This window comes from Paenibacillus sp. 1182 (assembly GCF_017833915.1).
Classification (GTDB): domain Bacteria; phylum Bacillota; class Bacilli; order Paenibacillales; family Paenibacillaceae; genus Paenibacillus; species Paenibacillus polymyxa_D.
Genome location: NZ_JAFICR010000010.1, coordinates 230686 through 283012, shown reverse-complemented (window position 1 = coordinate 283012; position 52327 = coordinate 230686). Strand labels below are relative to the sequence as shown.

The window sequence follows — 52327 nt, the reverse complement described above, 5'->3', positions numbered from 1 at the left end:
TAGTTACCTATATTATACAACATTAACGCGGTGTCGTCTTAAACAAAATTAACATAAAATAGGCTGTCGAGACTTTCTCGACAGCCTGAGCAGACTCTTGCGAGTCTGCTTTTTTTCCTGCATAGTTATCACATAAGGCTACAGACATTACTGTCAGTAGATGTAGAGAAGGGCGGGAACTGTTTTGGACAAAGACTTGCGCTATCCGATAGGATCATTCGTTGTTCCAGACACCATTACAGAAGAACAGCTTATCGCATGGATTCACGACATTGCTGAATTGCCTGCACAGCTGCGTCTGGCGGTCGAAGGACTGAATGAGCAGCAGCTAAATACGCCTTATCGTGAAGGGGGCTGGACGATAAGGCAGGTAGTTCATCATGTGGCAGACAGCCATATGAACAGCTATATCCGTTTTAAACTGGCGCTGACGGAGGATACACCGACGATCAAGCCATATGATGAGGGACGTTGGGCCGAAATACCAGACGCCAGGGAACTTCCACTGGAGCCCTCGTTGCAATTGCTAGAAGGACTGCATGAACGGTGGGTGACCGTGTTGCGATCGTTGGGAGAGGATCAGCTACACCGATCGTTTATTCATCCTGAATCGGGCCAGACGATCCGCCTGGAACGAAACATCGGTATCTATGCCTGGCATGGCAAACATCACACAGCTCATATTACTTCCCTGAGAGAACGAAATGCATGGTGATTTTTAAAACTAACCCAAATGGAAAATAAAAAGGAATAAGAAAAGAAACCTTCAATCCCACTTTAATCGTGGTTTTAAAGGTTTCTTTTCTTATTTCCTCACAAGGCTGATGACTTGGACGAGGTTGATTGTTCAGGTTCATCGGAGGCTCCAGACAATGTGGAAACAGAGGTCACCTCTGTATTAACATGACGGTCGAGCCAGTCTACGATGTCACTCATCACCTCGTCGCGGTTTGTTTCATGAAGCATCTCATGGCGACCATCAGGATAGAGGCGATACTCTATGTCCTGAAGCTCTAGGCTTCGATACATTTCCACTAGTGACAACACGCCTTTACCGAACAAACCCACTGGATCACGATCCCCGGCAAAAATATAAACTGGCAGTTTGGGATTGATATGTTTCAGCGAGGAAGGCCAATGGATTTCTTGCAATAGCCTGAAAAAATCCAGAAAAAAGCCTGTCGTGCAAATAGCTCCACATAATGGGTCGTGCACGAACTGATCTACTTCCTCAGGATCACGGGACAGCCAGTCGAACGCTGTGCGCACCGGACGAAAGGCACGATTAAAGCCTCCAAAGACCATAGCGTTGAGCAACATACTGCGATGATCCATTCCTTGCAGTTTGGCTTGCAGTAGAGCAACTTGCTCTCCGAGTTTTAGAAGACCACGTCTTCCGTTGGTTCCCGATAAAATAAACCCATGATACGTCTGCCGATCGTCATACATAATTTTCTGGGTTAAAAAGGACCCCATGCTGTGACCCAGCAAAAAACGAGACTGTTCAGGGAATTCCTTAGCCACAATTTCGCCTAGCTCCAGCATGCCATTTGCCATTCGATTAAACGCATCAGCTCCTGGCATACCCAGCTTATCAGGATCACCAGCCGTGCGCCCGTGACCGATATGATCGTTGGCATACACACCGTAACCGCAAGCAGTAAGCTTTTCGGCCAGTCGGATGTACCGATAGGACGTCTCGCACATACCATGCGAAATTTGAACAATCCCCTTAATGGGCAAATTCTGATCGGGCAGCCAGCGGTAGGCAAAAAGCTCTGTTCCATCATTTTCAGCGATGGTGAAGGTGTATTCCCGCATAATTAGACATCACATCCTTTAAGCCTTAAGGAAGATAAGATCTAAGTACGGTCATTCCGTCATTCAGCGTGTAACCGCTCAGGTTAGCGGGCAACAGGAAGCAATCTCCAGCTTTACAGGAAAGAGACTCGGTATTATTGTTCCATGTTATGGTCCCACTGCCTTCACAAATCACGAGAATGGTGAAGCTGTCTTCCGTTGTAGAAAGTGCCCAACTTCCATCTACGATACCCTTTTCCACAACAAAATACTCACAGGCTGCCAGCTGGAGCCATTTTCCAGGCTGTAAGCCGTCCGTTTTCATCGTTGTTGCGCCTGCACCTGCGTAGGAGGTTACATTGAGGGAATCCTCGATATGCAACTCACGAGGCTTGCCATCCAGTCCGGGGCGATTATAGTCATATAAGCGATAGGTAGTATCCGAATTTTGCTGGATTTCAGCAACGACAACGCCTGCACACAGTGCATGTACGGTTCCAGCGGGGATGAAGAATGTATCGCCTGCTTCGACTGGAACCTGGCGCAAACTGCCGAGGATGTCCCCACTTTCAAGAGCTGTACGCAGACTCTCGCGGGTTACACCTTCGGTCAGACCATAAATAATCTTGGCATCCGGCTTGGCATCAAGCACGTACCACATTTCAGTTTTTCCTAATTCTCCGGCTGGAAGTCCTTTGTAATCATCTGTCGGATGCACCTGAACGGATAAGTCATCATTACAATCCAGTAGTTTGATCAAAAGTGGGAATCGTCCGCCTTTTTCCGATACACCCTTGGCCCCGAGCCAATCTTGCCCGTAGGTCTCGCGAATTTCATCCAGTCCTTTGCCTGCCAGCTCACCATTGATGACCGTTGTTGTTCCGTTTGGATGATCGGCAATCATCCATCCTTCCCCGATATGTCCTTCTGGTGGGGTTAGACCAAATTGCTCTAAGGCCCGTCCTCCCCAAACTCTCTCTTTGAACTCAGGTTGAAATTGCAGCGGGTATGGCTTTAGCATAATTTCTCTCCTCCATAATGAGTAAATGAGTGTGATCTAACAGAATAGGGAAATCAATAACGTGCTGATGGGCAATAAACTGGGATGAATAGCGCCCAAACGAGCTAAAAAAATGATATATGTAAGGCGGTAAAAAAGCCGCTCATAACCTGAGTTTAAAATCCGACATTATTTCTTCTCAACTGCCACTACGTAAGGTGAAGCGGCTCGTTGTAATTGACGATAAATAATGCTTTGACCGCTGGAGACCGGGAGAGCAGAAGCCCATTGAAGAACGGCATTTGCTTCTTCACTTCCTCCAGCATGCCCTGGATAGAGTACGGCAGTCAGAATGCCGCGTGGTCGCAGCAATTGTAAGGCAGCATCCAGTGCGACGAGCGTACTGTGCGTATGCGTGATGACCGTAGGATCGGCGCCTTCGGATGGCAAGTAGCCGAGGTTAAACATGACCGCAGCGACTTTGCCATGCAGCATGTCCGGAACGGCCTCCCGCATTTGCTCATGACCTTGAAGTAGTAGCGATACTTCTGCTAATGAAGGTGAAGCGTTTTCTTCCAGTCGACGACGGGCGCAATGCAGTGCTTCTTGCTGGATGTCAAAGCCATAGACACGGCCCCGTTTGCCAGCAGCTTTTGCCAGAAATAACGTATCTGCTCCTGTACCGACGGTAGCGTCTATAGCAGTATCGCCTGGCTGCACCCGCGTAGCCACCAATTGATGAGCGTAGCTCAGGACGGATAGGAATCCCATTTAAGGTTGCCTCCAGTATTTTCCCTGCCACGTTTCGCGTGACTTCAGTTCATGATCAATGGCATTGAGCACTTCCCATTTTTTGAGCGACCACATGGGTCCCACTAGCAAATCGCGTGGGGCATCTCCGGTTAACCGATGAACAATCATTTCGGGAGGTAAAAACTCCAGCGTATCAACAATCAGCTTCACGTATTCGTCCTTTTCCAGAAAGCGTAGCAATCCCGCTTCATACTGCTTGACCATAGGCGTTTTGCGCATGAGATGCAGCAGGTGGATTTTGATGCCCTGCACATCCATAGCCGCTACTGCACGTCCCGTATCAAGCATCATTTCATGCGTCTCTTGGGGCAGACCATAAATAATGTGGGCGCACACGCGGATATTCCGCTTGCGCAACTTTTCCACCGCCTCCAGATAGCATTGAGTATCATGAGCGCGGTTAATCAGCTCTGAGGTCGATTCATGGACGGTTTGCAGACCCATTTCGACCCACAGGTACGTGCGTTCGTTTAGCTCGGCAAGGTAATCCACTACATCGTCAGGCAGGCAATCAGGACGTGTAGCGATGGACAGACCGACAACGCCGGGCTGCTCCAGAATTACCTCAAAGTATTCTCGCAGTTCCTCAACCGGGGCATACGTATTCGTGTAGGCTTGGAAATAGCCAATATATTTGGCGTTTGGCCATTTTAGATGCTGTCGATCCCGAATCGTATTAAACTGGGTGACCAGATCATCACGACGACGCCCGGCAAAATCACCCGATCCGCGTGCGCTACAAAAGGTGCAGCCCCCTTTAGCGATGGAGCCATCGCGATTCGGACAGGTAAAACCCGCATCTAGCATGACTTTGAACACTTTATTTTGAAATTGCTCACGCATTTCGTAATTCCAAGTGTGGAACCGTTTATCTCCCCACAGGAGAGGAGCAGGCAATAAATCTGTTTTCATGGGTGTACTCCTTTTTTTACGATCACCCTATTGTAACAAAAATTAGTCTTCATTGGGAATCATTTGACCGAACAAGTCAATAAAATGTGCGGATTTCACGGCGTTGCGGATTGAAAAAGGTTACACAATATGTTATATTGTAAGCGGTACCAGACATACAATAAAAGGACTGTTTTCGATCCTGAAGATAAAAGTTATCCGTTGCTAATGATTATTCTTCAGGGAGGCAGCTATGCTGTTTCTATCGCCTGTTTTAGGGTAAGTGCACGTCGGTTCCATCACAAATAACCCGTGAGGTGATCTTTTATGAATGCGCAGGATAAGACGCGTATGGATAAAGTTACTGTTGAGTTAACCTTTGATGAGGCGTTGGCATTGACTGGTGTCCGTTTTGGGCAGGATCGTCAGATTGGAACGACCGCACGTCAAAAAATCAGAGCGGCTTGCCAAAAGACAATTGATTTTTCACCTGCTGATGGGGTAGACTATGAACAATTAAATTAGTTGGACCCCAATCCAAATATATTGAAAAAGGAATTTCATTTCCGTATCTTCAAGCGGGGGTGAAATTCCTTTTTCCTTGATAACAGAGTATATGGAGGAGTAACATGCGTTTACGCGGAAGAAAAGGAATACGGGAAAGTCTGGAAGAACAGCAGGATCTAGTCGTCTTGGAGCCGGCACAGTATAAGGGGAAATGGCAACAGCTTTTTGGTAATGATCGTCCCATTCATGTAGAGTTCGGTATGGGTAAAGGGCAATTTATAAGCCAAATGAGCTTCCGGAATCCAGAGGTTAACTATATTGGCTTTGATATGTATGATGAGCTGGTTCGCCGTGCAACAGAAAAGTCCCGTCTGGCCTGGAGTAATTCAGAGGTTGATACGCCGCCTAATATTAAATTGGCACTGGCAAACATTGAACAGATCGAGAATGTTTTTGAACCAGGAGAAATTGAACGCATTTATCTAAATTTTAGTGATCCTTGGCCTAAAGCCAAGCATGCACGTCGTCGTTTGACGCATCCGCGTTTTTTGGACAAGTACCGTCAGCTTTTGAACAGCAAAGGACAAATTCATTTTAAGACTGATTCGGAGACACTATTTGAGTTTTCTTTGAATTCGTTTGCCGATAGCGGTTTACAAATGACGAATATTTCGTTAAACCTTCATCGTGAGGGGATCAACGAGGAGCATGTCATGACGGAATATGAACAAAAGTTCATGGGCAAGGGTATGAATATTCATCGAGTCGAAGTGCTGATCGGCCAAGATGCTTTGGAAGAGTACGGAAAAACACGCCTTGAAAAGTACGGGAAATAAAAAAAAGATCAAATGGATAAAATAAGACAGGGTGCTTCCTTTTAGGAAAGCACCCTGTTCGGTTCCAGTATATCCAAAATACTCTGTGCGCTCTGAAGAGGATAATATCGCGCTACATTGTGGACGTGCTCCTGTCGTTTGCGGACGATTTCTGGAAAATCGTGTAGCAGTCGGTTCATCCATTTCACGACAACATCCAGCGAAGTAATCGGTTCTCCGTAGCCTTGAGCCGTAAAGTATTGACAATTTTCCTCCTCCTGTCCAGGGAGAGGTTTGTGAAACAGCATCGGAATCCCTTTAGCCAATCCCTCGGTGCATGTCATTCCGCCGGGTTTGGTGATGAGCAGATTCGATACCTCCATTAATTTGTCGATTTCCCGTGTAAATCCGAAGATATGAATATTTGGATGATTAAACCTGGGATCTAATTGCATTTTACGACGAATTTTATCATTATGCCCCAAACAAAAAATAAATTGAATGTTCTCTCTCCACTGAGTAAGCGAACGATGTATAACTTCGTCATTCATAAGGCCCCAGCCGCCACCCATAACGAGTACGGTCGGGATGGGTTTAAGTCCAAATTGTTCTCTAATTTCATCGTGCCCAGGATGTTCCCAAAAATTTGGATGAACGGGAATACCGGTCACCTGGATTTTCGAGACGGGTACTCCGCGTGCTCGCAGCTTACGCATGACTTCAGGCGTAGATACAAAGTACCGGTCAACCTCGGGACTAATCCATGTTCCATGTGCATCGTAGTCTGTAATAACAGTACAAAGCGGAACATGTAAACCTAAGCGCTTCAAACGTGAAATTACCGCGCTTGGGATGGGATGAGTACATACCACCAAATCGGGACGAAGCTGCCGGAGAATGTTTCGGGTCTGCGTGTAGAACAGACGGTGCAAAGCGAGCGTTGTAAGACGGTTTAATGATTTTTTGTACTGATGACGGTAAACCAATCCGACTAGGCGAGGCTGCGATACGACAGTCTTCTTGTATGCTGTAATAATAAGGGGGGCCATTCTTGGATTCAAAAAACTCCCCAGCTCCAGCACTCTTGTCTGCACATTCGGAGAAAGCTTCCGCAAACTGCTTGAGAGCGCGTAGGCAGCTTGAGTATGTCCGGCACCGAAACCTTCCGATAATAATAACACTCGTTTTTTAGCCACTCTCATTTCACCTGTTCCTGCTGGGATGTTCTCAATCATACCATATCGGCTTTAAGGCCAGAATGCAACCGTTCCTATTGCTGCAGACGTTCCGATCACCGCTCCTGCAAGTACATCCGTTGGGTAGTGGAGACCTAGATAAATCCGAGAAAAACCTACAATTGTCGCTACAGGCAACAGCAGCAGTGTTAGCATCGGTGACTGTAGCATAAAAGGCACGGTAGCTGAAAAAATAGCGGTCGTGTGCCCTGAGGGAAAAGAATGGTCCGACAAGGGGTTACGGAATGTATTTGTACCTGGTAGCGCTAAATACGGGCGAATCCGTGGGTACAGCTTTTTAACGATAGCTACGGGGATGTGACTGACCCCAAGAGCGATGGCTCCCTTCATACCGGAATCTTTCCACGGGTTCGGAGCGAGCCACCAAATAAGGAGTGTGGAGGCTATAGTAAAGGTAGCCCCGCCTAAATGTGTGAGATAATAAAGCCAGAAGTTCAAAAAACGGTTGTGTAAGCGTCCGTTGATCCATTTGAACAACTGCTGCTCCAGACTTACAAGTTTTACGACTAGACGTTGCATTTGGTTTCCTCCGGTTGCCGGTTCAGGTCAGTCGGCAAATATTTTGAGTCATTTTGACATAATCAGACCATAAGTAATTATTCTCTTGCTCTCATCATATTTTTAAACGCTGTTCATTTCAAGAATCACTAAATATTCATAACTTACTTGGTTCAATTCTACACAAAAATGTTAATGGAATATAAGCTGTATTGTATAACTTTCTTTGCGTTCATCCGTCTAATAAGATAGAGTGTTTAGAAGTGGTTGCTAATTGGCCCACAAAAAGGAGGGACCAAAGAAATAAAAAGTTAGCAAATGGATGAAAATAAGACCTAAACGTCATGAATGAGAAGTCCAGCGCTGCATTCCCGGTTTAAACGGGAGTTTGTTGTGTTTTTTTGCTGCTGAGACCGGTTTAAGGGCTTTGACAAAAGATTGAAAACCAACGAAAATCGTAATGGCGTTCCTGTGTCAGCCAAAAGGGGGCTGCGCACAGCCAATGAAGAAAGCAAGGGTCGGGTCAAAAACTACAGAAAAGGCGCGAAAAGCGCCGCAACTTGCGCTACACAGATAGAAAACAAACAAACGCAAGATTTTAAGGGGTATAAAAAGGGGGTAACAAGAGATCATGTTAGACGCTATTTTTGTGACGCTCCAGGTCATACTGGCGGTGATCGCAGTCTATCAGTTTGCATTCTCCTTGTTCGGATTGGTTCGGAAGAAAAGGAAAGAGCACGCGGCTCCAGAAAAGTCATTTGCCATTTTAGTCGCTGCCCACAATGAAGAACAGGTTGTCGGAGCGTTGATGGAAAATTTGAAGCAACTTGATTATCCGAAGGAACTTTACGATGTGTTCGTAATCTGTGATAACTGTACAGATAAGACTGCGGACATCGTTCGCGCTCACGGCATGAATGCTTGTGAACGTACGAATCCGAATCTGCGTGGTAAAGGCTACGCTATTGAGTGGATGCTCAAGGAATTATGGGCTATGCCACGCCAATATGATGCCATTGTCATGTTTGATGCTGACAATTTGGCGCATACCAATTTTTTGAGTGAAATGAACAATGATCTGTGTACAGGTGCCCGTGTTATCCAGGGGTACATTGATACTAAGAATCCTGAGGATTCTTGGATTACAGCGGCATACGGGGTATCTTATTGGTACATCAACCGTTTGTGGCAGCTGTCACGTCACAATCTGAACATGGCTAATTTCCTCGGTGGTACAGGCATGTGCTTTGAAACAAATCTGCTTAAGGAAATGGGCTGGGGTGCGACAAGTCTCGTAGAGGATTTGGAATTCACCATGCGCTGCACGCAGTGCAACGTATATCCAAGATTTAATTACGATGCCAAGGTATATGATGAAAAGCCGTTGACGTTCAAAGCCTCGTCCAGACAGCGTCTGCGCTGGATGCAAGGTCATTTCACGGTCGCTCGTCGTTATTTCTTCCCGTTGCTGTGGCAAAGTATCAAGCATAGAAGCCTGATTAAATTCGATATGGCTCTTTATGGTCTGAACGTGTATATCGTACTGCTCACCTTCTTGATGACAGTAGCTATGTGGATAGATATCGCCTTCTTTGGTGGACCTAATATCGAGAACATCTATGTACAGTTACCAGCTTGGACCGGTGTTATAGCTATTGGTTTGAATGTTGCTACTTTTGTGCTCGCAATGATTTTGGAAAAGGTCACATTCAAAAAAGTATATCTGTACTTATTGCTGTTCCCGGTCTATGCGATATCGTGGTATCCAATTACGGTCTATGCGTTCTTCACACAAAACAACAAGCAATGGAGCCATACCCAGCATACGCGTGTCGTTCGCCTAGAAGAGGTTCAGAGCAAGCAAGGGTAATTAGACGGTGGAATAGGACTAGAGATCGGTGTCATCAATTTTTATTAAAGTGTTGACACCTCGATTGCACCGTGATAAGATATTTGAGTATGTTAATTGAAAAGTATGGATTAACAAGTAGAAGGTCCGACTTCTCACCTGTCCGGTATTGCCGGCTGGTCATGATCCAATGATTTGTGAATTGAACTTTCATGATGAATTGAGTATCAGACAGGGATGTCGGCTGTGTAGTCGTCATCCCTTTTTTGTGCTTAAACACAATACAACAATAACAGGTTCTGGAGGTGGAGGGTTATTAGTAAGGAACATATGATCAATGATGAGATTCGAGTGAGAGAAGTACGTCTAGTTGGTGCGAACGGTGAACAAATCGGGATTAAACCGACGCGTGAAGCTTTGCAAATGGCGATTGACGCAAACTTGGATCTCGTGAACGTGGCGCCTCAAGCGAAGCCGCCCGTGTGTCGGATTATGGATTACGGAAAATTCCGCTATGAGCAACAGAAGAAAGAAAAGGAAGCCCGTAAAAACCAGAAGATCGTTGACATCAAAGAGGTATGGTTCCGTTCCAACATCGAGGAACATGACTACCAAACCAAGTTTCGCAATGTGGTGAAGTTCCTGAATGAAGGGGACAAGGTGAAATGCTCCGTTCGTTTCCGCGGTCGTGAAATTACTCATGCTAACGTGGGTCAAAAAATTCTCGAACGTGTGAAATTGGAAGTTGCTGATCTTTGTACCGTGGAGCGCCAACCCAAGCTCGAAGGACGCAGCATGATTATGATATTGGCTCCAAAGAGTCAATGACAAATTAAGGAGGAAGTTCAATGCCTAAAATGAAAACACATAGCAGCCTTAAAGGCCGCTTCAAAATTACCGGTACTGGTAAAGTAATGCGTTACAAAGCTTACAAAAACCACTTGCTTTCCCACAAATCCAAACGTGCAAAACGCGTTCTGGGTACTAACCCTGAGATGGCACCTGGGGACGTTAAGCGTCTGAAACAAGGTCTTGCTAACCTGAAATAGCACAGCACGGCAATGAAGGAAGTATAAACATTATTTGGGAGGTCATTTGATATGGCAAGAGTAAAGGGCGGATTCGTCGTTCGTCGTCGTCATAAAAAAGTATTGAAGCTTGCTAAAGGTTATTTTGGTTCCAAACACCGCATTTTTAAAACAGCTAACGAGCAGGTAATGAAATCGCTTGTTTACGCATACCGTGACCGTCGTCAGACGAAACGTAACTTCCGCAGACTGTGGATCGTGCGTATCAACGCAGCAGCTCGTTTGAACGGTTTGTCTTACAGCAAATTGATGCACGGCCTGAAATTGGCTGGTGTGGACATTAACCGCAAAATCTTGGCTGATCTTGCAGTCAATGATATTAATGCATTCAACTCTTTGGCAACTGTTGCTAAAGGCAAAATCAACGCTTAATTATTCATAATGAAGGCGTGGAAACCACGAAAGTGGTAAAGAGGTATCCCAAGCAGTACGCTGTGTAGGGATGCCTTTTTTTGTACATACTCAATGGTACGGAAAAGACTTTGTTTTCTCCAAAATACGAATAAATATGACGTAGGATGGAAGAATGTATGTTTTTTTTAAGATTGTAGCGCTTACATTGTTGAGGTTTTAAAAAAAATTGACCCAAGGTTATTAATTGTCTAGATTTTAGCCGATCATAATTGTATAATCTCTAAAGTAAGTCTTCTGTACGATCTGTCTCGTCAGTAAATGACATGCATGAGCATGTACATGTTCAACGAAAAGAGACAGTCCAGGGATCTAACACTAAGGGGGAACAGTATCAGCATGAAGAAAATGTTCAGTATGTCTTTGGTTATGCTGCTGGCGATCTCGGTCATTCTCGCAGGCTGCGGTAACAAAAATCAAGGTGCGTCCAACGCAAATGGTGGAGACACAGGTGGTTCTGCCAAAACATCGAATGTCCAAATCGGCATGGTTACAGATGTGGGTGGAGTAAACGACAAATCGTTTAACCAATCTGCTTGGGAGGCACTACAAGCCACTGAGAAAGAATCAGGCGTTAAAGTTAAATACCTGCAAAGTAAATCCGATCAAGATTATATTCCTAACCTGAACCAATTTGTTAAGGGTGATTTTAACCTGACTTGGGGAATCGGTTTTAATCTGGCGAATGCGATTGGACAAGTAGCGAAAGACAACCCGAGCAAGAATTTGGCGATCATTGACAGTGTCGTGGATGCGCCTAACGTAAAATCGGTTGTTTTTGCTGAAAATGAAGGTTCCTTCTTGGTGGGGGTTGTAGCTGGAAAGCTTACTAAAACAAACAAAATTGGTTTTGTGGGTGGACAAGATAGCCCGTTGATCAAACGTTTTGAAAAAGGATTCGAAGCAGGAATTAAAGCTGTAAATCCAAATGCAAAATTGGAAGTTAACTACACAGGTGCATTTGATAAGCCGGATCTGGGTAAAGCAGCGGCTGCGACGATCTATAACAGCGGTGCAGATATTATTTTCCATGCAGCTGGCGGATCTGGTACAGGTGTATTTAACGAAGCACTCGCACGTAAGCAACAAGGTCAGCAAGTATGGGTTATTGGTGTGGATAAAGACCAATCGCTTGAATTTGGTGACGACGTAACATTGACTTCGATGGTAAAACGTGTAGATGAAGCTGTAAAACGCGTATCTAAAGAAGTAATTGACGGTAAATTTAAGGGCGGTGTCGAAACACTGGCTCTGAAGGATAATGGCATTGGTTTGGCAGACACTTCAACGAAAAACGTACCTAAAGACGTGCTTGATCTTGTAGAACAATACAAGCAAAAAATTATTAAGGGCGAAATTACAGTTCCTTCGAAATAAGTTTTGGATTGAAGAATATAGAGGTGGCGACAAGGCTGGTTCATAAGACTAGCCTTGTTCTTACGTCTGGAGTTATATGGATTATAACGGGCAAAATCAGCTCATTGGAGCACATACTATAAAGTGTATAAGGGTGATCTCATGGATGCAGCGACCCCCGTCGTTGAGTTAAAGCAAATTACAAAACGATTCCCCGGCATCGTTGCCAACGACTCCATCAGCATCAAGCTGCATAAGGGAGAAATTCATGCCCTTTTGGGTGAGAATGGCGCGGGTAAATCTACGCTTATGAATATTCTTTTCGGACTGTATCAGCCGGATGAAGGGACCATTGAAATCGGAGGTAAACCTGTACAGATTGATAGTCCAAATAAGGCGATTGATCTGGGGATTGGCATGGTGCATCAGCATTTTAAACTCGTACAGCCGTTTACCGTTACCGAAAATATTGTCCTGGGCTCGGAGCCACGTAAGGGTCTGAAAATCAATTATAAAAAGGCTGCCGCAGAAGTACAGCGGTTGTCTGAGCAGTACGGCCTTCAGGTGAATCCGAATGCCAAAATTGAGGATATATCTGTGGGTATGCAGCAACGTGTAGAAATTATTAAAACGCTTTATCGCGGTGCAGATATTCTGATTTTCGATGAGCCTACAGCTGTACTGACACCACAGGAGATCACTGAGTTGCTGGACATTATGAAACGTTTGGTGGCTGAAGGCAAATCAATTATTCTTATTACTCATAAACTTAAAGAAATCATGCAAATTGCGGATACCGTTACGATCATTCGCCGAGGTCAGGTTATTGATACGGTCAAGACGTCTGAAACAACACCAAATGAGCTGGCTGAGAAAATGGTGGGCCGTCGTGTGTCCTTTAAAGTGGACAAGCAGCTTGCGCAACCAGGACAAACGGTATTGGAAATGAACAATGTAATTTCTAAAAACAAGGATGGTATTCATGTTCTAAATGAGTTGAACCTGCAGGTCAAGGCGGGCGAGATTTTGGGGATTGCCGGAGTAGATGGTAATGGACAGAGTGAGCTGATCGAAGCTTTGACAGGCTTACGCAAGGTGGATGGCGGGAGCATTCGTTTGCTCGGACAAGAGGTGGCCAATCAGTCACCACGCAAAATTTCAGAGGCAGGCGTTTCACATATACCAGAGGACCGTCATAAGCATGGGTTGGTGCTCGATTTTTCTATGAGTGAAAATATGGTGCTGGAGACGTATTACCAGGCGCCTTACAGTAAAAATGGTTTCTTGAACAAAGATGCTATAGAGAAACAGGCTAAAAGTCTCATCGAAAAGTTTGATGTTAGAACACCGGATATTCACACGAAGGCAAGAGCATTATCTGGTGGGAACCAGCAGAAGGCTATCATTGCGCGTGAAATTGATAAAAATCCGGACCTTCTCATTGCAGCACAGCCTACACGCGGTTTGGATGTTGGAGCTATTGAATTTGTCCAGAAACAACTGATTGCGCAGAGGGACCAAGGTAAAGCTGTGTTGCTCATATCTTTTGAACTGGACGAGATTATGAATGTATCCGACCGAATTGCTGTCATCTATGAGGGCAAGATTGTCGGGGAAGTGCTGCCAGAAGAAACGAATGACCAGGAACTGGGACTGATGATGGCAGGAAGTGCAGTGAAGAAAGGAGTAGAGAATGGCTAATCTATTGAAAATATTCACAAAAGACTCCTTTGTACTGGCGCTGGTCTCTATTATTTTGGGTCTCCTTCTGGGTGCTATCGTGATGCTGATTGGCGGGTATGACCCTATTGTGGCCTATTCTGCTTTGTTTAGCCGTGTATACGGAGATTCTTATAACTTTGGAGAGGCTATCCGCGAGATGACTCCGCTGATTTTGACGGGGTTGGCATTTGCTTTTGCGGCCCGCGCCGGATTGTTTAATATTGGTGGCGAAGGTCAGTTTCTGGTAGGTATGACAGCTGCTTCGATTGTGGGCATTAAACTCCACGGACTGCCAGCTATCATTCATGCACCGCTAGCTGTGATTGCAGGCGCAGTTTTCGGAGGCCTGTGGGCTGCGATTGCTGGCTATTTGAAGGCCAAACGAGGCGTGAATGAAGTTATTACATGTATTATGATGAACTGGATCGGCCTGTATTTGGCTAATTTGGTGATCAATCAGTTCGCACTTATGGAAGGTGAGAATCGTTCTGTGGATATTCAGCCTTCTGCTTCAATTTCCATCGAATGGCTGTCCCAGATGATGGGGAATGCTCGGGTACATTGGGGTACGGTTATTGCTGTGCTGGCAGCAGTCTTTTTCTACATTTTCATGTGGAAAACAAAGCAGGGCTATGAGCTACGGGCTGTCGGATTTAATCAGGATGCATCCCGTTATGCAGGTATGAATGTAAATCGTAATATTATAAAAGCGATGTTCATTAGTGGAGTTTTTGCCGGATTGGCAGGGGCCTTTGAAGTGCTGGGAGTATTCCATTATCAATCTGTCATGGCAGGATCACCGGGAACGGGTTTTGACGGTATCGCTGTAGCTCTGATTGGGATGAATAACCCATTTGGTGTGCTGCTTGGTTCTGTTTTGTTCGGAACGCTTACGTATGGTTCTGCGGGGATGAGCTTTAGCGCAGATGTACCGCCCGAAATTATCCGGGTTGTCATCGGCTCGATTATTTTCTTCATTGCGGCCCAAGGTATTGTACGTTGGGTTGTGAAGCCGCTCTACTCCAAGCGGAAGAAAGAGAAGGTGTTGTAAAATGAGTTGGTTAACACTTGGTGAATTAATCCATACAACGCTCGTTTTTGCGACGGCGATTATTTTTGCGTCTCTCGGCGGAGTTTTTTCAGAAAAATCCGGTGTGACGAACCTCGGGTTGGAAGGACTTATGGTATTTGGAGCGTTTGCAGCGGGTGTTGGCGGATTTTATGCCGAGCAAGCTGGACTAGGAGGCACCTCTGCGGCTTGGGTAGGTGTGCTGTCAGCTGCGGTGTTCGGTATTCTGGTTTCGCTAATTCATGCTGTAGCCTCTATTACCTTTAAAGCTGATCAGGTAATAAGTGGTATAGTTATTAATTTTCTGGCAGCAGGTAGTACGCTGTATATGGTCAAGCTTTTATTTGAGGGTGATGGTGACACCGGTCGGATTCAGGGTTTCAACGAAATATCCATCCCTTACCTTGTGGATATCCCGATTGCAGGAAAAGCCTTTTTCCAAGCTTACCCAACGACATATCTAGCCATTCTATTGGTTGTTATTGGATATTTAACCTTGTATAAAACACCGTTTGGCTTGCGTTTGCGTTCCGTTGGGGAGCATCCAGGAGCGGCCGATACCGTGGGAATTAAAGTAAATCGTCTTCGTTATATTGGTGTGATGATTAGTGGGGCGTTGGCTGGGATTGGTGGAGCTACAATCACTCTGACTACAACCAACATGTTCTCACACAATACAGTTTCGGGGCAGGGATATATTGCTATTGCCGCTATGATTTTCGGTAAATGGAATCCGCTCGGTGCTTTTGGCGCAGCAGTGTTTTTTGGTTTTTCACAAGCCATTCGCAACTATGTGCAGCTGTTCGCATGGTCACAAAGTATTCCCCAGGAAATTATTTTTATGTTGCCGTATCTCCTGACGATTATTGTACTGGTAGCGGCTGTCGGACGTTCACGCGCTCCGGCCGCTTTGGGTCAACTTTATGATCCAAGCAAGCGTTAAACTTATAAACAACTGATGCTGTATGTTTTGCAAAATGTACATGGGTGTATAAAAAAATCTGGTATCTGCATATGCAGGTATCAGATTTTTTTATATTGTGCAGGCATTTAAACATACGCTACTGGCATGAATGGAATAGACTGTGCTATGCAGATTGGACGGGACGCTCGGCCCCTGTCAGCTCCGGTCTATTTTGTGGTGGTGATGAGCTATCAAGGAGCCGTTCAATCTGTCCATCCGTTGAGAAGAAGGAGGAAATACGATGAAACAGGCAGTAACCAGAAAGCAGGTGGAGAAGCTTGTCGGCAAAGTCATCTTTGCTACTCGCAAGGATGGTTCCCAGGTCAGCGGCAAGCTGATTCGCATTTCGGGTAACCGACTGGTTCTTCAACCAAACCGCAAGAAAAAAGTGAACACGAAGGCAATTATTCCTCTGGTGCTGTTTGACTTGCTTGCCATCGGCACAGCTCCATACATTGGTGCCTATGGTGGGGGATATGGTGGCTACGGTCCGGGCTATGGAGGACCAGGATATGGTCCGCAACCAGGCCCGTATACAGACGGGGGATACCCCGGGGTAGGATATCCGTATTACCCTAATTTATTTTAGTCATACAAAATCCTGAGCCCGAAAAAGATACTTTTTACAGTAACTTTTCGAGTTCGTGGCATCGGCTCAAAGCTACGTATCGCAGCATTTGATATTGATGACGCAGATAAAAGTGGATCCCCCTGATATTGTCTTCATCCACCATCACTTTAGCCCGCTTGCAGCGACGCAGTCGTCCGTAGTGTTCGGCATGCTCAAGCAGTTTTTTTCCGTATCGCATACCTTGATGAGCCGAAGAGATTGCGATCAAATCAATGTATAATAGTTCGCCATGCAGCATAACATGAATGAAGCCAACAACCTGTGCATTATCCGGTCTGCAAGCTACAAAAGTGATGCCCCGGTTTAAGCGCCGGGGTAATTCTTTGCGTATTTGTTCCATTTCCTGGGCACTTAAATGTGATAGGGGGACAAGCTCTTGCTCGATTAGACGAAAGATGATGTTGTCATCTTGAGAGCTGCGTTTTCGAATCATAAACGGGCCTCCTTTTCTACCCTTTTAACAAGATAAGACGTGGCTTTGGAGGAGTGTACTGTCTCACCGTGTGGTCTTTTTTATAATATGCGGGTACCTCTTACAAGCGTGCGACTCGGAGGTGCTTCAGAAAAGAAACATAAATTTTTATGAAATATGGGTATTGACTATCCCAGATGGGAGACATATAATGTGTCTAAACATTTGAAAGAATGACATGAACTCAACGGCAATGAAGAGGACGAAGTGATTAGGGCTCTTTTGTTCAGAGAGTGAGGCATTAGCTGCAAGCTTCACCAAAATCCCTTTTTAACGAGCTCACCTTGGAGCTGTTTTCCTGAAAAGTATTTGGGCCCGATGGTATTAACGGCGTACTAAATCACCTATTAGGGAAAATCGTACGGTCTACGTTACAGACGCCAGATATGGAGATCCTTTGTGATTTCTGTACCTGCCAAGGTTCGATATTGCGAAATATCGGGCAAACACGGGTGGTACCACGGAAGCTACAGCCTTTCGTCCCTCAGTAACAGCAAGTCTGTTCTAGGGATGAAAGGTTTTTTTGTTTTTACAAATGTCAGATGTATGTAAATTTTGTAAAGGAGGATGACCAATGAGTGCACAAATTCCTGAAGTTAGGTCAACCAATGAATTACGTGAAAAGTGGATGAAGCCTGAAGTGATTACAGGTTCGGAAATTTTACTCCGTAGCCTGTTGCTGGAGGGAGTAGATTGTGTCTTCGGATATCCTGGTGGTGCAGTGTTATATATCTATGATGCCATGTATGGCTTTAAGGATTTCAAGCATGTCCTCACTCGTCACGAACAAGGAGCTATTCATGCGGCAGATGGTTATGCACGGGCGAGCGGTAAAGTGGGCGTCTGTATTGCGACTTCCGGACCTGGAGCGACAAACCTGGTAACTGGTATTGCGACGGCTTTTATGGATTCGGTGCCGTTGGTGGTCATCACGGGTAACGTTGTATCTTCCCTGATCGGTACGGATGCTTTCCAGGAAGCCGATATTACGGGAATTACAATGCCGATTACGAAACATAGCTATCTGGTAAGAGATGTAGAGGATCTACCGCGAATCATCCATGAGGCATTTCATATTGCCAACACAGGGCGCAAGGGACCGGTACTGATTGATATTCCGAAGGATATTTCTGCAGCCCAGACGTTGTTTGTCCCACAAACGGAACCTGTGACCATGCGGGGTTATAACCCGAAAGTGTTGCCCAACAAAATTCAACTAGACAAGCTAACTCAAGCTATTTCCGAAGCAGAACGTCCATTCATTCTGGCAGGTGGAGGAGTTGTATACTCCGGTGGACATGAAGCACTTTACGAGTTTGTTCGTAAAACGGAAATTCCTATCACGACAACATTGCTCGGATTGGGTGGTTTCCCAAGTGGACATGAACTGTGGACGGGGATGCCGGGGATGCATGGAACATACACCTCCAATCAGGCGATTCAACAGTCAGATCTGTTGATCTGTATCGGAGCCCGCTTCGATGATCGGGTAACAGGCAAGTTGGATGGGTTTGCTCCTCAAGCTAAAATCGTCCACATTGATATCGATCCTGCTGAAATTGGAAAAAATGTTGCAGCGGATATTCCTATCGTGGGTGACGTGAAGGCAGTGCTGGAATTGCTGAATCAGGATGTGAAACGTGCGGACCTGGCAGATGCATGGAGAGCGCAAATTCAGCATTGGAAGAATGAGAAACCTTATTCTTATAAGGATTCTGAAACGGTGCTTAAACCACAATGGGTTGTTGAGTTGTTGGATGAAACGACCAAGGGTGGTGCAATCGTAACGACAGACGTGGGACAGCATCAAATGTGGGCAGCGCAGTATTACAAATTCAATCAGCCACGCTCATGGGTCACCTCTGGTGGACTCGGTACGATGGGATTTGGTTTCCCTTCTGCAATCGGTGCTCAAATGGCCAATCCCGACAGATTGGTAATATCGATTAACGGGGACGGCGGTATGCAGATGTGTTCGCAGGAATTAGCCATCTGTGCAATCAATAACATTCCGGTTAAAATCGTAATTATCAACAACCAGGTGCTTGGAATGGTTCGCCAATGGCAGGAATTGATCTATAACAATCGGTATAGCCACATTGACTTGGCGGGAAGTCCGGATTTTGTGAAACTTGCCGAAGCATACGGTGTCAAAGGGCTGCGTGCTACGAATAAGGAAGAGGCACGTCGGGCTTGGCAGGAGGCGCTTGATACACCCGGACCGGTCGTTGTCGAGTTTGTAGTCAGCAAGGAAGAGAACGTATATCCAATGGTGACGCAAGGTTCGACAATTGATCAAATGCTGATGGGGGACGAGTAAAATGACAACAAAAAATACCATTGCTGTACTGGTAAATGATCAACCCGGCGTTTTGCAACGTGTGTCCGGCCTGTTCGGTCGCCGCGGCTTTAACATTGAGAGCATAACTGTGGGACAATCGGAAGAAGTTGGATTATCCCGTATGGTCATTGTGACTGTAGGGGATGAGAACAACCTAGAGCAGATTGAAAAGCAGCTTTACAAGCTGGTTGATGTGATCAAGGTCATCGATCTCAGTTCCAAACCAATGGTAGCCCGGGAATTGGCGATGATAAAGGTAAAGGCAGAACCGCCTCAACGGCCAGAGATTATGGGCGTGGTAGAAACATTCAGAGCAGCTGTAATTGATGTTGGAACGACGAGTTTGATTGTACAGGTCATTGGCGATACAGAAAAAATTGATGCCATGATCGAGTTGTTGAAGCCTTACGGTATTCGGGAGTTGACTCGAACCGGGGTTACAGCTATGATACGTGGCAATGCTTAATATGGAGCTTTAACGAATTACCGCTTATAGCGCATTACATCAATAAAGAACCGCCCGCATAAGAGCGGGGACTCGAAGAGATTTTTAGATGCTAATCACGAGGGAAAGTCTCTTGGAGTACCCGCTCATTATGAAGGGTCCAATTAAAAGGAGGAAATTAACCATGGCAGTTACAACGTACTACGAAAAAGATGCAGAACTCAGCGTATTGAAAGGAAAGACAGTGGCCGTTATTGGTTACGGTAGCCAAGGGCATGCTCAAGCACAAAACTTGCGTGACAGTGGTGTGAATGTTGTTATTGGTTTGCGTGAAGGCAAATCGGCTGATGTCGCAAGAAACGACGGTTTTGAAGTTCTGAACGTAGCTGATGCAACAAGCCGTGCAGATGTGGTTCAAATTTTGTTACCTGATGAAACTCAAGCTTCTGTGTACAAAAATGAAATTGAACCTAACCTGAAAAAAGGCGCAGCTCTTTTGTTCTCCCATGGTTTTAACGTTCATTTTGGACAAATCGTAGCTCCTAAAGATAGCGATGTATTGCTGGTTGCTCCAAAATCCCCAGGACATATGGTACGTCGTACTTATGTAGAAGGGTTTGGAGTACCGGGGCTGATCGCAATTGAGCAGGACGCAACGGGTCAGGCCAAAGAAATCGGACTTGCTTACGCAAAAGGCATTGGCTGTACACGTGCGGGCGTAATTGAAACCTCCTTCCGTGAAGAAACGGAGACGGATCTGTTCGGTGAGCAGGCGGTATTGTGTGGCGGCGTGAGCGCACTTGTAAAAGCGGGCTTTGAAACATTGACTGAAGCAGGTTATGCTCCTGAGATGGCATACTTTGAATGTTTGCATGAGCTTAAGCTGATCGTTGACTTGATGTATGAAGGTGGATTGGCAACGATGCGTGATTCCATCAGTAATACAGCGGAATATGGCGATTATGTAACTGGACCACGTGTGGTAACGGAAGATACGAAGAAAGCCATGAAGGATGTGTTGACTGACATTCAACAAGGTAAATTTGCTCGTGACTTCATCCTTGAAAATCAATCTGGACGTGCATTCCTGACGGCTACTCGTCGTAATGAAGCTAACCATCCGATTGAAGTGGTGGGCGGACAATTGCGTGAAATGATGCATTGGATCAAAAAGTAATAATCTTTTGTACTATGAATTCGACTACATGCATTATTTATAAATATTAATTACAATGCGGCCCTGCTTATTGCGTGAGCCGCATTGTAATTTAAGGGTCCTAATCCTGAGGAGGTGCGTTAGGTTGCGCAAAATATATATATTTGACACAACGTTGAGAGACGGAGAACAGTCACCTGGCGTGAACTTGAATACTCGTGAAAAAGTGGAGATCGCTCATCAGTTGGAGAAGCTGGGAATTGATCGTATGGAGGCTGGGTTCCCGGCTGCTTCTCCGGGTGATCTGGCAGCTGTTAATGCAGTAGCAAAAGCTGTAAAAAATTCGACGGTGATTGGTCTTTCGCGTGCAAGGGAACAGGATATTGATGCAGTTCGCGAGGCACTCAAGGGAGCTCAGGACCCGTGTATCCATATTTTTTTGGCAACCTCTCCTATTCACCGTCAACATAAGCTGCGGATGGAGAAGGCACAGGTTTTGGAAACTGCTCGTGCTGCCATACGCTATGGGTTGAAATATTTGCCTAAAGTGGAGTTTTCCTTGGAAGATGCAGGCCGTACAGAGCTTGAATTTGTGGTTGAAATGGTCACCATGGCTGTACAAGAAGGGGCTTCTGTCGTCAATATTCCAGATACGGTAGGTTACTTGACACCCTATGAGTATGGAAATATATTCAAACATATTAAGGAAAATGTAATCGATGTGGAGAAGATTCAATTGAGTGCACATTGCCACAATGACCTGGGAATGGCTACTGCTAATACACTTGCTGCCATCCTGAACGGCGCGGATCAGATCGAGGGAACCATTAACGGTATCGGTGAACGTGCTGGAAACACGGCCATTGAGGAAATCGCCATGGCACTGGAGACGAGACAGGAATTTTTCCAGGCCAAAACGTCTCTTCAATTGTCTGAAATTGCGCGCACGAGCCGTTTGGTTAGCCGTTTGACGGGGATGGTAGTGCCGGGCAACAAGGCAATTGTTGGAGCCAACGCTTTTGCGCACGAATCAGGTATTCATCAAGACGGCATGCTGAAAGAGAAAACGACTTATGAAATCATGACACCAGAAAGTATCGGTCTAAAAGAAAGCAAGCTGGTACTTGGTAAGCACTCAGGTCGTCATGCTTTCCGTGAGCGTTTGATCGAGTTGGGCTACGAATTGAACGAAGAAGATCTGAATCGCGCTTTTGGGCAGTTCAAGGATTTGGCTGATAAGAAAAAGGAAGTTTCGGACGATGATATTTTGGCATTGCTGGAAGAAAAATTGGCTGATGCACCTGAAGTCTTCAAGCTGGAAACGATTTTTGTTACCTACGGGAATAAGGCTACGCCTTCCGCACAAGTGCGTCTGGTTAACGATGAAGATCAGGTTATTGAGACAGAAGCTGAAGGAAATGGTTCAGTCGATGCGATCTATAATGCGATTGATCAAGCCAGCGGTGAGAGCGTTGTACTTTCAGATTACTCCATCAAGTCTGTTACCCATGGTAAGGACGCTCTGGGTGAAGTCCATGTAGTGCTGACGCAAAACGAACTGTCTGTACAGGGACGCGGGGTAAGCACCGATATTCTGGAAGCAAGTGCTCGGGCTTACGTGGATGCGCTGAATGGTTTAATCGACAAGCGTAAAAACTACAGTAATCGCGTAGATTATAAATCTTAGTTTTTATGCAGACTTAAGAGTTGGGTTTACAGGGTCGGGTTTTTCCGGTCCTGTTTTCTTTTTTTCTGATGAAAAAACCAGCTTATAGGCTGTGCCTATTGAATTGATAGATTCTATATCTTGGTCAAAGCCCTGCTATATATGTTACAAAGAAGGTATGAAAAATACGGTTGTATGGCTGTATAACAAGAGGAGTGTACGTGATGGCAGACGTTAAAAAGATTGCGGTAATAGCGGGAGATGGAATTGGACCTGAAGTGGTCGCAGAGGCAGAGAAAATTTTGAAACGTACAGAAGAAGTATTCGGCTTTTCATTTGAAACGGAGCATGCGCTGTTCGGCGGGATTGCCATTGATAAGAAGGGCACACCATTACCGGAAGAAACACTGGCAGTATGTCAGTCTGCAGATGCTGTTCTGCTGGGTGCGGTAGGAGGGCCACAATGGGATAACAATCCAAAGGAACTTCGTCCTGAAACCGGGCTGCTGGGCATTCGCAAAGAGCTTGGTCTGTTTTCGAATCTTCGTCCTGCCGTCGTCTTTGACTGTCTCAAGGACGCGTCTACATTGAAACCGGAAGTGTTGGAAGGAACGGACCTGATCGTGGTGCGCGAACTGACGGGCGGCATTTATTTCGGCGAGAAGTTCAGACGAGAAAGTCCTCAGGGTGAGGAAGCAGTTGATACTTGCGCATATAATGTAACAGAAGTAGAGCGTATCGTGCGCCAATCTTTCGAAATTGCACAAAAACGTCGCAAAAAACTTGCATCGGTGGATAAGGCTAATGTACTGGAAACTTCCCGTTTATGGCGTGAAGTAGTGAACCGGGTTGCTGTAGACTACCCGGATGTCGAGCTGGAGCATGTATTGGTTGATAACTGCGCCATGCAATTGCTGCGTCGTCCATCTAGCTTTGACGTCATCGTGACGGAAAATATGTTTGGTGACATTCTCAGTGACGAAGCGGCTATGCTGACTGGATCCATCGGCATGCTCTCCTCCGCATCACTGGGAGAAGGCAGCTTCGGCCTATACGAGCCGGTACATGGCTCGGCGCCTGACATTGCAGGTCAAGGCCTGGCGAATCCCATTGCAACGATTTTGTCCGTTGCTTTGATGTTCCGTCTTACCTTCGGGTACGAGAAAGCAGCAGATGCCATTGAGAAAGCCGTAGCTGAGGTACTGGATGCAGGGCACCGTACGGCGGATATTGCGGTGGATAAATCTCAAGCAATCTCGACAACTCAAATGGGTGATCTGATCGCTGCAGCTATTCGCTAAAAGCTCCGTAAATGCACCCGTTCTGAAAAAAAGCTTCCTATTATATAGTAAGGTTATACAGTCTAGCTTTTTGGCAAATGTTTAGCACAGTAGCTCCTGAGCAATCAGGAGCTATTTGTATATTCAAAGGTTCAAAATGTGAATAAAATGTGAATTTTTAAGCTAGTTTAAAATAATTATAAAAAAGTAATGGTTACAATATTGACTTTGATTTCAGCGAATGATAACATTTATCAAGTAAGTTGTTGTTTATTACAATACAGATGATTGAGGAAAGCACATTTGGTGTTTTTCTTACATATTTTAAAGGAGGATTTCATATTATGGCAGAAAGATTGGTAGGAAGACCCGCCCCTGATTTTGCATTGGAAACAGTGACTGGAGACGGTCAAGAATTTGGTTCGGTGAAGCTTTCCGATTACCGTGGCAAGTGGCTCGTATTTTTCTTCTATCCACTGGATTTCACTTTTGTGTGCCCTACGGAAATTACAGCATTGAGCAATGCTGCTGACCAATTCAAAGAGCTGGATACTGAAATTCTGGGTATCAGTGTAGACTCCGTGCACAGTCACAAAGCATGGATCAACACAGCTAAAGAAAACAACGGTCTAGGCAAACTGAACTTCCCATTGGCTTCTGACATCACGAAGAAAACAGCAAGCGATTATGGCGTTCTGATCGAAGAAGAAGGCGTTGCATTGCGCGGCTTGTTCATCATTGATCCAGAAGGCGAATTGAAATATCAAGTGGTTAACCACAACGATGTAGGTCGCAGTGTAGAAGAAACATTGCGTGTACTGCAAGCTTTGCAATCCGGTGGCTTGTGCCCAATGAACTGGAAACCAGGCGATCAAAATCTGTAATATAAGCTTCACAAGTTGAAATTAATTAAACAAACAAGCCCCCAACTAGCGGTTACTCTACCGTTATTGGGGGCTTGCTTGCCTGCTCTGTGCAGCGGAAAATGTGAGGACAGCCTGTTTAATGAGGCAACGCAGAGTGAGGTAACAAATAATTATGGAAATGTTGTTGTGTTCTGGAGGAATTTTGCCTGACGAAAGCGAATAAGGTATTGTAGAAGATAAGCAAGGCAGAACAGGTTTTGTTCAGAGGAGGCTGAGCCCGGATGAGTTATTGCTGTGGAGCAAGCATGGTAGGAACCAAGGGAACGCTGAAGCATTACCGCACCCAAGTTCATAATGTTCCTTTGCTGTTTTGCCCGGTATGTCGTCGCATTGAAGTTCATTATAAAGTCGAAAATGAGTATGAAATCTTGGCTGAATATGCACATGGAGATGGGGCAAGCGAGATTGATTTTCAGGATTATGTCATGGAAGACGATGATACGATATTTGAAAATTGTGTGAATCGTGAAAGTGAAGATGCGTTTGAAATTGTGAAGCGTCAAATTGACATATCCCTGGATTTATTGATGGTAGCCAAACAGATGAATGATGAAAAATGGCAGGGAGAGCTTAAGAGAAGACTGGCCGTTATGAGCCAAAGACGATCCCGGCTTCAACATAATAAGAGCGGCAGTTGACATCCTACACACCAAAGAAGCTCTCAATTCTGGAGAGCTTCTTTGGTGTGTAGGGCGCTTGTTCCTAACTTCATTTTTCATTTTGGTAATGTTGCGCAGATATTATGACGAAAGAAAACAGGATAAAAATTTGGATTCGACACTTTTTCCGATTGACTGCGATCCTTAATCTTGTCTATCATAAAATAAGACTGGAATTGGAAAGAGATGGTCGGATTTCTGTGTAACTGTTTTCTACACCATTGAAGGGTAGTCGATAGATGCCTTTCTTTTCTTCAAGATTATTACGCGTCCGATACGGCCAGTTTGTCATTCCGAAACAAGGGGGAAGCCTGGCATGATCAGTGAATTCCAAGAAGCCTTGCTTGATACCGTGGGAGCTTGTCCTTCCACACAGATCGCCAATAACAAGTATGAAAATGTGCTGGAGAACCTGGATAGTGGTATCATGCTGTTTGACAGTGACGGGGTACTGACCTTTATTAACGTGCAAATGGCGAAATTGCTGGAGCTACCACGGAGTTCGCTAGCAGGTCGCAATTTGATGCAAATTTTGCATCATCCTGAGTTAAGCCGGTTTAAGAAGAAGAAAATCATGCGGATTTATAAAGAAACTATCTTTCATAGAAAGCGCTATCATGAGTTAATTGATGAGTATGGTCGGCATTGGTTGATAACAGTAACCTATGGTGATCAGATGGATGGCGATTTTTTGTTTAGCGTCAAGGATGTGTCGGATTATAAGCAGATTGAGCAGACAGCATATCAAAACGATAAGCTGGCGATGCTGGGACGCATCTCGGCCTCTATTGCTCATGAAATTCGTAACCCGCTTACCGCAATCCGGGGCTTTATTCAATTGCTTCGACCGCATTTGGTGGAGTTGGGCAGGGATGAGTATGCCCGCATTATATTAACAGAAATTGATCGTGCGAACGACATTATTTATGAGTTCTTAAATTCGTCCAAGCCTTCGGCTCCGCAAAAAACGGCTGTATCTGTGATGGGGCTGCTGAAAGAAGTAGTGATGCTGACAGAAAGCGAAGCATTGATGAAGGGTTGCCAGATTGCATTGGACGAAAATGATGAGCTCATGAAGGTTTCCATTGATGTGAAGCAGATTAAGCAGGTTATTCTCAATATGATTAAAAATGCAATGGATGCCATTGAAAGCATGGGTGGGGAACGAGAGGGCTGCATCGATATTCATACAGTGCTTGAGGGCAATTATGTCCACATTTGTATTGAAGATAACGGATTAGGTATGGATCACAATACATTGACGCGTTTATTTGATCCTTTTTTTACAACAAAAGAAAGTGGAACCGGATTGGGATTGGCTGTGAGCTATCGAATTATCAAAAATCACGGAGGTTTCATACATGTAGACAGTAAACATGGAAGTGGCACACAATTCAAAATCACGCTTCCTGTAGTTTAATATGGAGAGGTTTTCGCAGAGGGGTCCTGTACATACTATTTCTTTTATGTTGTGCAGCGTTGGGGTATAGGTATCACCTTTTTGGAAAAGGTTATCTGAAGCGCATAATCTGACAAGATGATGCGCTTTTTTGGTGCTGTAAGCTCGGTTATTTGCGTAAATGCGAAAATGAATTCATGAATTTAAGACAAAAAAATGATTCACCTTTCACAGATTAAATGCTATTATATACCAGAATACAACATTATTTTTGATACTATAGACTTAAATAACGGCTTCCAAAGCTGTCAAACGTCTTAGATGATCGGAATCTCCGATATGCAGGGGGCTGAAGAGGCTGAATGAGTATACGGCTGGAAGTAAAAAAAACGATAGGTATCGGCATTGCTGCGATAGTTTTGTTTGTCTTGGTTCAGTTATTTCACGTAACTTTGAATAAGATATACTCCCATAATGTTTTTTTCTTGTTATATCCGATCATAGGGTTTGCCTGTGCTGCGATTTGTTTTTCTATTTTTTATCAATCCTGGTCCGTTTTACTGGAACAGTTATCCTTGCAGAGACTTCTTATTGCCCCGACGTTTTTGGTGGCTGGTCTGCTTTACCTTGTTCATATTGTTTCGTTTAGTTTCGTGAGCCTGACGGACTTTGCTTTGTCTCCGGGCGTTTCGTTATGGCTGCTGTTTGTAAATCGTGCCTTTACCTCTGTCTTGCTCTTATGCGTTTGTTTCCTCCCGTTTAACAAGACGAAATCTGAATACAAAGCGGTGGCTTTGTGGGCAGGGATAGGCTGCACTTTGCTGATTCTAGGAGTTATTAAGACATTTGGTGCAGGCTTACCGGATCTACGTATAAGATACGAAATAGGTAACCTGGGCTGGACGTTAAATCTGGCTGTCATGTTACTACTTGTGTTCACTTTTATTTTCGGGGTGCGAAAATATCGGAAAGTTCGCCCGGCGGAGTTGGGCATGTTGCTTATGGTTCGTGGAATTGGACTGTGTGTTGTGAGTCAGTTGTTCTATTTATTTTCTGAGCAAATGAGCGATATTAATCACCTATTGGGACTTTTGACCAACGCGATAGCATTCTATAATATGTTGAGCGGGCTGGTCCGGTTGATGGTTCTGGTTCCTTATCGTGAAAAGCAGGCAGCCGAATCTGAGTTTAATCACATTGCTTATAATGATGATATAACAGGACTCCCCAATCGTCGCCGCCTTTCCCAACGTTTAGATAAAATATTGCGCAAATCATTGAAATCGGATGAGACAGTAGCACTTTTAGTTCTAAATATTGATCGTTTCAAGGCGATTAATGATTCGCTTGGACATATGGCAGGAAATTATTTGCTGTATGCAGTAGGCGAACGCTTGGGGCATTTTAGCCATGAAGGGGAAGCTGTCTTTAGCATGGGCGGAGATGAATTTGCCTTTCTTCTAACGGGATACGAAGATACAGATGCTATGAGAAGTCGTATTGATGATATGGTGAAGCTGTTCGATCTGCCTTTCGATATTGATGGTGAGTCTTATCATGTGACGGTGAGCGTTGGTATAGCTTTGTACCCGTTGGATGCGAATCAGAGTGAACAGCTTATTCAGCAGGCGGATACGGCTGTACATAGTGCTAAAGAGCAGGGAGTGAATTTTCAGCGGTATGCTAGTTCGATGCAGATGCGAGCGCATGAAAGACTCCAGCTGGAAAATGATCTGCGGCGAGCGCTTGAAAATGAGGAATTTTCATTGGTGTATCAACCTCGTGTCCACCTGCAAAGTGGCGAGCTAACGAGTTTGGAGGCGCTGGTGCGTTGGAATCATCCTCATCGTGGGATGGTGATGCCAGGCGATTTTATTCCGGTGGCTGAAGAAAGTGGTTTAATTGTGCCCTTGGGGGAATGGGTGTTACGGGAGGCCTGTCTGCAAAATAAGCATTGGCAGGAGCTTGGGTACCCACCAATCCCGATTTCGGTCAATTTATCCATGCGCCAATTTCAGCAAAAAAAGCTGGTGGATGTAATTCGGGGCATTTTGACCTATACGGAACTTGAAGCACGCTATCTAGAGCTGGAGATTACCGAGAGTATGACCTTTGATAAGGATCGAGCCTTTGAACAGTTAAAAAAAATAAAGGCTATTGGTGTCGCAATCAGTATTGATGATTTTGGAACTGGCTATAGCTCATTGCATTATTTGAAGAATCTCCCGATTGATCGTCTAAAAATTGATCGTTCCTTTGTAAATGAGGTACTGGTCGACAGCAAAAATGCAGCAATTGTATCTACTATTGCCTCCATGGCTCACCATTTGAAGCTGAAGGTTACGGCTGAAGGGGTAGAAAATGAGGAGCAGCTTCATTTTTTGCAGGCACAAGATTGTCATGAGGGTCAGGGGTATTATTTTAGTCGCCCCATTCCGGCAGAAATCTTTGAAAAATTGTTTTTACGTGAACCTATGAATTGGCTGGCTCAGGATAGTATCTAGTATGCTTGCATTTTGCTGAAAGGTAAGTTATACTAAATAACATCCTGATTCAGCTGGTTGACGATAGGTTAAGCGTGCCATACATAAGAATCGAGATATTATAAAATGCGGGTGTAGTTCAATGGTAGAACTTCAGCCTTCCAAGCTGATAGCGTGGGTTCGATTCCCATCACCCGCTTACTATTTTAAGAAGTTCGAAACCCTTGTGACGCAAGGGTTTTTGTTTTGTTTGGAGTAGATAAATACATTATAGCCGGGGTGCCAATGGGGTATCACGGCTTTTTGCGTTCTTACGAACTATTTTTACATTGCCACACAAAATAAAATATAAAACATTTAGCTTATATGCTATAAATAAACAGATAAAAAGAACTATTTACCATTTACTAAAAAATAAGTATAGTCGCATTGTTGGGATTTAACTTAAAAAAGGATGGTGTAGCTGCAATGAGGAAAATTTCTTTTCTGTTTTTAGCATTAACTTTGGTGCTGCTTACTTTCCCTGCAAGTTCTACGTTCGCCGCTGCTGATTTTCCGAATACGTCGACGAATGGAATGACTGGTTTTGCCGGACAGGCTAAAAGTGAAAATGGAGCTACTAAGCCTGTCACAACAGGGGGAAAAGGCGGTCAGATTATCTATATCAATAATCTAAACGATTTGAAAAACCAGTTAGGGGATTCAACTCCTAAAATTCTGGTCATCGAAAAAAATATCTCTGCCTCCTCTAAAACCGTGGTCAACATTGGTACTAACAAATCGCTCATTGGTTCTTATGCGCAAAACAAACTGGTTAACATTCATTTGAAAACAACAAATAATTCGGGAAATGTGATCTTTCAAAATTTAACTTTTGAGCACAGTGCCAACATTAACGGTAACGATGACATCCAACTTTATCTTACTGCGGGCACAAATTATTGGATTGATCATGTTACGTTTGCAGGTCACAGTTATAATGCAAATGGCTCGGATCTGGACAAACTTTTGTACATAGGCCAATCGGCTGATTATGTAACCATTAGTAACTCCAAATTTGCTAATCATAAATATGGTCTCATTTTGGGATATCCTGATGATGGCAATAAAAATTATGATGGCATGCCTCATATCACGATCGCTAATAATTATTTTGAAAACTTACTTGTACGTGGTCCAGGACTCATGAGATATGGATATTTCCATGTTAAAAATAATTATATTAATAATTTTCAGCTTGCTTATACCATTGCTACGAATGCAAGAATCTATTCTGAGTACAACTACTTTGGAAAAGGTAGTGAAAAGGGCGGTATTCTTGATGATAAAGGCAATGGCGAGTTTAAAGATGTAGGGAGTTTTCCCACCATCAACAATCAAAAATCGCGTGTAACCAACTGGAATCCAAGCAAGAACTATAGCTATCAAGTTCAGACTCCTGAATATACTAAAGAGTTTGTAACGAAATATGCAGGCTCGTCGAATACAACTTTGGTATTTGGAAAATAACGAGGGTTATTTGCAAATGTGTTGTGATCTGCTATACTAACCGCAAGTAATTATCCCATGAAAAGGAAGGTAACCATACGTCCGATGAAGTAAGCACACTGATTTTCCCACTTAACTGCACAGTTACTGGCAGGCGGCTGTAAGCTGCAACGGGAGAAGTGTGTCTGAAAATGAATGTAGGGACGTATGCGTTTATTCCGGAACGGGATTTGGCTTATTCGTTTACGGTGTTATTTTTCATAAGCGTATGTTCTGAAACGATTCATAACAGTCATTCTATATTCCTTGTATGCAAGCCGCAGCCTTCTGCGGCTTTTTTTATTGCTTCCGGGGTCAAAAAACCGGGCTGGGAAAGGATGATCGGTATGAGAACGATTTTGCGTATTCGCAATGTAGTAAAGGATTGGAACGGGACATCTTTATTTGAGAATGTGTCGTTGGATGTGATGGAAGGAGAACGGCTCGCACTGTTTGGAAGAAATGGAGCAGGTAAAACGACGTTATTGCGAATATTGCTGGGAGATGAAGTGCCAACCTCTGGTCAAGTAGAGCATGATTTGCCACTGGAAGAGCGGGGCTGGCTGAAGCAGCAGGATACGGTGGATTGGTCTCGAACCGCACTGGAGGCCGCACAGCAGGCCAGCCCTCGGCATTGGCTCCTCAAGCAAGCGTTGGGACAGCTGGAAGCTGACCTAGCCGATGCTGGGAAGGATATGGAGCATCATCTGGAGCGTTACGGCGAGCTGATGGATGAATACGAACACCTGCAAGGCTTTGCCTGGGAGTCTGAGGTGGAAAAGGCGCTCACTCGAATGGGAATGCCTGCCCAGACGTGGTCCATTGCTTATGGTGACCTGAGTGGCGGACAGAAGACGAGAGTGCGGTTAGCCGGACTGATGGTCAGGCAGCCGAAGCTGCTGGTGCTGGATGAGCCGACCAACCATTTGGATGCCGAAAGCTTGCTTTGGCTGGAGCAGTGGCTGTCCACGTATCCGGGAACGCTGCTGTTTGTATCGCATGACAGAGCCTTTTTGGATCGAGTGGCTACGAGTATAGTTGAGCTTGCATCAACGGGTATTGGACGCTATAAAGGCGGCTATAAGGAATATAAAGCGCAAAAGGAGCGGGAACTGCGAGAGCAGGAAGCCAGCTATCGAAAGCAGGAGCTGGCGAAACAGGCACTGGAGGAAACGATTCGAAATTACAGGGAATGGTTTCACCAGGCACATCGTAGCGCATCCAAAGTCGAAGTGGCTATTACACAGAGCTTCTATAAGGCCAAGGCTAAAAAAAATATCTCCCGTTATCATGCGAAAGAAAAAGAACTGGAGCGACTGGAGGCTAACAGGGTAGAACAACCACGTGAAGCTCCGTCTTTGCACATGAAATTAAGTGACAGCGGGTTTCAGGCAAAATATTTGCTGCGTGCTGAGCAGGTTGACTTTAGCTACGACGACCGTATCATTGTGAAAAATCTAAATCTGATCGTTGCACGTGGAGACCGTCTGGCTGTTCGGGGGCCCAATGGAATTGGTAAAACCACACTGCTTCGGTTATTAACAGGTCAACTGGAGCCGCAGACAGGAAAAATCACAGCCAACCCACAGTTGAACATCGGATATTTTTCACAGGAGCTGGAGCAGCTCCCAGAGGATCAAACGTTGCTGGACAGTCTGCTTGCGCTTCCGACGATGACGCAAACAGAAGCGAGAACAGTGTTGGGCTGCTTTCTTTTTGCGAAAGAGGACGTGTTTAAAAGGATCGGGACACTTAGTATGGGAGAAAAATGCAGGGTAGCTTTTCTGCGTCTGTACTTTAGTGGAGCCAATCTGCTGGTGCTGGATGAACCGACGAATTATTTTGACATTGAAACCCGTGAAATTGTAGAGGATTCTTTGCGTAACTATGATGGAGCACTGGTGCTCGTCTCACATGATCGGGAGCTGGTGAGGAGCACGGCAACTCGGTTACTCGATATGAAGCCGGGGGGCAGATATGAAATCTATGAGGGGACAGCCGACGAAAAGCAAGAAGATGAACGGAGCCGTCAACGGGAGCCAGAAGACCAGGAGCGGCGTGAGGAACGTCTTCGATTACAATTGCGTCTTACAGAGTTGATGGGAATGACAGGCACGAATGACGAAAATGAAAAGTTGTTGAGCGAAATCAGGCGCATTCGTGCAAATCTGGAGCGGTTGGATGATCTCGATATCTAAAGGGTTGAAACGTATGCCCTGCTTGCCAAAGCGCGGTAGTTTGCATATAATAATGAACAATAGTTCGAATTTTTGAAAATGTCTTGATGGAGAAGAGTAGACAGTGTCCGATTGAACAGGGAGGAAGCGTCGTAGGATTGAGAGCGTTTCTGCAAATACTGGGCTGTTGAAGTTCGCTCCGGAGCAGTTCCTTGAACCTCAGGCGCCATGTGAATGGCGAATGTGCAAGTAGGGGATACCGGTTCACGACCGTTATAACGTGCAGAGCGAGACGATGATGCATAGCATGAACAATCACCTGTAACTATGTTGCCGTAAGGCAAAACGCCGGGTGAGCTAAGCTTATTGTCTAACGAGGGTGGTACCACGGTCTTTTCGTCCCTTACCGGGAGGAAAGACCTTTTTTTGTTGTCTGAAAAGCTGGATATGAAGAAAGGGGACTGAACAGGCGATGAGCGAAACCATCCAAATGAAGGAACATTTGCTGGCCTTGAAGGAAGAAGCACTGGAAGTATTGGAGAAGGTGGCAACACCTAAGGAGCTGGCTGATCTACGGGTCAAATACTCGGGAAAAAAGGGCGCATTGACTGAAATTTTGCGCGGTATGGGCAAGCTGAGCGCGGAAGAGCGTCCGGTTGTTGGACAGGTAGCCAATGAGGTGCGGGAGGCGATTGAAGAAGTCGTTAACCGTAAGCAAGACGAGTTCACGAAAGCGGAAACGAATGAGCGTCTGCAAGCGGAAAAGATCGATGTTACGCTACCTGGACGCACACTGCCGCAAGGCGGACTGCACCCACTCAACAAAGTGATTGAGCAAATCGAGGATATTTTTACAGGCATGGGATATCGAGTGGCTGAGGGTCCACAGGCTGAGACGGATTATTATAACTTCGAAGCATTGAACCTGCCTAAAAATCACCCCGCACGCGATATGCAGGATTCATTTTACCTGACTGAGGATCTGTTGATGCGTACCCATACGTCACCAGTTCAGATTCGCGCGATGGAAGCGATGAAGGGCGAAACACCTATTAAGGTTATCTGTCCGGGTACGGTTTTCCGACGTGATGATGACGATGCAACACATTCTTTTCAATTCCACCAGATTGAAGGGCTTGTCATTGGAAAAGACATTCGCATGAGTGATTTGAAAGGAACCTTACTTCAATTTGCACGCGAAATGTTCGGAGAATCGACCGAAATCCGTTTGCGCCCAAGCTTCTTTCCGTTCACAGAGCCGAGTGCTGAAGTAGACGTAACTTTTGTGAAGAAAAATGGCGAACGCGTGTGGATTGAAATTTTGGGCTGTGGCATGGTCCATCCGAAAGTGCTAGAGATGGGCGGTTTTGATCCCGAGGTGTACAGCGGCTTTGCATTCGGTATGGGTGTAGAGCGGATTGCTATATTGAAATACGGTATCGATGATATTCGTCATTTTTATAACAGTGACCTGTCGTTCCTGAAACAGTTTGCGCGTCAATAAACAACTATATCAAGGGAAGTGAACCCATATGAAAGTATCATTCGAGTGGCTGTCCGAGTATGTATCGCTGGATCAGGTAAGCGCGGAGGATCTGGCAGAGAAAATCACCCGTTCGGGCATAGAAATTGATGAGGTCGAGCAGCGCAATCAAGGGATTACTGGCGTCGTTGTCGGCTATGTTAAAAGCAAGGAAAAGCATCCTGATGCTGATAAGCTGAATGTATGTATTGTCGATGCAGGTCAGGAGGAAGATCTGCAAATCGTGTGCGGTGCCAAAAACGTGGATGCAGGTCAAAAGGTTCCTGTTGCAGTTGTAGGTGCCAAGTTGCCGGGAGATTTCCACATTAAAAAGGCCAAGCTGCGTGGTGTAGTATCCATGGGTATGATCTGCTCGGCCAAAGAACTGGGCATGAATGACAAGCTGCTTCCAAAGGAATTGCAAGAAGGTATTTTGGTGCTGCCTGAGGATGCTGAAATTGGTATGCCAATTACGAAGCTGCTGGCGCTGGATGATCAGGTGCTGGATTTTGATCTGACACCCAATCGTTCGGATTGCCTGAGCATGCACGGAGCAGCATATGAAGTGAGTGCGATTCTGGGACGTGATATTTCGCTGGCTGATCCGGCTAAGGATCTGGTGGAAATTAGCGATGCAGCGGCAGATCATCTGTCTGTGAAGGTAGATACTCCTGAACTGTGTACGCACTATGCGGCCCGTTATATTACAGGTGTAAAAGTGGGGGCTTCCCCATTATGGATTCAAAACCGTCTGATGGCGGCAGGTGTTCGTCCCATCAACAACATCGTAGATATTACGAACTACGTCATGCTGGAATACGGTCAGCCGTTGCATGCTTTTGATGCGGATAAGCTGGAAAATGGAAATATTGAAGTTCGACTCGCTCGTGCAGGCGAAACATTGATTACACTTGATGATCAGGAGCGTAAGCTGGAGCCGCATATGCTGCTGATTACAGACGGTGTGAAACCAATAGCATTGGCAGGCGTGATGGGTGGAGCCAACTCCGAGGTTACGGATGCGACGGTCAGCATTGCGCTGGAATCTGCGAAGTTTGACGGCGGTACAGTTCGCAAAACGTCTCGTCAACTTGGACTGCGTTCAGAAGCAAGTCTGCGTTTTGAAAAAGAGGTTGATCCAGGCGCTGTTGTGCCTGCTGTGAATCGTGCAGCTGCGCTGATTCAGCGTTATGCAGGAGGCACTGTACACCAGGGCATCGTAGAATCTGCGTCTGCAAAAGCTGAAAACCGCATTATCAAGCTGTCGCTAGATAAAATAAACCGATATTTGGGAACCGAACTGTCGCTGCTTGAGGTGAAAACGATTTTCGGTAGACTTCATTTCGGATGTGGCGACGCAGAGCAAGGGGTACTGGAAGTTCAAGTTCCTACACGCCGTGGAGATATCACCATTGACGTGGACTTAATCGAAGAGGTTGCTCGTCTGTATGGTTACGACAATATCCCGACCACGCCGATTGAAGGTCCTACAACTCCGGGAGCTTTGACAGCATCACAATCATTGCGCCGCTCCCTGCGCAGATTGCTGGCTCATGGTGGCTGGCAGGAGACGATCAGCTACTCTTTTGTACATCCGCAAAGTACGGGGTTATTTAATGCCCTGACAGAAGGCAGCCATCCGGTACGTTTGGCTATGCCTATGAGCGAAGACCGTAGTGTTTTGCGTACGAGTATCATTCCGCAGATGCTGGATACAGCGGTGTATAACATGAACCGGAAGCAAGACAATCTGGCGATTTTCGAGATGGGAACAGTATTTTATACAGAGGAACAAACATTAACCCGCCAGCCGCAGGAAATTCAAGTGCTGAGTCTGTTGTTGACTGGGGTTCGCCGTGAAAAACAATGGAATATTGGTGCTGAAAAGGTTGATTTCTTTGATATTAAAGGCGCGCTTGAAACGGTGTTTGACTATTTCGGATTGAGTGCCAGCATTCGTTATGTCGCTGACCAACCGCAAAGCTACCACCCGGGCCGTTCCGCTTCGGTATGGCTGGATGTGAATGGAAGCTCTCAACGGATCGGTACCCTTGGGCAGATTCATCCGGAGCTCCAACAATCTTATGGGCTGAACGATACGTATGTTGCAGAAATTGCGTTGCAACAGGTCATTGAACACGCAAACTCTCATATTCAGTTCAGAGAGCTGGCTCGCTTCCCATCCGTGGAACGTGACATTGCCCTCGTGGTCAATAAAGACGTTGAGGCAGGCGAACTGCTTCGTGTTATTCACGCTGCAGGCGGAGAGCTGTTGCAGGATGCACGAGTGTTTGATGTATTTACAGGCAGTAAGCTTGGTGAAGATAAGAAGAGCGTAGCTATCTCTCTGACCTATCGTCACTGGGAACATACGTTGACGGATGAAGAGATCAATGCGGCGCATACTCCTGTCGTTACGTCTCTGGAACAAACTTTTGGAGCGGAATTGAGAAAGTAGCAGGAAATGCGGGAAGCCGTATCGAATCTTAGTGACAGAGGTTCGATACGGCTTTTTGGCCTATCATCATAGGAGCTCTCTTACTCTGATAATTACCCGCTGCGGGGAAGCCGGACTAATAAGGTTGAACGCTTCACGGAAGGCGGGTTACCATAGTACCGGACACACCTTAGAATCAACATACAGTAGTATTGAAGGAGGGCATAATTGTGACTACACCAGATCGTACTCGCGTCACTGTAGAGATCTACGGTACTTCTTATAAACTCGTCGGCAGCAATACCGATTATATGAAGCAGGTTGCCAATTACGTGGATGAGCGTATGCACAGCATTTCTCAAGCTCATTCGCGTCTGGATATGCCCCGAATTGCCGTGCTGGCTGCGGTTCATATGGCAGAAGAAGCTGTACAAATCCAGGAAATTCAGAGTCATATGAACCGCTTAGCAGCGGAACGAGCAGAGCTCCGGGGAGATCTGGCGCAACTCCAGACAGCTCTAGGGGAACAACAGCAGAAAAATACAGATATGCATCAATCTCTTATTCAACTGAAGGAAGAAAAGGAAGCAACGCAGAAGAAGCTGATGGAAACCGAATCTGTATCAGCGAAGGAGATTGCCCAATTGAGGGCAAAGCTGGAACAGCAGGAGAAAAAAGCGGCTGAACTTGAAAATGGACAAAAACAAGCTAAACGTGAATTGGAGGAGTCCCGTCAAGAAGCTTCTCGCAAGCTGAAAGAGCAGCAGGAGGCGGCCAATGCGCGTATCCGGCAGATAGAAGAGCAGATGAAGAAGGAAGTATCTGAAGCGGCTAAACAGGCAGAAGCCAAGCTGTCAGCTGCAGAGAAGACTCATCAGGAGCAAAAGCGCACAGAACTGGACAAGCTGCGATCTGCTTTGCAGCAAGAGCATAGCAAGAAGGTAAGCGAATGGCAAACCAAGTGTTCCGGACTGAATGAGCAGCTGGAGCAGGAACGTAAACAGGCTGAATTGGCGTTGAATGAGGAAAAGCTCCAGCATCAGGAAGCGCAGAAACGAGCTGATGAAGCTGCACTGGAGCAGGAGATTCGGGTCGAGGAGCTTCAGGAACAATTAGAACAAGTACAGGCAGGCAGTACAGAGCTTTCTTCTCGTCTGGGAGAGGCTCAAGAGCAAGCAAGAGTACTGAAGGAACAACAGTCCGAGCTGGAGTCTGTGCTGGAAACACAGCGACAGGCTGCGATAGAGCGAGAGCAGGCAGATACGCTTGCACGTGAAGAATTGCAAAGTCGATATGATCAATTAGAAGCTGAAGCCAAGGCTAAGCAGCAGCAGACGGCTAAGCTGGAGGAAGAACAGCGACGGATGCAGAAGCTGTTGGAGCAAGCTCACGTATCTTCTCGCAAGCTGCAAAGTGAGCTGGCTACGCTAGCTGAAAGCGAGAAGTCATGGAAGAAGCTTGCAGAAGAACGCCAGGTGGCAGTTGATGAACTGGAGCTCTCCCTGCTGGAAGCACGTGAGCAGAAGGAAGAAATACAAGTGCAATTACAGCACGCAGCGGCTGAGCTCGAAGCTATTAATGATAAATTTGCTTCACAACAGCAACGGCTAGTTCAACTCGAAGCGAGAATCAAGGAGCTTTCACCTGAGCTGATTCGCGTTCAGGATGAGCTTGAGAAAGCCAAAGTCCGAGAGCAAGAGGGAACTAAGGCGTATCAATCGCTTCAGGAGCAATATGGAAGCATGAAGAGCCGAGCTGGACAGCTGGAGCAAAATATCAAGCAGCTCCAGCAGGAAAATCGAGAACGGCGGAGTGAACTGGAACGTGCTGAGGAAGAATCCCTGGAATGGCAGCTTAAATACGATCAGTTGAAGGCTGAAGCGGAACGTTTGGAAGCCGAAGATGCTGCCCGTAAGGAAGAATTTGCTTCTTGGGAGCGGGAAATAGCGGTAACGGTTCAACAAAAGGAACAGCTTCAGGAGGAGATTCGTTTGGCTGTTGAAACTGCCAAAACGGCGAAGGCTGAACAGCAGTCCATAGAGCAGGAACGAATGGCCTTGCAGTCTGAATTGGACGAAGTGGGTCAAAAATATGAAATGGCGGCGCATCAGCTTCGTCTGTTGCAAGTACAACAGGACGTAGATCGGGAAAATTCGGAGAGGATTTCTACGGAATTACGTCAATTACAGGAAGAATACACCAAGCTTCAAACTGAGTATAATGAATGGATTGAACTTATTGAACAGGATCAGTAGATACGGATTATACATGTAAGGCAATCCCCGGCTGCTCATCGCCGGGGATTGTTTGTTTATTGTATCCACTCAGAGGTGTAAATGACAAAAAGCTGTCCTTTGGCAGATGAATTCTGCTTCGGGACAGCTTTGCCAGAAGCGATTACTGAAATTAATTCCCGTTTTTGCGACCGGCTTCAAACGGTGTCGATACCGGAATGAACAGGTCGATAATCCCGATAACCAATGCAGCGAGCAATGCGCCCAGAACGGAAACACTGACATGAGCGACGACATATTGAGCGACCCAGATCACCAGAGCGCTCACAAGAAAACCTACGATACCGCGTCCAAATGGGGAGACGCGTCGACCAAACACCGCCTCGACGATATAGCCAATCAAGGCAATGACAATGGCTAGGATCAGCGCGCTCCAAAAGCCGCCTACACTAAATCCGGGAACGATCCAGCTTACGACCATCAGCACCAGAGCGGCAACGATGAAACGTACAATGTGCCCGAGAATGCTCACGGAATAACCTCCTTTGTTTTTTGAATCAGGGTTAGACAAAGGTTAGTGTGTGGCATGAAGAGCTTTCTTATGTGTAAAACAGAGTTGGCAAATAGCGTAAGTTTGCTGCTTTCGGTATAATATAGATATAAGTGAAAGGAGTAGTGAAGTTGGACTCTAAAATTTTCAAAACCCTTGAATATCAAAAAATTCTAAATAAACTAAGTCACTATGCCCAAACGGCAACGGGACAACAGACAGCCCTTCAGCTACAGCCCAGCGATGATTTGGAGCATATCAAGAAAATGCTGAAAGGTACGGATGAGGCCTATGCTGCTGATCGCCTCAAAGGAGTGCCTTCATTTAACGGAGTAGTGGATATCACTCCGGCGGTGAAGCGTGCCCGTATTGGTGGAACATTAAGCCCGCATGAGTTGCTTGGCATTCGGACAACGGTTCAGGCCGCACGCCGTATACAAGTATACGTGACAAGTTTGCATGAAGAAAATCCTGTCGAAACATTGCTGTATTGGAGTGAGCAGCTTTCGGAGCAGAGAAGTTTAGAAAACTCCATCAAAGGCTGTATTGACGAAAATGCAGAAGTGTTGGATTCTGCCAGCACAGAGCTTTCACAAATCCGTCGGGAGCTACGCTCGGGAGAAGTGCGTATTCGTGAGAAGCTGGATTCCATGATTCGTTCCTCAACTGTATCCAAAATGCTTCAAGATCAGTTGATTACGATTCGTGGAGATCGGTTTGTGATCCCGGTTAAGGCCGAATACCGTTCTTATTTTGGCGGAATTGTTCATGATCAATCCGGGTCAGGTGCAACATTGTTTATCGAGCCTGAATCTATCGTAGCCATGAACAATAAGCTGAGGGAAACAAGGCTGAGAGAAGAGCGTGAAATTGAAGTCATTTTACAAAAGCTGACCGCACTTGTCGCAGAACAAGCGGATATGTTGCTGTATGATGTGGACATTTTGGGCAATCTTGATTTTATTTTTGCAAAAGCGCGTCTCGCCCGTGAAATGAAAGCAACCTTGCCTTTAATGAATGACCGAGGGTACTTGAAGCTGAAAAAAGGCAGACATCCTCTAATTCCGTTGGAGCAGGTCGTTCCCATAGATGTGGAGCTGGGCAATTCATACACCTCCATTATCGTTACCGGACCGAACACAGGGGGGAAAACCGTTACCCTGAAAACCATTGGCCTGCTTAGTTTGATGGCGATGTCTGGACTGTTTGTACCTGTCGAGGATGAAAGCCAGCTGTGTGTATTTGATGCAATCTATGCTGATATTGGTGACGAGCAGAGCATTGAGCAAAACTTAAGTACATTTTCCAGCCACATGACCAATATCATTAGCATCCTGAAAAATATGACGCCCAAAAGTCTTGTATTGCTTGACGAAGTGGGGGCAGGAACGGACCCCGCGGAAGGTTCGGCTTTGGCTGTGTCCATTTTGGAGCATATACATGCCATGGGTTGCCGTATGGTTGCGACGACTCACTATAGTGAATTGAAGGCGTATGCCTACGAGCGTAAAGGAATTATTAATGCAAGCATGGAGTTTGATGTCGCTACATTAAGCCCGACTTACCGCCTTCTGGTCGGTGTCCCCGGACGAAGTAACGCATTTGCCATTGCCGAGCGATTGGGATTGCCAGGGCGCATATTAGACTATGCCCGTGGTGAGGTAACAGAAGAAGACCAGCGCGTTGAGCACATGATTGCGTCACTGGAGCAGAACCGTTTGACAGCTGAGCAAGAACGGGAAAAAGCAGAGCAGTTGCGTAAAGAAATGGAAGCATTGCGTAGCCGTCATCAGATGGAGCTGGATAAGCTGGAGTCCCAACGGGACCGTATGCTGGAAAAAGCTGAGGACGAAGCAAGAGTTCTCGTGGATAAGGCTCGTAGCGAAGCTGAGAAAATCATTACTGATTTGCGTAAATTGGCTCAGGAAGAAGGGGCCTCGGTTAAGGAGCACAAGCTGATTGCAGCTCGCAGAGAACTGGATGAGGCTGAACCGAAGCAACGCAAGAAAAGTACCGTCAAACGCCCGGCCGCTACGCGTACTCGTTCTATCATGGCTGGCGATGAAGTATCCGTTCACAGTCTGAATAAAAAAGGCCACGTGGTTGAACTGTCCGGTACCAAGGAAGCTGTGGTTCAATTGGGGATCATGAAGATGAAGGTCAGTCTGGATGATCTGGAACTACTGCAACCTGCCCAAACAACGACTCCAAGAGTTCAAAAACCAGTCACTGGCGTTAAACGGACACGGGATGATAACGTACGAAGTGAACTTGATCTTCGGGGGGCGAACGTGGAGGAAGCCTTGATGGAAGTGGATCGCTTCATGGATGAAGCGTTTCTGGCCAATCTGGGTCAGGTACACATTATTCATGGCAAAGGTACGGGTGTTCTGAGAACCGGTATTCAGGAGTACCTCCGCAAGCATAAACATGTGAAAAGCTACCGTATCGGTAATTACAATGAAGGCGGTACAGGCGTAACCGTTGCTGAATTGGAATAGTTATGGGTTGCGGCTTTGCCCGGGAACGCTTGGTAGAACGGGAGGGACGAAGTGAAGATGGCGATTGATGAATTGCTGTCACATCCGTTGGGGATGATGCTGGGTTATTTCTCGGTGGCGGTGCTGGAGTTAATTGTATTTTTGTCGTGTTTTGAGCTGGTAACCCGCTATAAATGCTGGGAAGAGATCAAGCGCGGCAATGTTTCAGTAGCCATGGCTACGGGAGGGAAAATGTTCGGTATTTGCAACGTGCTCCGCTTTGCAATGGAAGCCAAATCGAGCGTGTACGATACGATGATTTGGTCGTTCGTTGGCTTTTTACTGCTACTTGCGGCGTACTTTCTTTTTGAGTTTCTGACACCGGTATTTTCTATCGATCAACAGATTAAAGAGGATAACCGTGCTGTCGGCTTGTTTTCCATGATTATTTCAATATCGTTATCTTATGTGATCGGTGCCAGTGTAACTTGACACATCCTGTATACTAGAGCTTGGTATACGCTTGGAACGGAAGGATGATAAAGCTTGGAAATGACTATTTGTCCATGGTGTAACATGGAAATTATTTGGGATGAAGAATTGGGCCCTGAGGAAGAGTGTCCCTATTGCCATAATGATCTGAAAGGTTACTCTGACATCACTGATGATGATGAAGATGAGTCTGTTTCTCCACCTGTTCATAGACATGCCGGTGAGCATGGACATGAAGAGACGAAACATGATCATGTGACTTCTGTAACCCCGGCGCCTCACGCTCATGGAAAAGAAGACCTGAAGGGTTATCGTACATTGAGTATTCAGCTCGGTGATGATGAAGAGCAGGATATTTTATATGAGGCAGAGGATGAAATCGTAGTTGAAAAACCGGTTGATGCACCGTTGTTGCAGGATAATGAGCTTCATAAGCTGCCGGTGCTGCATACTTTGCAAAAATTTGAAGAAAGCGGTGCGGATCTGATGGCTTATGAACAAGGCGCTGAACAAATACTCGACAGACAAGATGAAGTTCTTGAATGTTCCCAATGTGGAGAGTACATGCTGCATGCGGGTTCGCAAACCGTAACCAGAGAAGGCTTTGAACCGTCGATGTCGCCAGCACTCGGCAAACCTGTTCTGGACTTGCCATTCGTCTTGAATGTTTATGTGTGTCCTAGCTGTTTTCATGTCCAGCACACATTGTCAGAGAATGACCGACTGCGGATGCTGGAGAAGCTCAGCGGTATTTCCAACAATTAATTAGCAATCCCCCGGATAGGCCCAAGCTCAATACGGGCATCTTAATCGAAGAAATCTTTGAACAAGCTGGCTTTAAACAAGCTGATTGGTGATTTTTCGGTTAGGGGGAACTGCATTGAAATCAAACCTAAACGGACAATCCATTCTGCTATTAAGCTTGAATGGATTGTTTGTGTTTGCAGCAGCATTGTCAGGCACATTTCTCAACGTATATTTATGGAAGAGCAGGCAGGATTACGCGATGATTGGCTGGTTTAATGTCAGCCAACAAATTGCGCTGGGAATTATGGTCTGGGTGGCTGGAAAATGGGTCAAGGAACATAACAAAATGAATGCCCTGCGCGTGGGGACAGCACTGTCCGGTCTGTTTTATTTAATCGTGTTATATACGGGACCGCAGGCTGTAAACTACATATGGCCGCTCGGAATGTTATTGGGTGCAGCATTAGGTTTATTCTGGCTGGCGTTTAATGTCATTTTTTTCGAAGTCACAGATCAGGCAAGTCGCGATCATTTTAACGGATGGGTCGGTCTGCTGGGTTCGTTTTCCGGTATCGTGGGTCCTTGGCTGTCTGGTTGGATTATTGCTCGTATGGAGGATGATGCGGGTTATCGAGTAATATTCAGTATTTCCTTAGCTTTTTATGTCGTAGGAGTGGTGCTTAGTTTTTTTCTTCGCAAGCGTAAGCCGACAGGAAATTACAATTGGAAGGAGCCTAAGCAACGATTGTCACAAAAAGGGAGCATGTGGCGTCCCTTGTCGTTATCACTTGTTACCCAGGGCATTCGTGAAGGGGTTTTTGCCTTCCTGATTACGCTGCTCGTGTATGTAGCTACTCAACAGGAATGGAAGCTGGCACAGTTTTCACTTATCACCTCGGCGGTTTCATTTTTCAGCTTTTGGGCTGTCGGAAAATGGCTCAAGCCACACTATCGCTCGGCTGGTATGCTGTTGGGTGCTGTATTGTTGGTGATTGCGCTGTTACCATTATTGTGGCGTATGGAGTATATCACGCTACTGATTATGGGGATCGGCACCGCTATATTCCTGCCCTTGTATTTAATTCCTATGATCTCAGCGAGTTTTGATTTAATGGGTACGAGTGAAGGAGATGCGAATCAGAGAGTGGAACTGGTTGTACTGCGTGAACTGTGCTTAATGGTAGGACGGTTGACCGGTACACTCATTTTCTTGGGCGTCCTAAGTATCAGCAAGGCTCCTACAGCGATGATTTGGTTGTTGATTGGACTTGCATTAATGCCAGTGATCGGCTGGTTTTTTATGCGAAATGTGCTGAAGATGGAACAGAAGACAAAGCGAAGCAATTCTCATTCCCATGCACAACGCTGGCGCAAGCAAACGGAGTAACAGGAAAATTCAACACAAAAAGAACCTCAGAATTCACTTATATAGGCGAAAGGAGGTTCTTTTTGTATTCATATGTTAAACCATTGGTTTTGTTGCTTCTGGCGAGGGTTTGGTCGTACGGGTCAGAGAATACAGCTCCATTTCAGGTCGGTGTGTGCCCGTCAGTTCATCAGCCAATAGCTGTGCGGCCATCATATTCGTAACCGTCCCATTTCCCCCGTAACCCTCCAAGAAATAGCAGTTTGGAAAACGCGGATGTGGACCAATATACGGCAAGCCGTCGTGAGAGGAGCCGAATACAGCCGCCCAAGCGTAGTCGATCTGAAATGGCACACTGGGAAAATGCTCCTGTAGTGCTTGCAGCAGCTTTTGTTGTTGGTGTAGTAGCCTGATTTCACGTTGGTTGGCGTCCAATACAGGTTCATCCAAACCACCAATAATGATACGTCCTTCCGGTGTGGAGCGCATATATAGATAAGGACGGGCCGTTTCCCAGATCAGACACTGCTCATGCCACAAGGGAGCATCTCCGATTGGATTGGTGGCGATAGCATAAGAGCTTTGCAGAACGGCTCCCTGATCGGTTTTAATCTCTTGTGTTTCATAACCCGTTGCAAAAATGATTTTTTTCGCTCGGATCATTCCACCGCTGGTATGACAAACGACTTCATTTTCATTGAATTCAAAATGCTTGGCTTCCGTATGCTCATATAAGCGTACACCGAGACGGCTGGCGGATTGCAATAGTCCTTGGGCAAACAAAAATGGATTAACCTCGGCATCTTCGTGTGTGTACAAGGCTGCCGGTTTTCGAAAAGGAAATCGGGTAGCCACTTGTTGCTCATCCCAGTACTCCACTGGAAATCCAAACCGGGTTAGCTGTTTGTACTCTTCCTGAAGCACCTGTACATCTTCTAGTGTACTTGCATAGTACAGGCTGCTTCGCCGAATAAAGGAAGGGTCTGTATCCAGTGTGGCAGCCAGCTTATCTAACTGATCTAGTGCATCCTTGCACATGCGGTAAAACAGTACACCGTTCGTTTCACCAAACGTATTGATGAAAGAGGTTAAGGTCTTGTCATTGCTGTATTGCAGCAGGCCAGTATTGGCCGAAGAGCTTCCAGTTACCAGTTTGCGTTTGTCAATAACCACGGTGTCTACCTGTCGTTCTCCCAATAACCGGGAGCAGATGGCCCCTCCCATCCCTCCTCCGATGATCAATACATCACAAATTAAATCCTCTGCCAAAGGCGGAAAATCCAGTGTCTGCTCCACGGAATTCGGCCAATATGTATTCCCGCTTATCAACTCCATATAAAATAGCACTCCTCATAGGCAATATGTAGTATTTCTTATGTGTACATAGTATTTCGCCAAACGGACAAGATAACCAGCGTGCAACAAAACTTTTAAGGAGGCACAGAGATTATGCAATCTACGAACATGCAACCCCTGTCAGGCAAAGAGCTGGAGTACATCGTGGACTCCATCTCCAATGAAGAACTACTACTCAAACAATGTGCGGCCACAGCGGCGTCTATTCAGCACCCAGCCATCCAACAAGCCTGTTTACAACTGGCAAGAACTCATGAGCACCACTTGAATCTGCTTTCTAATGCTCTTCAACAGCATCAGCAGCTTGCTCCAATGCAACCACAGCAGTAATTTGGATTTACCAATAAAGGAGGTTTGACAGAATGTATTCACAAAACAATATGTCATTTATGCCCGAAGAAGATTTGCTCTATACCATTCTTGCTGATATGAAACGTACAGTGCGCGAATACACAACGGCGACGACAGAATCCAATTGTCCGTCTGTGCGTCAGATGTTCACCGACCTTACGAATGATACATTGCGTCTGCAAGGTGATTTGTATCATCTGATGAGCCAAAATAATATGTACGCCACTCCAACTAAAGCACTGCGCATCGATTTGGACAAACAGATTCAAGAAGCTCGCAAGACCCAACAAGAATGCCAACAGTTCATTCAGCAAAAGTCGACATCCGCGGGAGTATATGGTCAATCTATGCACCAGCAAGGCCAGTCTACACACCAAAACAACCCTTATTATATGTAAACGGGATTTTCTGTTTTTGAAGCAGATTCCCATAACAGCCGTCCACCTGCCGGGTTTACCGGAGTGGACGGTTTTTCTTTGCAGGTTTAAAGTGCGTATTGTATGATGTATAGTAATCTCTTTCGATGGAGGCCTTATGTAGAATGACAGAGCTGAATGAATTGAAATTAAAAGTGCTGGAATTGTTAAAAGAAGATGCAAGAAGAACACCGACTTTATTGGCTACTATGCTGGGGGTTGACGAGCAGGATGTACGCATCTCAATGAAAGAGCTCGAAGACCAACACGTGATTGTCAAATATGCCGCTGTAGTTAATTGGGACAAAGTCGACGACGAAAAGGTTACCGCTTTGATCGAAGTGCAAATTACACCCGAGCGTGGAAGAGGCTTTGAAGGGATTGCAGAACGGATTTATTTGTATCCGCAAGTTAAATCGGTCTATCTCATGTCCGGAGCATACGATTTGCTGGTAGAGGTTGAAGGCCGCAATCTTCGTGAGGTCGCTAACTTTGTGTCGGAGAAACTGTCGCCAATTGATTCGGTCTTGTCTACCAAGACTAATTTTACGCTTAAAAAATACAAGCAGGACGGAATTATCTTTGAGGACCATCAGGAAGATAATCGTCTGATGATTTCGCCGTAAAGGAAGATCATGATGAATCTCAAAACAGAAGCATTTACCGACAGTAACAAAGCTATGAGTTCCTATTTGTCCCCGTTGGTGCGCGAGATCCCATCTTCGGGTATTCGTAAGTTTTTTGACTTGGTGGGTGGCAACAAGGATATTATTACCCTTGGTGTAGGCGAACCGGATTTTACAACCCCTTGGCATATGCGGGAAGCCTGTGTCTATTCATTAGAGCGAGGTTTTACCAGCTATACGTCTAATGCGGGAACGCCAGAACTGCGTGAAGCGATCAGTGATTATCTGAATGAGCAATTTGAAGTCCGTTATGATCCTAAAAATGAGATTATCGTGACCGTTGGGGGAAGCGAGGCGATTGATCTTGCTTTGCGTGCGTTAATTGTACCTGGCGACGAAATTCTCGTGCCCGAACCGTGCTACATTTCATATTCTCCAATCACTGCAATTGGAGGCGGGATTCCGGTAGGTATTGAAACCTTTGCTAAGGATGAATTCAAGCTGACGGCTGAGGCGCTGGAGGCAAAAATTACACCTAAATCCAAGGTGCTGATTTTATGCTATCCGAGCAATCCAACTGGGGCTACGATGACTTATGAAGATTGGCTTCCGATTGCCGAAGTCGTGGAAAAGCATGATTTGATCGTCATTTCTGATGAAATTTATGCTGAATTGAATTATGGAGAGAAGCACGTCAGTTTTGCGGCTATGCCTGGTATGATGGATCGTACGATTCTCGTCAGTGGTTTTTCCAAAGCCTTCGCCATGACAGGTTGGCGTATTGGATATACATGCGGACATCCCGATCTGATTGCCGCTATGCTCAAAATCCATCAGTACACCGTAATGTGTGCGCCTTCTATGGGGCAAGTTGCGGCACTGGAAGGGTTGCGGAATGGTTTGGGTGAGAAAGATCGTATGGTAGAAGCCTATAATCAGCGTCGCCGTCTGATGGTTGAAGGGTTTCGGGAAATCGGCCTGGAGTGCCATGAGCCAAGAGGGGCTTTTTACGTTTTCCCTAGTATTCAAAGCACGGGACTCAGCTCAGATGAATTTGCACAGCGTCTTTTGGCAGAGGCTAAAGTTGCGGCTGTACCAGGTAATGTGTTCGGTTTGGGAGGCGAAGGCTATCTTCGTTGCTCATACGCGACTTCTGTTGCTCAGCTGACGGAGGCACTGGATCGGATTGGTCATTTTGTAGAAAAAGTAAGAAAAGAAGGTTAAAATTATTTTTTTATGGGTAATTCATAAAAAATAGTATTTTATTTCTAAATTTCTATGCTATAATTTGAAATCGATAGCAGGAAGTTCAATTTTTCAATTGTAGGAGGAATGCTCATGTCATATGTTGGATTTAATTCGTCTAGTTCAATAGGATACGACATTTCTCTGGAAGATGAAATTTTGTTCCTGCGCAATGAGATGATGCGGACGTTTCAGAAAGAGCAGTCCTTCACCTCTGATCTTGTCATTGAGATCAGCTGCAAGCTCGATTTGAAAATCAATGAATATATGAAGCTGTATGGTACGGAATGCAAGGTTTAACCGTGTGAAGTCAGCCAAATGTAAGAAGAAGGCCGTCGAGCCTTCTTTTTTTGCGTTCACAACTTATGATATATTAATGGCATGGAAGAGGGGGCGTACATATGAGAGCGGGGCTAAAAAGGCTATCGCCGTGGATCATCGGAATGCTGACACTTGTATTATTGGCTGGATGTGGGGGACGGGACAAGGACAGCTTCTCCATTTTTATTATGGATAAAGGGGATGCTTCAGTCATCCGTGAGGAGCTGGCACAAAAGCTTAAGGATAAGCTGGGTGAACAGGCTCCGACTATTGAGATTTCAGTCAGTCCGCTGTATAACCAGCAGAAGCTGGTTGTAGAATATGCGGCCGGGGAACATGATCTGTTTCTTTTGCCGGAAGAGGACATGAAGCTGTATGGACAGAATGGTTCGAATCTGCCGTTAGATGATGCTTTTGACAAGAAGACGTATGCCCGGGGCGTGTTCGAGGGCGGCGTATTTAAGAAGAAGGGGCAGGAGGAAGAAGGAACAGATGTGAGCAAGGAAACTCATTTGTTCGGAATTCCGGTGGAGCAGATGAAGATGTTTAAGGAGCTAAAATATAACTCCAAAACATTATTTGCTACCGTTCCGCCTCGTACAAGCAATAAGGAAGAAGCCATCAAGGTGCTGAAAGCACTTACGGAATGATAAAGGGGATGAAATGGAATGGGAATCTATACTAGAACAGGTGATGAAGGACAAACTTCTGTGATCGGCGGTCGAGTGTCCAAAGATGATGATCGTGTGGAAGCGTACGGAACAATTGACGAGCTGAACAGCTTTGTAGGACAAGCGATCAGCTTTGCCGAAGGGGAAGAGTTTGCGGATATTCGGACTCAATTGGAAGAAATACAGCAGGAGCTGTTTGATTGTGGTTCGGATTTGGCATTTGTTAAAATCAGTGAAAGCAAATATAAGGTGAAGGACGAGCTGGCAGAGCGTCTGGAAGGTTGGATTGATGCATGTCAGGAGGAAAATCCGAAGGTGGAGCGTTTTATTATACCAGGTGGTAACACATTATCCTCAACGCTTCATGTTTGCCGTACGGTTTGCCGACGCGCAGAACGCCGTGCGGTTACACTAGGTAAACATACGGACATCAATCCGGCGGTACGTCGGTATTTGAACCGCCTTTCTGATTATTTCTTTGCCGTCGCTCGCACAGCGAATGTCCGTCAGGGCGTACCCGATGTCGAATATGTGCGCAGCAAAAAAGTGTTCCGCAAATAAGGAGGCAACCGGGAATTTGTATGAGCTTGTACTATGAACCTATCGTATATACGATCCCTCCGGAGGAGGAGGGCATGCTGTTGAAGACTATTTTACAAAAACGTATGAACATTTCTCGAAAGTTAATATCCAAACTCAAGCTGACCGAGCAAGGTATTATGCTGAACGGGACACGTGTGTACATCAGCGTAAAGGTGAAATCCGGGGATCGAGTAGAAATTCGCATGGAGCGCGAGCGTTCTGATGATATTTTACCGGAACCCATTCCTTTTGAGATATTGTTTGAGGATGAACATCTGTTAGTGGTGAATAAGGCGGCGGGCATGATTGTCCATCCGACTCATGGTCATTACACAGGAACACTGGCTAACGGGGTTGTGCATTATTGGCAGACCAAGGGGGAGCTGTTCCGATTTCGTCCTGTTCATCGTCTTGATCAGGAGACGACGGGGGTGCTGGTCGTAGCCAAAAATCCATATGTACACCAGCATATTTCTGAACAGATGATTGCGGGAACGGTGGATAAGCGCTATACGGCTCTGGTGCATGGGCGCCCTGAGCTGCAGGAAGGTAAGGTAGACGGACCGATTGACCGCAACCCGGATGATCCGCATTTACGTATGGTGACTCCGGATGGTTATCCTGCACTTACGCTGTATAAGCTGGAGGAAGTGTGGAGCGGGGGAAGCCGCATCGGACTAAAGTTGGAATCCGGGCGTACGCACCAAATTCGAGTGCATATGACTTATATCGGTTGTCCGTTGATCGGAGATAAAATGTACCGGATTACACCTGATGATGCTGCGCAACGTGAGCGATATGATCAGCTTGATGCCAGGATGACTCGACAAGCCTTACATGCTTCAGAGCTGTCCTTGGAGCATCCTGTAACCGGGGAGCGGCTGACATTCTATGCTCCCCTACCTGACGATATGGCTGAAATGCAGGAGCTTTTAAGAGAAAACCAAATGGAGGTTAATCTAGCGATGAGCCAACTGAAAGTATATCAGTATTCTAAATGCAGTACCTGCCGTAATGCAGTGAAATGGCTGCAAAACAAGGGGCATGAGACGGAACTGATTCCTATTTTTGAACAGCCGCCTGGCCCGGAGGAATTGGAAGAATTGATTCGCAAAAGCGGGCTGGAGCTGAAAAAGTTTTTCAATACAAGCGGTGAGGTGTACAAAGAGTTAAAGCTGAAAGATAAGCTGGGAGACATGAGCCGTGAAGAGCAAATTTCGCTTTTATCCTCAAATGGAAGATTAATCAAACGCCCGATTGTAACCGACGGTAACAAAGTAACGGTAGGATTCAAAGAGGAAACATTTGAGGGCACATGGGGAGCTCAATAACGCCCAATTTACCCCCACGATATGTTATACTGTGGGGGTTAAATATTATGATGAATGGGAGCAATACAATCTGTGACACAACGCAATGAACAATCCGTAATGCTGGTTGACGGCATGGCCCTGCTATTTCGCGCTTATTATGCAACCGCCGCAAACGGTTATATCCGTCGTACAAAAGCTGGGGTGCCAACGAACGCCATATATGGTTTTATTCGATATTTTTGGGATGCAGTCCAAACGTTTAATCCTACACATGTTATTTGTTGCTGGGATATGGGCGGAACGACATTCCGTGGGGAACATTTTGCTGCGTATAAGGGAAATCGAGCCGACGCACCAGATGATTTGATTCCCCAATTTACATTGATTCGCGAAGTGACGGACAGCCTCGGCATTCCC

Annotated in this window: 48 protein-coding genes, 1 tRNA gene and 1 pseudogene (1 of these 50 cut by a window edge); 41 read left to right on the top strand and 9 right to left on the bottom strand. The window is 45.7% G+C overall.

Annotation, left to right across the window (positions count from 1 at the left end):
- Positions 1 to 184: 184 nt before the first annotated feature.
- On the top strand, positions 185 to 715 hold the full coding sequence (locus JOD82_RS20665; RefSeq protein WP_029516462.1) for a YfiT family bacillithiol transferase: 531 nt from the start codon (positions 185 to 187) through the stop codon (positions 713 to 715).
- Positions 716 to 813: 98 nt separating this feature from the next.
- Here JOD82_RS20665 and JOD82_RS20660 read toward each other — a convergent pair whose 3' ends face one another.
- The 4 genes from JOD82_RS20660 to mnmL form a co-directional block, all read right to left on the bottom strand.
- Positions 814 to 1821, bottom strand: coding sequence for an alpha/beta fold hydrolase (locus JOD82_RS20660; protein WP_029516463.1), 1008 nt, complete (start codon positions 1819 to 1821; stop codon positions 814 to 816).
- Between the two features lie 25 nt (positions 1822 to 1846).
- Positions 1847 to 2821: a type I phosphomannose isomerase catalytic subunit gene (locus tag JOD82_RS20655; RefSeq protein ID WP_029516464.1), complete on the bottom strand. Its 975-nt coding sequence runs from the start codon at positions 2819 to 2821 to the stop codon at positions 1847 to 1849.
- Between the two features lie 168 nt (positions 2822 to 2989).
- Positions 2990 to 3571: a tRNA 5-(aminomethyl)-2-thiouridylate-methyltransferase MnmM gene (gene mnmM / locus JOD82_RS20650; protein WP_209949863.1), complete on the bottom strand. Its 582-nt coding sequence runs from the start codon at positions 3569 to 3571 to the stop codon at positions 2990 to 2992.
- Complete coding sequence (gene mnmL, locus JOD82_RS20645) at positions 3572 to 4525, bottom strand: tRNA modification radical SAM protein MnmL/YtqA (protein ID WP_029516466.1); 954 nt, start codon at positions 4523 to 4525, stop codon at positions 3572 to 3574.
- Positions 4526 to 4831: 306 nt separating this feature from the next.
- On the opposite strand from mnmL, the gene JOD82_RS20640 reads away from it, so the two are divergent.
- Positions 4832 to 5029 carry a hypothetical protein gene (locus JOD82_RS20640; protein ID WP_013309373.1) on the top strand — a complete coding sequence of 66 codons (198 nt, stop codon included), beginning with the start codon at positions 4832 to 4834 and terminating at the stop codon, positions 5027 to 5029.
- A gap of 104 nt (positions 5030 to 5133) precedes the next feature.
- On the top strand, positions 5134 to 5847 hold the full coding sequence (trmB, locus tag JOD82_RS20635) for a tRNA (guanosine(46)-N7)-methyltransferase TrmB (protein ID WP_209949862.1): 714 nt from the start codon (positions 5134 to 5136) through the stop codon (positions 5845 to 5847).
- 41 nt (positions 5848 to 5888) lie between these two features.
- Here trmB and JOD82_RS20630 read toward each other — a convergent pair whose 3' ends face one another.
- Together JOD82_RS20630 and JOD82_RS20625 are read right to left on the bottom strand one after the other, a co-directional pair.
- Positions 5889 to 7022: an MGDG synthase family glycosyltransferase gene (locus JOD82_RS20630; RefSeq protein WP_029516468.1), complete on the bottom strand. Its 1134-nt coding sequence runs from the start codon at positions 7020 to 7022 to the stop codon at positions 5889 to 5891.
- Between the two features lie 51 nt (positions 7023 to 7073).
- Positions 7074 to 7601 (bottom strand): phosphatase PAP2 family protein, encoded by a 528-nt coding sequence (locus JOD82_RS20625; protein ID WP_029516469.1) that lies wholly within the window; start codon positions 7599 to 7601, stop codon positions 7074 to 7076.
- 610 nt (positions 7602 to 8211) lie between these two features.
- On the opposite strand from JOD82_RS20625, the gene JOD82_RS20620 reads away from it, so the two are divergent.
- The 9 genes from JOD82_RS20620 (at position 8212) to JOD82_RS20580 (ending at position 16628) form a co-directional block, all read left to right on the top strand.
- Positions 8212 to 9450: a glycosyltransferase family 2 protein gene (locus tag JOD82_RS20620; RefSeq protein WP_029516470.1), complete on the top strand. Its 1239-nt coding sequence runs from the start codon at positions 8212 to 8214 to the stop codon at positions 9448 to 9450.
- A gap of 309 nt (positions 9451 to 9759) precedes the next feature.
- Positions 9760 to 10257, top strand: coding sequence for a translation initiation factor IF-3 (gene infC / locus JOD82_RS20615; RefSeq protein WP_010349250.1), 498 nt, complete (start codon positions 9760 to 9762; stop codon positions 10255 to 10257).
- A 20-nt stretch (positions 10258 to 10277) separates the two neighbouring features.
- Positions 10278 to 10478 carry a 50S ribosomal protein L35 gene (rpmI, locus tag JOD82_RS20610; RefSeq protein WP_013309379.1) on the top strand — a complete coding sequence of 67 codons (201 nt, stop codon included), beginning with the start codon at positions 10278 to 10280 and terminating at the stop codon, positions 10476 to 10478.
- Positions 10479 to 10529: 51 nt separating this feature from the next.
- The gene (gene rplT, locus JOD82_RS20605) at positions 10530 to 10889 is read left to right on the top strand and encodes a 50S ribosomal protein L20 (protein WP_007429517.1); all 360 of its coding nucleotides are present in this window, start codon (positions 10530 to 10532) and stop codon (positions 10887 to 10889) included.
- Between the two features lie 378 nt (positions 10890 to 11267).
- On the top strand, positions 11268 to 12305 hold the full coding sequence (locus JOD82_RS20600) for a BMP family lipoprotein (protein WP_061829124.1): 1038 nt from the start codon (positions 11268 to 11270) through the stop codon (positions 12303 to 12305).
- A 141-nt stretch (positions 12306 to 12446) separates the two neighbouring features.
- On the top strand, positions 12447 to 13985 hold the full coding sequence (locus JOD82_RS20595) for an ABC transporter ATP-binding protein (protein ID WP_029516472.1): 1539 nt from the start codon (positions 12447 to 12449) through the stop codon (positions 13983 to 13985).
- The gene (locus tag JOD82_RS20590; RefSeq protein ID WP_069012850.1) at positions 13978 to 15057 is read left to right on the top strand and encodes an ABC transporter permease; all 1080 of its coding nucleotides are present in this window, start codon (positions 13978 to 13980) and stop codon (positions 15055 to 15057) included. The genes JOD82_RS20595 and JOD82_RS20590 overlap by 8 nt, the downstream gene beginning before the upstream one ends.
- A gap of 1 nt (position 15058) precedes the next feature.
- Positions 15059 to 16018: an ABC transporter permease gene (locus JOD82_RS20585; RefSeq protein WP_209949861.1), complete on the top strand. Its 960-nt coding sequence runs from the start codon at positions 15059 to 15061 to the stop codon at positions 16016 to 16018.
- A 262-nt stretch (positions 16019 to 16280) separates the two neighbouring features.
- Positions 16281 to 16628, top strand: coding sequence for a hypothetical protein (locus JOD82_RS20580; protein WP_023987757.1), 348 nt, complete (start codon positions 16281 to 16283; stop codon positions 16626 to 16628).
- 34 nt (positions 16629 to 16662) lie between these two features.
- Here the strand turns inward: JOD82_RS20580 and JOD82_RS20575 are convergent, their stop codons facing one another.
- Entirely contained in the window at positions 16663 to 17103 is a 441-nt protein-coding gene (locus tag JOD82_RS20575) for a GNAT family N-acetyltransferase (protein ID WP_029516474.1), read from the bottom strand.
- A 613-nt stretch (positions 17104 to 17716) separates the two neighbouring features.
- Here JOD82_RS20575 and ilvB point away from each other — a divergent pair.
- From ilvB to zapA, 15 genes are all read left to right on the top strand, one after another.
- Complete coding sequence (gene ilvB / locus JOD82_RS20570; protein ID WP_029516475.1) at positions 17717 to 19462, top strand: biosynthetic-type acetolactate synthase large subunit; 1746 nt, start codon at positions 17717 to 17719, stop codon at positions 19460 to 19462.
- Position 19463: 1 nt separating this feature from the next.
- Complete coding sequence (gene ilvN / locus JOD82_RS20565; protein WP_023987760.1) at positions 19464 to 19949, top strand: acetolactate synthase small subunit; 486 nt, start codon at positions 19464 to 19466, stop codon at positions 19947 to 19949.
- Between the two features lie 163 nt (positions 19950 to 20112).
- On the top strand, positions 20113 to 21105 hold the full coding sequence (ilvC, locus tag JOD82_RS20560; RefSeq protein ID WP_013309387.1) for a ketol-acid reductoisomerase: 993 nt from the start codon (positions 20113 to 20115) through the stop codon (positions 21103 to 21105).
- 124 nt (positions 21106 to 21229) lie between these two features.
- A complete protein-coding gene (locus JOD82_RS20555; RefSeq protein ID WP_209949860.1) occupies positions 21230 to 22771 on the top strand; it encodes a 2-isopropylmalate synthase in 1542 nt (513 codons plus the stop codon).
- A gap of 203 nt (positions 22772 to 22974) precedes the next feature.
- Entirely contained in the window at positions 22975 to 24051 is a 1077-nt protein-coding gene (leuB, locus tag JOD82_RS20550; protein WP_029516477.1) for a 3-isopropylmalate dehydrogenase, read from the top strand.
- Positions 24052 to 24374: 323 nt separating this feature from the next.
- A complete protein-coding gene (locus tag JOD82_RS20545) occupies positions 24375 to 24914 on the top strand; it encodes a peroxiredoxin (protein WP_069012848.1) in 540 nt (179 codons plus the stop codon).
- A gap of 263 nt (positions 24915 to 25177) precedes the next feature.
- On the top strand, positions 25178 to 25594 hold the full coding sequence (locus JOD82_RS20540) for a hypothetical protein (protein ID WP_029516478.1): 417 nt from the start codon (positions 25178 to 25180) through the stop codon (positions 25592 to 25594).
- Positions 25595 to 25931: 337 nt separating this feature from the next.
- The gene (locus JOD82_RS20535) at positions 25932 to 27035 is read left to right on the top strand and encodes an ATP-binding protein (RefSeq protein WP_039269745.1); all 1104 of its coding nucleotides are present in this window, start codon (positions 25932 to 25934) and stop codon (positions 27033 to 27035) included.
- A 341-nt stretch (positions 27036 to 27376) separates the two neighbouring features.
- The gene (locus JOD82_RS20530; RefSeq protein WP_209949859.1) at positions 27377 to 29518 is read left to right on the top strand and encodes a bifunctional diguanylate cyclase/phosphodiesterase; all 2142 of its coding nucleotides are present in this window, start codon (positions 27377 to 27379) and stop codon (positions 29516 to 29518) included.
- A 107-nt stretch (positions 29519 to 29625) separates the two neighbouring features.
- Positions 29626 to 29696: transfer RNA gene (locus JOD82_RS20525), tRNA-Gly, on the top strand.
- 269 nt (positions 29697 to 29965) lie between these two features.
- Complete coding sequence (locus tag JOD82_RS20520; protein ID WP_209949858.1) at positions 29966 to 31006, top strand: polysaccharide lyase family 1 protein; 1041 nt, start codon at positions 29966 to 29968, stop codon at positions 31004 to 31006.
- A 365-nt stretch (positions 31007 to 31371) separates the two neighbouring features.
- On the top strand, positions 31372 to 33222 hold the full coding sequence (gene abc-f, locus JOD82_RS20515) for a ribosomal protection-like ABC-F family protein (RefSeq protein ID WP_029516481.1): 1851 nt from the start codon (positions 31372 to 31374) through the stop codon (positions 33220 to 33222).
- A 451-nt stretch (positions 33223 to 33673) separates the two neighbouring features.
- Complete coding sequence (gene pheS, locus JOD82_RS20510; protein ID WP_273041806.1) at positions 33674 to 34705, top strand: phenylalanine--tRNA ligase subunit alpha; 1032 nt, start codon at positions 33674 to 33676, stop codon at positions 34703 to 34705.
- Positions 34706 to 34733: 28 nt separating this feature from the next.
- The gene (pheT, locus tag JOD82_RS20505) at positions 34734 to 37181 is read left to right on the top strand and encodes a phenylalanine--tRNA ligase subunit beta (protein WP_029516482.1); all 2448 of its coding nucleotides are present in this window, start codon (positions 34734 to 34736) and stop codon (positions 37179 to 37181) included.
- Between the two features lie 209 nt (positions 37182 to 37390).
- Positions 37391 to 39415, top strand: coding sequence for a cell division protein ZapA (gene zapA, locus JOD82_RS20500; RefSeq protein WP_209949857.1), 2025 nt, complete (start codon positions 37391 to 37393; stop codon positions 39413 to 39415).
- Positions 39416 to 39566: 151 nt separating this feature from the next.
- On the opposite strand, the gene JOD82_RS20495 is transcribed toward zapA, so the two are convergent.
- Entirely contained in the window at positions 39567 to 39926 is a 360-nt protein-coding gene (locus JOD82_RS20495; protein ID WP_029516484.1) for a phage holin family protein, read from the bottom strand.
- 149 nt (positions 39927 to 40075) lie between these two features.
- Here JOD82_RS20495 and JOD82_RS20490 point away from each other — a divergent pair, with 149 nt between their 5' ends.
- The 4 genes from JOD82_RS20490 (at position 40076) to JOD82_RS20475 (ending at position 45050) form a co-directional block, all read left to right on the top strand.
- Positions 40076 to 42445, top strand: coding sequence for an endonuclease MutS2 (locus JOD82_RS20490; RefSeq protein WP_209949856.1), 2370 nt, complete (start codon positions 40076 to 40078; stop codon positions 42443 to 42445).
- Between the two features lie 57 nt (positions 42446 to 42502).
- Entirely contained in the window at positions 42503 to 42916 is a 414-nt protein-coding gene (locus JOD82_RS20485; RefSeq protein WP_013309402.1) for a DUF350 domain-containing protein, read from the top strand.
- Positions 42917 to 42970: 54 nt separating this feature from the next.
- Positions 42971 to 43681 carry a hypothetical protein gene (locus JOD82_RS20480; RefSeq protein WP_069012840.1) on the top strand — a complete coding sequence of 237 codons (711 nt, stop codon included), beginning with the start codon at positions 42971 to 42973 and terminating at the stop codon, positions 43679 to 43681.
- Positions 43682 to 43796: 115 nt separating this feature from the next.
- The gene (locus tag JOD82_RS20475) at positions 43797 to 45050 is read left to right on the top strand and encodes an MFS transporter (RefSeq protein ID WP_069012839.1); all 1254 of its coding nucleotides are present in this window, start codon (positions 43797 to 43799) and stop codon (positions 45048 to 45050) included.
- A gap of 75 nt (positions 45051 to 45125) precedes the next feature.
- Here JOD82_RS20475 and JOD82_RS20470 read toward each other — a convergent pair whose 3' ends face one another.
- Complete coding sequence (locus JOD82_RS20470; RefSeq protein ID WP_069012838.1) at positions 45126 to 46364, bottom strand: NAD(P)/FAD-dependent oxidoreductase; 1239 nt, start codon at positions 46362 to 46364, stop codon at positions 45126 to 45128.
- A gap of 114 nt (positions 46365 to 46478) precedes the next feature.
- Between JOD82_RS20470 and JOD82_RS20465 the strand changes: the two genes are divergently transcribed.
- The 10 genes and pseudogenes from JOD82_RS20465 to JOD82_RS20420 all read left to right on the top strand — a co-directional run.
- Complete coding sequence (locus tag JOD82_RS20465; protein ID WP_013370103.1) at positions 46479 to 46715, top strand: hypothetical protein; 237 nt, start codon at positions 46479 to 46481, stop codon at positions 46713 to 46715.
- Between the two features lie 32 nt (positions 46716 to 46747).
- The gene (locus JOD82_RS20460) at positions 46748 to 47134 is read left to right on the top strand and encodes a spore coat protein (RefSeq protein WP_069012837.1); all 387 of its coding nucleotides are present in this window, start codon (positions 46748 to 46750) and stop codon (positions 47132 to 47134) included.
- A 143-nt stretch (positions 47135 to 47277) separates the two neighbouring features.
- A complete protein-coding gene (locus JOD82_RS20455) occupies positions 47278 to 47778 on the top strand; it encodes an Lrp/AsnC family transcriptional regulator (RefSeq protein WP_069012836.1) in 501 nt (166 codons plus the stop codon).
- A gap of 12 nt (positions 47779 to 47790) precedes the next feature.
- Complete coding sequence (locus tag JOD82_RS20450) at positions 47791 to 49002, top strand: aminotransferase class I/II-fold pyridoxal phosphate-dependent enzyme (RefSeq protein ID WP_029516491.1); 1212 nt, start codon at positions 47791 to 47793, stop codon at positions 49000 to 49002.
- A gap of 114 nt (positions 49003 to 49116) precedes the next feature.
- Positions 49117 to 49323 carry an aspartyl-phosphate phosphatase Spo0E family protein gene (locus JOD82_RS20445; protein ID WP_069012835.1) on the top strand — a complete coding sequence of 69 codons (207 nt, stop codon included), beginning with the start codon at positions 49117 to 49119 and terminating at the stop codon, positions 49321 to 49323.
- A 101-nt stretch (positions 49324 to 49424) separates the two neighbouring features.
- Positions 49425 to 49994, top strand: coding sequence for a type 2 periplasmic-binding domain-containing protein (locus JOD82_RS20440; RefSeq protein ID WP_069012834.1), 570 nt, complete (start codon positions 49425 to 49427; stop codon positions 49992 to 49994).
- 18 nt (positions 49995 to 50012) lie between these two features.
- On the top strand, positions 50013 to 50576 hold the full coding sequence (locus JOD82_RS20435) for a cob(I)yrinic acid a,c-diamide adenosyltransferase (RefSeq protein ID WP_069012833.1): 564 nt from the start codon (positions 50013 to 50015) through the stop codon (positions 50574 to 50576).
- Between the two features lie 20 nt (positions 50577 to 50596).
- Positions 50597 to 51550, top strand: a pseudogene (locus JOD82_RS20430) (RluA family pseudouridine synthase); the annotation flags it as partial.
- Positions 51545 to 51928, top strand: a complete 384-nt coding sequence (locus JOD82_RS20425) for an arsenate reductase family protein (protein ID WP_370682684.1) — start codon at positions 51545 to 51547, stop codon at positions 51926 to 51928. The pseudogene JOD82_RS20430 and the gene JOD82_RS20425, both read left to right, overlap by 6 nt.
- A 72-nt stretch (positions 51929 to 52000) precedes the next feature.
- Positions 52001 to 52327, top strand: the start of a protein-coding gene (locus JOD82_RS20420; protein WP_080710677.1) for a 5'-3' exonuclease. 570 nt of this gene lie beyond the right edge of the window; the window shows 327 of its 897 coding nt (coding positions 1-327); its start codon is at positions 52001 to 52003; its stop codon lies off the right edge, out of view.

Excerpts from the sequence above, each read along its gene's own strand:
- JOD82_RS20590 (WP_069012850.1), top strand. The coding sequence starts at position 13,978 with ATGGCTAATCTATTGAAAATATTCACAAAAGACTCCTTTGTACTGGCG.
- JOD82_RS20425 (WP_370682684.1), top strand. The coding sequence starts at position 51,545 with ATGGAGGTTAATCTAGCGATGAGCCAACTGAAAGTATATCAGTATTCT.
- JOD82_RS20455 (WP_069012836.1), top strand. The coding sequence starts at position 47,278 with ATGACAGAGCTGAATGAATTGAAATTAAAAGTGCTGGAATTGTTAAAA.
- JOD82_RS20535 (WP_039269745.1), top strand. The coding sequence starts at position 25,932 with ATGATCAGTGAATTCCAAGAAGCCTTGCTTGATACCGTGGGAGCTTGT.
- JOD82_RS20445 (WP_069012835.1), top strand. The coding sequence starts at position 49,117 with ATGTCATATGTTGGATTTAATTCGTCTAGTTCAATAGGATACGACATT.
- ilvN (WP_023987760.1), top strand. The coding sequence starts at position 19,464 with ATGACAACAAAAAATACCATTGCTGTACTGGTAAATGATCAACCCGGC.
- JOD82_RS20460 (WP_069012837.1), top strand. The coding sequence starts at position 46,748 with ATGTATTCACAAAACAATATGTCATTTATGCCCGAAGAAGATTTGCTC.
- JOD82_RS20530 (WP_209949859.1), top strand. The coding sequence starts at position 27,377 with ATGAGTATACGGCTGGAAGTAAAAAAAACGATAGGTATCGGCATTGCT.
- JOD82_RS20435 (WP_069012833.1), top strand. The coding sequence starts at position 50,013 with ATGGGAATCTATACTAGAACAGGTGATGAAGGACAAACTTCTGTGATC.
- JOD82_RS20450 (WP_029516491.1), top strand. The coding sequence starts at position 47,791 with ATGAATCTCAAAACAGAAGCATTTACCGACAGTAACAAAGCTATGAGT.
- JOD82_RS20600 (WP_061829124.1), top strand. The coding sequence starts at position 11,268 with ATGAAGAAAATGTTCAGTATGTCTTTGGTTATGCTGCTGGCGATCTCG.
- pheT (WP_029516482.1), top strand. The coding sequence starts at position 34,734 with ATGAAAGTATCATTCGAGTGGCTGTCCGAGTATGTATCGCTGGATCAG.
- JOD82_RS20625 (WP_029516469.1), bottom strand. The coding sequence starts at position 7,601 with ATGCAACGTCTAGTCGTAAAACTTGTAAGTCTGGAGCAGCAGTTGTTC.
- JOD82_RS20580 (WP_023987757.1), top strand. The coding sequence starts at position 16,281 with ATGAAACAGGCAGTAACCAGAAAGCAGGTGGAGAAGCTTGTCGGCAAA.
- JOD82_RS20540 (WP_029516478.1), top strand. The coding sequence starts at position 25,178 with ATGAGTTATTGCTGTGGAGCAAGCATGGTAGGAACCAAGGGAACGCTG.
- leuB (WP_029516477.1), top strand. The coding sequence starts at position 22,975 with ATGGCAGACGTTAAAAAGATTGCGGTAATAGCGGGAGATGGAATTGGA.
- JOD82_RS20575 (WP_029516474.1), bottom strand. The coding sequence starts at position 17,103 with ATGATTCGAAAACGCAGCTCTCAAGATGACAACATCATCTTTCGTCTA.
- ilvB (WP_029516475.1), top strand. The coding sequence starts at position 17,717 with ATGAGTGCACAAATTCCTGAAGTTAGGTCAACCAATGAATTACGTGAA.
- JOD82_RS20545 (WP_069012848.1), top strand. The coding sequence starts at position 24,375 with ATGGCAGAAAGATTGGTAGGAAGACCCGCCCCTGATTTTGCATTGGAA.
- JOD82_RS20620 (WP_029516470.1), top strand. The coding sequence starts at position 8,212 with ATGTTAGACGCTATTTTTGTGACGCTCCAGGTCATACTGGCGGTGATC.
- trmB (WP_209949862.1), top strand. The coding sequence starts at position 5,134 with ATGCGTTTACGCGGAAGAAAAGGAATACGGGAAAGTCTGGAAGAACAG.
- abc-f (WP_029516481.1), top strand. The coding sequence starts at position 31,372 with ATGAGAACGATTTTGCGTATTCGCAATGTAGTAAAGGATTGGAACGGG.
- JOD82_RS20440 (WP_069012834.1), top strand. The coding sequence starts at position 49,425 with ATGAGAGCGGGGCTAAAAAGGCTATCGCCGTGGATCATCGGAATGCTG.
- JOD82_RS20640 (WP_013309373.1), top strand. The coding sequence starts at position 4,832 with ATGAATGCGCAGGATAAGACGCGTATGGATAAAGTTACTGTTGAGTTA.
- JOD82_RS20465 (WP_013370103.1), top strand. The coding sequence starts at position 46,479 with ATGCAATCTACGAACATGCAACCCCTGTCAGGCAAAGAGCTGGAGTAC.
- JOD82_RS20485 (WP_013309402.1), top strand. The coding sequence starts at position 42,503 with ATGGCGATTGATGAATTGCTGTCACATCCGTTGGGGATGATGCTGGGT.
- JOD82_RS20595 (WP_029516472.1), top strand. The coding sequence starts at position 12,447 with ATGGATGCAGCGACCCCCGTCGTTGAGTTAAAGCAAATTACAAAACGA.
- JOD82_RS20470 (WP_069012838.1), bottom strand. The coding sequence starts at position 46,364 with ATGGAGTTGATAAGCGGGAATACATATTGGCCGAATTCCGTGGAGCAG.
- mnmM (WP_209949863.1), bottom strand. The coding sequence starts at position 3,571 with ATGGGATTCCTATCCGTCCTGAGCTACGCTCATCAATTGGTGGCTACG.
- pheS (WP_273041806.1), top strand. The coding sequence starts at position 33,674 with ATGAGCGAAACCATCCAAATGAAGGAACATTTGCTGGCCTTGAAGGAA.
- JOD82_RS20520 (WP_209949858.1), top strand. The coding sequence starts at position 29,966 with ATGAGGAAAATTTCTTTTCTGTTTTTAGCATTAACTTTGGTGCTGCTT.
- mnmL (WP_029516466.1), bottom strand. The coding sequence starts at position 4,525 with ATGAAAACAGATTTATTGCCTGCTCCTCTCCTGTGGGGAGATAAACGG.
- infC (WP_010349250.1), top strand. The coding sequence starts at position 9,760 with ATGATCAATGATGAGATTCGAGTGAGAGAAGTACGTCTAGTTGGTGCG.
- rpmI (WP_013309379.1), top strand. The coding sequence starts at position 10,278 with ATGCCTAAAATGAAAACACATAGCAGCCTTAAAGGCCGCTTCAAAATT.
- JOD82_RS20655 (WP_029516464.1), bottom strand. The coding sequence starts at position 2,821 with ATGCTAAAGCCATACCCGCTGCAATTTCAACCTGAGTTCAAAGAGAGA.
- JOD82_RS20585 (WP_209949861.1), top strand. The coding sequence starts at position 15,059 with ATGAGTTGGTTAACACTTGGTGAATTAATCCATACAACGCTCGTTTTT.
- JOD82_RS20660 (WP_029516463.1), bottom strand. The coding sequence starts at position 1,821 with ATGCGGGAATACACCTTCACCATCGCTGAAAATGATGGAACAGAGCTT.
- ilvC (WP_013309387.1), top strand. The coding sequence starts at position 20,113 with ATGGCAGTTACAACGTACTACGAAAAAGATGCAGAACTCAGCGTATTG.
- rplT (WP_007429517.1), top strand. The coding sequence starts at position 10,530 with ATGGCAAGAGTAAAGGGCGGATTCGTCGTTCGTCGTCGTCATAAAAAA.